Below are 57,671 nucleotides of genomic sequence, written 5' to 3' on the forward strand. Positions count from 1 at the left end.
TGGCTAGCCGCGAACCGATCCGCCCAACCGGCCAGCCTCGCGGCGGAGACCAAGGCTGTCCGCGTGGCGTGCCGGCGCGGAGCTGATGTTCGGCGGTCCATGGTGGATGTCTCCTTTGCTGGAACTATGAGTAGCCTATCCATGTGGAAGATCTCTTTGGTGCCGGTGCTGACAACGACGACGAGTCGGAAGACCTGCCCGCCGCGCCGCATTCCCTCCGGGGCCCATCCGATGCCCACTGGATGGCCTCCCAGCGCAGTCCCCTCGCAGTACGGATGCGCCCCCGTACCCTCGATGACGTAGTGGGCCAGCAGCATCTGCTGGGCCACGGTTCCCCGCTTCGGCAGTTGGCAGCCGGTGCTGAGGCTGCCGGGCCGGCGGGTCCCAGCTCCGTGATCCTTTGGGGGCCACCGGGAACCGGCAAGACCACCCTTGCCCATGTCATTGCCCGCGGGCCAGGGCGTAAGTTCGTTGAACTTTCCGCCATCACCGCCGGCGTCAAGGATGTCCGGCGCGTCATGGACGAGGCCTTGACGGCCCGGGACCTCTATAAGAAAACCACCGTCCTGTTCCTGGATGAGATCCATCGCTTCAACAAGGCCCAGCAGGACGCCCTGCTGCCTGGTGTCGAAAACCGCTGGGTGGTGCTCGTTGCCGCCACCACCGAAAACCCGTCCTTCTCGGTGGTCTCCCCGCTGTTGTCGAGGTCGCTGCTGCTGACGCTCAAGCCTCTCACCGATGAGGATATTTCGGGATTGCTGCAACGGGCCGTCGCCGATGCCCGCGGCCTTGCCGGACGGGTGGAGCTCAGCGGCGAAGCCCTGGACCACCTCGTCCGACTCTCCGGAGGCGATGCCCGCCGGGCGTTGACCGCGCTCGAAGCCGCCGCCGGGGTAGCGTTCGGTGACAGCGCCGCCGTCGGACTTTCCGTTGCGGACGGTGCCAGTGCCGCTCCCCGGGAGGGCCTGGAAGTTGACGGGCCCGAACAGGCGGGGACAGACGCCGACGACGAACCAGGGATCGGGAACGACGACGCACCTGACGCTCCGGTTCTGGTGGAGCTGCGCCACACGGAGCGCGCCCTGGACTCCGCGGCCGTTCGCTACGACCGGGCCGGCGACCAGCATTACGATGTGGCCAGTGCGTTCATCAAGTCCATCCGGGGCTCTGATGTTGATGCTGCCCTGCACTACCTGGCACGCATGCTCGAAGCGGGGGAGGACCCGCGGTTCGTGGCACGGAGGATCGTGATCTCGGCCGCTGAAGACATCGGCATGGCCGATCCCACAGCCTTGCAAACGGCAGTGGCAGCGGCGCAGGCAGTGCAATTGATTGGCATGCCCGAGGGCCGGATCGTTTTGGCCGAAGCTGTGGTCCACCTGGCCACCGCACCAAAGTCCAATGCTGCCTACATGGGCTTGAACAAAGCGGTGGCCGATGTCCGGGCCGGATTCGGTGGCGGTATCCCCATGCACTTGCGTGATGCCCACTATCCCGGCGCCAAGCAACTGGGCCACGGCAAAAGCTACAAGTACGCGCACGATGAACAGCACGGGGTGGCAACCCAGCAGTACCCGCCGGATGATTTGGTGGGCAAGGACTATTACCAGCCCACCAATAACGGGGCCGAACGCGATATTGCCGCCCGGCTGGAACGGCTCCGCAAGATCGTGCGTGGGGAGTAGGGCCGTTGGCGGAGGGTCCTTGCAGTCCTTTCCATGGCGGGGGACCCAGGACGTCAACCAGCTTGTGCGTGGTAGGATGGATCCTTGTCTGGCATGGCCCGACGCACAATCCCACTGAAGATTCCTTCATGAGTGCTGTGCGCCCGGGCTAGTAGCAAGAGGCAGCGGTTGGCCGATGCTCTCCCTGATGGAGGCCAGTAACACTGACACACCGCAGTAATTGGAAGGACACAAGTGGCTAACAACACTCGTGCTCGCCGTACCGCACGCCTTTCGCGTGCACTCGGCATCGCTCTGACCCCCAAGGCCGCCAAGTACATGGAGCGCCGCCCGTACGGCCCCGGTGAGCATGGCCGTGCCCGCAAGAAGCAGGACTCCGACTACGCCGTACGTCTGCGCGAAAAGCAGCGTCTGCGCGCCCAGTACGGCATCCGCGAAGCCCAGATGACCCGTGCCTTCGAAGAAGCACGCCGCACCAAGGGCCTGACCGGTGAAAACCTGGTTGAGCTGCTGGAAATGCGTCTGGACGCCCTCGTGCTCCGTGCAGGCTTCGCCCGCACCATCGCACAGGCACGCCAGCTGGTTGTGCACCGCCACATCATGGTTGACGGCATCCGCGTGGACCGCCCGTCCTTCCGCGTTGGCGAAGGCCAGCTCATCCACGTTCACAGCCGCTCCGAGGTCATGCCCCCGTTCCAGGTGGCAGCTGCAGGCGCACACGTTCTGAACAACGTTCCGCCGTACCTGGACGTCAAGATTGACGCCCTGCAGGCACGCCTGGTTCGTCGCCCCAAGCGCTCTGAGGTCCCCGTGATCTGCGAAGAGCAGCTCGTCGTCGAATTCTACGCTCGCTAAATTCGTACAGCGCATCAAAGAAGCCCGTGGCACATGCCGCGGGCTTCTTTGTCTGTAAGGTACCGCTCCAAAGTGGGTAAGGTACTGGGGAGGCCTTGTCCAAAGCCGCTGGGCGGCAGGTGCAAGGCATTGCAACAACCCTAGGAGAAGAGTTCTATGTCTGGTGGCGACATCGCCGGCCTCATCGCAGCAGGAGTCTTCGCGCTCCTTGTGTTGTTGTTGGCTGTGCCCATCTTGAAGCTGGGCGGCGTTTTTGACGAGGTCCGGACCTCCATCCGGTCCATCAGCGACGGCGCCACGCCCCTGATGGATGAAGTGACCGCTACGGTTTCCACCACCAACCAGCAGCTGAAGAAGGTTGACGGCATCGCCTCGAACGTCTCCGACGCCTCAGCCAACATCTCCGCCCTGTCTTCGCTGGTGGCTGCCACGGTGGGTTCTCCCTTGATCAAGGTCGCAGCGTTCAGCTACGGCGTGCGTTCGGCATTCGCCGGTCGTCGCGCCCCTTCCTCCGGCCGCCGCAGCCGCTGAGCAGATCAGTTGCCGGATCAAGCAGCCGCAAACTAAAGGAAGACAAAACCCCATGAAAAGAATTGTGTGGATGGGCATCGGAGTCGCCATTGGCGTCATTGCCTTCCGGAAGATCACCGAGGCCCAGGCGAACATTGGTCCTGACGGCCTGAACCGCGCCGTGGGCCGGATGGCCGACGGCTTGTTTGATTTTGCCGACGCAGTCCGGACCGGCATGCACCAGCGCGAAGAGGACCTTCGGGCAGCGCTGGGCATTGACGACGCCGGGGCGGGGCGTCGATAGCGGAGCGGTTCGCTCCCACGCCCGCAACAGGGCAGAATGGAAAACTGCGGAACGGCATCAGCCGGTACCGCGCACCTTACGTGCAGTGAATTGAGAAGGGTAAGTAATCAGCTAATGAAGTCGCAGGAGATCACCAAGCGCTGGGTGGACTTTTTTGTCAGCAAGGGCCACACCGCCGTTCCCTCCGCGTCGCTCGTTTCAAGCGACCCGTCCCTTCTCTTCACCGTGGCCGGAATGGTGCCGTTCATTCCCTACCTGACTGCCCGCGAAGAGCCCCCCTACAGCCGTGCAACGAGCGTCCAGAAGTGCATCCGCACCGGGGACATCGAAGAAGTGGGCAAGACGGCCCGCCACGGCACGTTCTTCCAGATGTGCGGCAACTTCTCCTTTGGCGACTACTTCAAGGAAGACGCCATCAAGTTCGCCTTCGAGCTGCTCACTACGAGCACTGACGACGGCGGCTATGGGCTGCCTGCCGAGCGCCTGTGGGTGACCGTCTACGAAGAAGACGACGAAGCCAAGGAGTTGTGGCTCAAGAACACCGGCATCCCCGCCGAGCGCATCCAGCGCATGGGTAAAGCCGATAACTACTGGTCCACGGGCCAGCCCGGCCCGGCAGGGCCCTGCTCGGAAATCTACTACGACCGCGGCCCTGCCTACGGTATCGAGGGCGGCCCGCTGGCCGATGAGACCCGCTACATCGAGATCTGGAACCTGGTATTCATGCAGTACCAGATCGAGAACGTCCGCTCCAAGGTGGATTTCGACATCGTTGGCGAGCTCCCGCAGAAGAACATCGACACCGGCCTTGGCATGGAGCGCCTGGCGATGATCCTCCAGGGCGTCGAGAACATGTACGAGACCGACCAGGTCCGCCCGGTCATCGACAAGGCTGCCGAACTGTCCGGCCGTGAGTACACCTCGGCCGAGTCGCCTGAAGATCCGCACCACACGGACGATGTCCGCATGCGTGTGGTGGGCGACCACATCCGCTCTGCCCTGATGCTGATCGCCGATGGTGTTTCACCCTCCAACGAGGGCCGTGGCTACGTGTTGCGCCGCCTCATTCGACGTGCCGTCCGCGCCATGCGCCTGCTCGGCGTCGAAAAGGCCTGCTTGCCGGACCTGCTTCCCGCATCCCGCGACGCCATGAAGGGCGTCTACCCGGTGGTCGAGACGGATTTCGCCAGGATCAGCCGCATTGCCTACGCCGAAGAAAAGGCGTTCCTGCGCACCATCGCTTCGGGCACCGCCCGTCTTGAGGATGCCGTCACCGAATCGAAGGCTGCCGGTGTTCCGCTTTCCGGCGCCGATGCCTTCGCCCTGCACGACACCTACGGCTTCCCGATCGACCTGACCCTCGAAATGGCTGAAGAGGCCGGACTCAAGGTGGACGAGGCAGGCTTCCGTGCCCTCATGCTCGAGCAGCGCCAGCGTGCACAGGCCGATGCCAAGGGCAAAAAGGGCGGCCACGCCGATCTCAGCGCCTACCAGGAACTCCTGGGCAAGGGCGAGACCGTCTTCACGGGCTACGACGAACTTGAGGGTGAGTCCACTGTCCGCGGAATCGTCAGCGGTGGACGACCGGTTGCGCACGCCTCAACGGGCGATGAAATTGAGTTGGTCCTCAACGAAACCCCGTTCTACGCCGAGGCTGGTGGCCAGTCCGCTGATACAGGCCTTATCACCGGCGACGGTTTCGTGGTCGAAGTCCTGGACGTCCAGCGGCCCATCAAGGGCCTGAGTGTGCACAAAGCGATTGTCCGCGAAGGCGAGATTGCCTCCGATGCCCTGGTGCGCGCCGCCGTCGACCGTGAACGACGCCATGCAGCCGAACAAGCCCACACCGGCACGCACATTGTGCATGCTGCCTTGCACCAGATCCTTGGCCCTGAAGCCACCCAGCGCGGTTCCTACAACAAGGCCGGTTACCTCCGCTTCGACTTCGCCTGGGGTGAGGGGCTGAGCACTGCCACGCGTTCGGAAATCGAAGAGGTCTCCAACATTGCCATCCGGAACAACTACCGGGTGGATACCAAGGTCATGGGCCTGGCCGAGGCCAAGGCCCTGGGCGCCATGGCACTGTTCGGTGAAAACTACGGAAGCGAAGTCCGCGTCGTAGAGATCGACGGCGCGTGGTCCCGTGAGTTGTGCGGTGGCACCCACGTGTCCAACACTTCCCTTATCGGCAGCCTTTCACTGCTGGGCGAGCAGTCCGTTGGCTCCGGAAACCGCCGCGTGGAGGCCTTCGTCGGCCTGGACGCTTTCCGTCACCTGGCCGCTGAGCGCGCGCTGGTGACCGAGCTGACAGAACTTCTGAAGGTTCCCTCGGGGCAACTGGCGGATCGTATCTCCAGCACACTGAGCAAGCTGAAGGCCACGGAGAAGGAACTCGACCGCCTGCGCAAGGAGCAGCTGACCGCTGCTGCGGCAAACCTGGTGGGCACCGCCAAGGATGCTGCCGGCGTGCGCGTTGTTGCCCACGATGCCGGCCAGGTCGGTGGGGCCGACGATCTCCGCAACCTTGCCTTGGACCTCCGCAGCCGCCTCGGCTCCGAAGCTGCCACAGTAGCCGTTGCCGGCGTCAGCAATGACCGCCCCGTGATCCTCATTGCCACCAATGAGGCCGCCCGCGAAGCCGGAGTGAAGGCCGGTGCGCTGGTTCGCCTGGCCGCCGGCATCCTCGGCGGTGGCGGAGGCGGCAAGGACGACGTTGCCCAAGGCGGCGGCGCCGACGCTGGGAAGGTCTCTGAGGCCCTCACAGCGGTGGTGGATGCGATAGCCAAGCGCTGACGGTGGCTGAAAGTACTGACGGTGGCGTCTACCCCCGGGGCATCAAACTGGGGGTAGACGTCGGAACCGTGCGTGTGGGCGTGGCGATCTGCGACCCCGACGGGATCCTGGCAACACCCTTCAAGACCGTTGCACGCGATTCCAAGAAGAACTCGGACGTCCGTGTTGTGGTCAAGCACGCCGCTGAACTGCCTGCCGTGCAAATCTTCGTAGGCCTTCCCCGCACCATGAAGGGTGAGGAACGTGCTTCAGCCGACATGGCGGTTTCGTATGCCGGGCTCCTCGCCGACGAGCTTCAGCGGGTCGGTTTGGACATCCCTGTGAGCCTCGTAGATGAGCGGTTATCGACCGTCACGGCGCACCGCAACCTGCACGAAGCTGGCATGAGCAGCAGGAACCACCGTAAAGTGGTTGATCAGGTTGCCGCTGCTGGAATACTTCAGCACGCAATCGACATGCAAAAAGCCAGAGGAACGGACGTTGGCCGCCGAGTGCAGGCACCGGCGCAATCCGAAAAGCCCAGCAGTGCCCCAACGCTGCGGGCTGCCTCCGGCAGTGAACCCGATTCTTCTACGAGGGGACTGCAACTGTGAGCCCGGTCAACAACGACCCCTCCAGCGGTACCGCCGGCGGCGGCATGCCGCTGACCCGCAAAGAGCTGCGGGCGCGGGAACGATTCCTCGCCACGCAGAACCACAACGTCGTACCCGTTCCCGAAGCGACACCTGGAGAGGCCGCTGAGGCCGCTGCCTCGGCAGAAGGTGGGACTGAACTGCCCCGTCCAGTTCCCGCCGTGATACCCGCGCCGGTTGCGCCACCAGTTTCGGCCGCTCCACCGGTGCCTGCCGCTCCTCCCGTTCCCGCTGCAAAACCTGCCACGCCTCCCGTTCCCACAGCGGAGCCGGCTTCGGCTGCAACGATTCCTGCTGACGTGCCGGCCGCGCAGTCCGGTCACGAGTCGGTCGGCCATGAACCATCCGCTGACGATTCAGGTGTTGCGATCCAGCCGTCCGATGAGGTTCCGGGGGAGACTCACGCTGCTGACCCCGGGCACGGCGGGGTTCACCAGGACGCGGCAGGGGAACATCACGGATCCACAGTCCACGCTGATGACCATGATGGGCATCCTGCTGATGGGCTTCACCCTAGCGAACACCCCGTGGACGAACTGCACCACGACGAACTTCACCACGATGAACACCCCCTGGAAGGGATCCACCACGACGGGATCCACCACGACGATCTTCACCACGACGAACACCACGTGGACGAACTTCACCATGACGATCAACACCACGACCTCATCGCGCCAATCGAGCAATCAGCCTCAACCAAGGCCGCGGCCAAGAAGGCCCGGCGTCGCCGTCGTGTCCTTGCGCTGCTGATCACCCTGGGAGTCTTCGTTGCCGCCATCGCCATTGGTGCCCAGTTCCTCAAGCCCCTGCTGGGAATGGACAAAGTAACGGACTACCCGGGCCCGGGAACAGGGTCGGTCAGTATCACCGTCCCTGAAGGTTCCGGACCGAAGGCTGTGGCCGTCGCCCTGGTGGAGAACAAGGTAGTGGCCGACGCCGACGCGTTCGTCAAGGAATTCCTTAACGACGGCGGGGAGCTGTCCCCGGGCGAGTTCACCTTCCGGACCGAGATGAAAAATTCCGATGCCGTGGATGTGCTGGTCAACAAAGACTCATCAAAGGTGATGTATTTCGCCCTGAGTGCCGGCCTCCGAATCAACGAATCCCTCGAAGCCATTTCCAAGGGCTCCGGAATCTCCCTGCAGGAACTCAATGCCTTGAACCAGGCGCCGGCACAGTTCGGCGTGCCTTCCAAGGCCAAGAACCTCGAAGGGTTCCTGGCTCCGGGGGAATACCGTTTCCCGCTTGGCACACCAGCGAAGGACATCATCCAGAAGTTGGTCACCACCACGGTTGATGAACTCAAGTCCCAGGGAATCACGGAACCGGCAAAGCAGTACGACACCGTCACCATTGCCAGCATTGTCCAGGCCGAGGGCGGCCAGGCCGATTACGGCAACGTGGCCGGCGCCATCTACAACAGGCTTAAGCCCAACAACGTGGAAACCAGTGGCCTGATCCAATCAGATGCCACGGTGACGTACGGACTCGGCAAGAAATCCTTCCACCTCACGGAGGAGGAGAAAGCTGACAAGTCCAACACGTACAACACGTACGCCAACGTGGGACTGCCCGCCGGACCGATCGGCTCACCGGGCAAGACCGCCATTGATGCCGCTGCCAAACCCACCCCGAATGATTACCTCTACTGGGTGACCATCAACCTGGACACCAAAGAGACCAAGTTCTCCAAGACACTGGCCGAACACAACACGTATGTTGAGCAATACAACGCCTGGTGCACGGCCAACCCGGGACGGTGTGTGTGATTCGTCGTGCCGCAGTCCTGGGGCACCCTATCTCGCATTCGAAATCCCCGGCCCTGCACACTGCCGCCTACGCCAAGCTGGGCGTAGACATTGAATATTCGGCAATCGATGTCACGGTGGATGCCCTTCCCGCATTCATGGAATCACTTCGTGGGGACCACTCCTGGTGCGGTCTTTCAGTGACCATGCCGCTGAAGTCGGCCATGGTCAAGGAAGTCGACGAAGTCCGTGGCGCAGGCGCCCACTTGGGCGTCATCAACACGGTGGTCTTCGAGCCCGACGGCGGACTGGTCCGGCGCGTGGGGTACAACACCGATGTTGCCGGGATTGTCGAAGCAGTCAGGTATGCAGGGGTTGCCTCTACGCCGCACGCCGCTGTACTTGGCGGTGGAGGTACCTCTGCCGCTGCAGTTGCAGCGGTCAAGGAACTCGGTGCCGGCCACGTCGATGTCTTCGTCAGGGATGCAGGGCGTGCCGGCGACGCGGAGGCGGCGGCTGCCGCCGTCGGAATTTCCCTCAGCGTCAGGCCGCTGACCGAAGCCGCCACTGCTGTGGCGGGCACGGACCTGGTGATCTCCACCTTCCCGCCACGGGCAGCCGATGCCTTGGCGGAGGAGCTTGCAGGCTTGCCGGGAACAGGAGCCGGCGTCCTTCTGGACGTTGCCTATGATCCCTGGCCCAGCCGCCTCGCTGAGGTGTGGCATGGCCATGGGGGAGCTGTGGTACCGGGCTTGGAGATGTTGATGTACCAGGCGGCCGAGCAGATCAGGCGCTTCAGCGGTTGTGACGTGGACGCCGCCGTCATAGATGTGATGTGCGACTCAGTCGGGCTTCCCCGGCGAGTGTTCTAGAAGCCTTACATGGCAGGATTGGTTATATGTTGCGTTGGTTGACTGCCGGTGAATCCCATGGTCCGGCCCTGATCGGAATTATTGAAGGCGTGCCCGCCGGTGTTGAGCTCACCAGCGCGCAGATCCGCGATGCGCTGGCGCGTCGTCGTCTGGGCTACGGACGCGGTGCCCGCATGAAGTTCGAGCAGGATGAGGTCACCATCATGGGTGGTGTCCGTCACGGCCTCACCCAGGGCGGACCCGTGGCCATTCAGGTTGGCAATACAGAGTGGCCCAAGTGGGAGCAGATCATGTCTGCTGACCCCGTGGATCCCGAGGTCCTCGCCGACCAGGCGCGCAATGCCCCGCTGACCCGTCCACGGCCGGGCCACGCAGATTTCACCGGCATGCAGAAATACGGCTTTGACGAAGCCCGTCCTGTCCTTGAGCGCGCCAGTGCACGGGAGACCGCCACGCGTGTGGCACTTGGAACCGTGGCTGCTCAGTTCCTGAAGCAGTTGGGTGTGGAGTTGGTCAGCCACACCGTTTCCATTGCCAGTGTGACTGTTCCCGAGGGGCGTCCCTTGCCCCTGCCCCAGGACGTCCTGGCTCTCGACGCGGACCCCCTGCGCTGCTTCGACCGTGAAACCTCCGATGCCATGGTTGCTGAAGTGGATGCGGCCCACAAGGAAGGCGAAACCCTCGGCGGCGTCGTTGAGGTCCTGGCCTATGGACTTCCGCCGGGACTTGGCAGCTACGTCCACTGGGACCGCCGCCTTGATTCCCGCCTGGCAGCTGCATTGATGGGCATCCAGGCCATCAAGGGTGTGGAAGTTGGCGACGGCTTCCTCACTGCTGCCCGCCGCGGGTCGGCAGCCCATGACGAGATCCTCAAGGATGAGGCAGGCAAGATCGTTCGGCAGACCAACCGGGCTGGTGGCATCGAAGGTGGCATGAGCATCGGCGAGGTCCTCCGCGTCCGTGCGGCCATGAAGCCAATCGCCACCGTTCCCCGTGCCCTGCGGACCATTGACGTCAGTACTGGTGAGCCCGCAAAGGCCCACCACCAGCGTTCGGATGTATGTGCGGTGCCGGCGGCCGGTGTTGTGGCCGAAGCGATGGTTGCTCTGGTCTTGGCCGAGGCCGTTGCCGAGAAGTTCGGTGGCGACTCCGTAGCTGAGACCCAGCGAAACCTCCAGAGCTACCTTGAGAGCATCCCGGCTACCCTGGACTCGGTCGGCCGGTAGTGGTCCGCCTCATCATGGACGGACTTCGTGACCGTCCCGTTGTTCTGGTGGGGCCAATGGCCGTCGGCAAATCAGCCATTGGCCAGCAGTTGGCCCTGCAGTTGGGGCTCCCGTTCGTGGACACCGACGCTGTGGTGGTGGCTGCCCATGGCAGCATCGCGGATATTTTTGCAGGACGCGGAGAGCACGCCTTCCGCGAGATCGAAGCCCGGGCCGTGGCGAAATCCATCGAGCATGCCAAGGTCCAGCCCGCCATCATTTCCCTGGGCGGGGGAGCGGTGCTTGACTCCGGAACCCAGCAGTTGCTGGGGGATTGCACGGTGGTCTACCTCGAGTGCGACGCAGAAACGGTTGCCGACAGGATTGCGCGGAACACGGGCAGGCCGCTGCTCAAAGGCGATTCGATGACCCGGTGGGAAGCGTTGTTTGCCACGAGGCGTCCTGTTTATGAGCGCCTCGCGGACATCGTCATGGACGTCCGGTCAGGATCCGTGGCGGAAATCGGCCTCCAACTGGAGGAGCGGCTGCGCCAGCATGCAGCCTTGAAAGAGGAAGTTGAAAAGTGAGCAACGAAGCAACTGTCATCAAGGTGACCGGCGGTTCCGCCAATGAAAACTACGACGTCGTAGTGGGGCGTGGCCTTCTGGCGAACCTTCCGGAGAAGCTTGGGGAGCGTGTCAGGCGTGTCCTGGTCATCCATCCCCGTGCCCTCCGCCTGACGGGCGATACGGTCCGCGATGAGCTGGAAACAGCCGGCTTCACCGCGCTGACGGCCGAAATTCCGGATGCCGAAGAAGGCAAGCACATCCAGGTAGCCGCATTCTGCTGGCAGGTCCTTGGCCAGAACGACTTCACACGTTCGGACGCCATCGTGGCGGTCGGTGGCGGCGCGGTAACTGACCTTGCAGGCTTTGTGGCGGCCACCTGGCTGCGGGGCGTCAAGGTCATCCACATGCCCACCAGCCTGTTGGGCATGGTGGATGCTTCAGTGGGCGGAAAGACCGGAATCAACACCGCCGAAGGCAAGAACCTCGTAGGTTCCTTCCACCCGCCGGCAGCCGTTTTGGCTGATCTGGACACCCTACAGACCCTGCCCAGGAATGAGCTCATTTCCGGCATGGCCGAGGTCATCAAGTGCGGTTTCATTGCCGACCCCACCATCCTGGACCTGATCGAGAAGAACACTGACGCCGTGATGGACCCGGCGTCGGACGTTGTCCGCGAATTGATCGAGCGGGCCATCACTGTCAAGGCCGATGTCGTTTCGCAGGACCTGAAAGAATCCGGGCTCCGTGAGATCCTCAACTATGGCCATACCCTGGGACATGCCATTGAACTGGTGGAGCGCTACTCATGGCGGCACGGCGCGGCCGTCTCGGTGGGCATGATGTTTGCCGCAGAATTGTCGCGCAGCGTTGGTCGGTTGTCCGATGCCGACGCAGACCGCCACCGCACCATCCTGGAAAGCCTCGGCCTTCCGATCACCTACCGGCGTGACCGCTGGCAGGGGTTGCTGGACGGCATGCGCCGGGATAAGAAGTCCCGTGGCGACCTCCTGCGGTTTGTTGTCCTTGACGGTGTGGCCAAGCCGGGCATCCTGGACGTCCCCGATACCTCCCTCCTGTTTGCCGCCTACCAGGAGATCGCGTCATGAGTGTCGACGTGAGGGAAGGCGTCAGCGATTGGCCAACAGCGGGCTTCCCGGGTGTCCGGACCAATCCCGATACCCTCCTTCCGGTCATCGTCAACGAGGAAGTCATGGAGACGGCGCTTGCAGCGTCGGAGGATCCCGCTGACCGCATCATGGCGCTGCTGTTGGAAAACCACGCCAACGAAGCAGCAGAACTGCTGGCAGAGGCACGGTACAAGGATCCCGAGTCGTTCCGGCTCAGGATTTTTGAAGCTGAAGTCCACCGCGCCACCAATCGGCTGGACAGGGCCATCCAGCTGTTCCGGCACCTGCTGCAGGATGTCCAAGGCAGCTCGAAGGAAGCGATCGTCCACCAGTACTTGGGTCGGGCCTACTTTGTCAGCGGGAACGCTTTGGCTGCATCCGAGGAGTTTGCCAAGGCTTTGGACCTTCGTGTCGCCATGGCCGCCGATGCGGCGTTGATCTACTCCTCTGCCGTTGCCCTGCAGCGGGCCCGGAACGTACTGGAACTCGCTTCCTGATACCCCTGGGGACAGTCCCCGCAAGCCTTTGGCTCATTTGCCGGTAGAATGATTCTTGGATTTTTGATAAATACGCGCTGGCGGGCCGATTGGTACGCCTGCTTGGCATAGATAGCTGGCAGCTAGAACCAGTGCGATAACCAGAGGATACGAGTGGCAACCACAAACGACATCAAGAACGGGACCGTACTGAAGCTCGAGGGCCAGCTCTGGAACATCATTGAGTTCCAGCACGTCAAGCCTGGCAAGGGCGGCGCGTTTGTGCGCACCAAGATGCGCAACGTCATGTCCGGCAAGGTGGTCGACAAGACCTTCAACGCCGGCCTGAAGATTGAAACCGCTACGGTCGACCGCCGCGACTACCAGTACCTGTACCAGGATGGCGAAGACTTCGTTTTCATGGACACCCAGGACTACGACCAGATCACCGTCTCCGGTGCCACAGTGGGCGACGCCACCAACTTCATGCTCGAAAACCAGATGGTCAACATTGCCATCCATGAGGGCACCCCGTTGTACATCGAACTGCCCCCGAGTGTGGTCCTCGAAATCACCTACACCGAGCCCGGCCTCCAGGGCGACCGCTCCTCGGCAGGCACCAAGCCGGCCACCGTCGAAACCGGCTACGAGATCCAGGTTCCGCTGTTCGTTGAGCAGGGCACCAAGGTCAAGGTCGACACCCGCGATGGCAGCTACCTGGGCCGGGTCAACGACTAGTGAGCGCACGCGGTAAAGCCCGTAGCAGGGCTCTTGAAGTACTCTTCGAAGCGGAGCAGCGCTCCGTTTCGGCTTTCGACGCCATGAGGGCGCGGCGGGAGAAGACTGACCTGGTCATCAACCCCTATACGGTGGAAATCGTTGAGGGCGTTGTGGCCATGCAGGCAACCATTGATGAGTTCCTGGAGACTTATGCCCAGGGCTGGACCCTGGAACGGATGCCGTCGGTAGACCGCATCATCCTTCGGATCGGCGCGTGGGAACTTCTCTACAATGACGAGGTTCCCGACGGCGTAGCCGTTAGCGAAGCGGTAGCCCTCGCCAAGACGATGTCCACGGATGACTCCCCGGCGTTCATCAATGGACTCCTGGGCCGGCTCCAGAAGCTCAAACCATCACTTTTGGCATAGGCGCAGGCCTGGCCTGAACGTACAAGGAACCCGCCTCACAGGAAACTGTGGGGCGGGTCCCTTTTTGCCCGGTTTGCCCAATTTGGCCCATTTGCCCGATTTGCGCCACTGCCCCTACTGGAGAACCGCGGCCCGCAGGCCCGGAATACTTCGGAGATGGTCAAGTTCGTCCTGCTGGTGAAGGTGGACGTCCCGCCCGCTGAGTATCCGTTGGCGGGTAAAGGCCAAAGCCGTAGCCCCTTTGATGAAGGACTTCATCGCATCCCTGCGGCCGCGCGTGGATGCCCAACGGACAGCCTGCCGTCTGCCCCGGGAGGTGGCCAGCATCTCCACCTCTGCCGGTGTGAACCAGCCTGCGCGGGCGTACTCAAGGAGCCGCTGCCGGGTCAGCTTTCCTTCGGCGAGCCGGAGCAGGATGATGCCCACAGCTGCAACCAGGAAGATCGGGACCTGGACAACGAAGTACTCCACCAGGAAGTTCTGGCCCATGCTGTTCCAGCGGTTGTGCAGGAACATGGCAGGGAGCAAACCGATGAAGAATGCCAGTACGGCGTAGCCGGTGTGCCAGCGGCGTGCCGCGAAACCCATGATCAGGCCGGTGGTTCCGGTGAAGACGGCATGGGCGAAAGGCGACATGACGCCACGAAGGATGAAGATGCGGACGAGGTCAGTCCCCGGGTCGGTGGAGGAGGCAATTTCGCGTCCGAAGTAGAGGATGTTTTCGGTGAAGGCGAAACCGGCGGCAATGGTGAAGGCGAACACCACCCCGTCCACCGGGCCGTCAAAGTACTTCCGGGCGGCCAGGATCAGCACCAGCAATCCCAGTGACTTGGTGAATTCTTCGACGATGGGTGCTTGGACTGTTGCCATGAAGTAGGTAAAAGCTTCTTCGCTGCTGGTCGGCGCGGCCAGGGCGAAGAGGGGTTGGATCAGCAGTGTCCCGGCGATGGACACTGCGGCGCCCCAGGTAAAGGCGAACCAGAGGAGTCGTTTTGGCTCGGGCTCCCAGCGGTCGATCAGGCGAACGGTCAGCAGCACCACGGTCAGCGGAATCAGGGACGCAATGAATCCGATGACGAAGCCGGTGACACCGGTGTTTCCCAGCAGGAACGGCAACACCAGTATCAAGCTGGCGAGGACCAGGATTCCACCGACAATCAGCAAGGGGAGTGTGCCCGTGCGGCTTCGCTGGGCCGGCGGGCCTGCCCACGTTTGCCGGGGGAGCGTGGCGGGATTGCCTGGTGCGGGCTGGTAATTTCCCGGCTGTACCCGTCCGATCCACGTAGGGTTGGCCCCGGGTTCCAGGTAAGGCCGTGGATATTGTTGCCCGCCGGGTTGCCCGTGGTGGTTCATGGTCATGGGCAAAAGCCTATTCCACGGCATGGAGTGTGAGCTTAAACTCACCCGTCGCTTTCCCCGCCGGTGAGGTGGCAAAGAGGTGCTGTGGTAGCTTGGAAAAGCACATATTCCTTTTTTAATTCCGTCCCGTGAGGCGGGGAAAGGGGAGACGAGCGATGACTGAAGTCACTTCAGCGCACGTGCCGTCCAGGGTTGTACTCAACCAGGCGGACATTGATCGTGCGCTCACTCGTATCGCCCACGAGATCCTCGAAGCCAACAAGGGCTCCCAGGACCTGGTTCTCTTAGGCATTCCCAGCCGCGGCTATCCCCTGGCGGTCCGCCTTGCCCACAAAATCGCAGCAGCTGACCCGACGGTCAATGCTGAAACGATCGTGGGTCAGCTCGATGTCACCATGTTCCGTGACGATCTCTCGCACCAGCCCACCCGGCCTCCGCGCCACACCCGCCTGCCGTTGTCAGGGATCGACAACAAAGTAGTTGTCCTGATCGACGACGTCCTGTACTCGGGCCGCACCATCCGGGCAGCACTGGATGCTTTGGTGGACCTTGGCCGTCCCCGGATTGTCCGCTTGGCCGTGCTGGTGGACCGGGGCCACCGTGAGCTCCCCATCCGCGCGGACCACGTCGGCAAGAACCTGCCCACCTCTTCCTCGGAGAAAGTCCGTGTCCACCTGGAGGAAATCGACTCTGTTGACGGCGTTCCCGTCAATGAAGTAGTTATCGAGGCGGGGAAGTGAAGCACCTTCTTTCCACTGAAAACCTCAGCGCTTTCGACGCCATCCGCGTCCTGGACACGGCAGAAGAAATGTCTGCCGTGGGCGAGCGTGAAGTGAAAAAGCTGCCTGCCCTGCGTGGCCGGACAGTAGTGAACCTCTTCTTCGAAGACTCCACCCGGACGCGGATCTCGTTCGAGGCTGCCGCCAAGCGACTTTCCGCCGACGTCATCAACTTCGCCGCCAAAGGGTCCTCGGTGTCCAAGGGGGAATCCCTCAAGGACACCGCACAGACCCTGGCCGCCATGGGTGCGGACGCCGTGGTCATTCGTCACTGGGCGTCCGGCGCCCCGCACCGGCTCGCTGCCACGGACTGGATTGACGCTGCTGTGATCAACGCCGGTGACGGCACCCACGAGCACCCCACCCAGGCCCTGCTGGACGCTTTCACCATGCGCCGGCACTGGTCCAGGATCAACGGCATCGAGTCAACGGGGGCGGACCTGTCGGGCATGCGCGTTGCGATTGCCGGCGACGTACTCCACTCCCGTGTTGCCCGGTCCAACGTCTGGTTGTTGAAAACCCTTGGCGCCGAGGTCACTCTGGTGGCGCCACCTACGCTGCTGCCCATCGGCGTCGAGCACTGGCCTTGCAAGGTCAGCTACAACCTGGACGAGACCCTGGAAGCGGGTATCGACGCCATGATGATGCTCCGCGTCCAGGGTGAGCGGATGAACGCCTCGTTCTTCCCCTCGACCCGTGAGTACTCCCGCCGCTGGGGATTCGACGACGCCAGGCTCCGTGCCTTGGATGACCTGGGCATGAAGGACACCATCATCATGCATCCCGGTCCCATGAACCGCGGCCTGGAGATTTCTTCGGCAGCTGCTGATTCACCGCGTTCCACTGTGCTTGCCCAAGTCCGCAACGGTGTCTCGGTCCGCATGGCCGCCCTGTACCTGCTGCTCTCAGGAGACTCCCGGGAACCAGCCCAGAACGTAAGCCAGTCCAGCAAGGAGACCAACTGATGGCCGAGAACACCTACCTGATTCGTGGGGCCGCCATCCTCGGCGGCGACGCTGAGGACCTGCTGATCCGCGACGGCGTCATCGAAGCACGCGGCAAGGACCTCGCCGCTGAAGGTGCCACTGTCATCGACGCCGCCGGACTCGTTGCGCTGCCCGGCATGGTTGACGTGCACACCCACCTGCGCGAGCCGGGCCGCGAAGACGCCGAAACGGTGGAAACCGGTACCCGGGCCGCGGCTTTGGGCGGATTCACGGCTGTCCACGCGATGGCCAACAGCAACCCCGTGGCTGACACCGCCGGAGTCGTGGAACAGGTCCACAGCCTGGGCCGTGCATCGGGCTGGGTGGATGTGCGCCCAGTGGGTGCAGTCACGGTGGGGTTGGCCGGTGAGCGACTTGCCGAGCTTGGCGCCATGGCCGATTCCCGCGCGCAGGTCCGCATGTTCTCCGATGACGGAATCTGCGTTCACGATCCCGTACTCATGCGCCGCGCACTGGAGTACGTAAAGGCGTTCGACGGCGTGGTGGCCCAGCACGCGCAGGAACCGCGCCTGACCGCCGGGGCACAGATGAACGAAGGCACGGTCTCTGCCGTACTTGGACTGACCGGCTGGCCGGCTGTAGCCGAGGAAAGCATCATCGCCCGTGACGTCCTGCTGGCCCAGCATGTTGGTTCCAGGCTCCACGTCTGCCATGTCTCCACCGCCGGATCAGTCGAAATCGTGCGCTGGGCCAAGGCGCGCGGGATCAACGTCACGGCCGAAGTGACGCCCCACCACCTGCTCCTGACCGATGAACTGGTCCGCAGCTACGATCCCGTCTACAAGGTCAATCCGCCGCTGCGAACCGATGCTGATGTCCAGGCGCTCCGTGAGGGCCTGGCCGACGGCACCATCGACGTCGTGGGAACCGACCATGCCCCGCACCCCAGCGAGCACAAGGAATGCGAGTGGGCGCAGGCGGCCATGGGCATGACCGGCCTCGAAACTGCGTTGTCGGTAGTCCAAGAGACCATGATCGAGACCGGCTTGATGACCTGGGCGGATTTCGCCAGGGTCACCTCGTTCACGCCTGCGGTCATCGGGCGGGTCGCTGACCAAGGCCGTCCGCTGGAGGTTGGCGAACCTGCCAACGTCATCCTGGTGGACCCGGCTGCGCGTTGGACGGTCGACCCCCATAAAATGGCAACCATGGGCCGCAATTCACCGTTCAAGGGCAAGGAGCTGCCCGGATCCGTGGTGGCAACCTTCTTCAAGGGCCACCCCACGGTCCTTGACGGCAAACTCAACACGCCGTACCGGTACCCGGCAGTCAGCAGCATTAATGGATAACCAGACACTGACCGTGCTCATCACGGTGCCGCTGATCCTCGCCGTCCTGGCGATGATCTGGCTGGGGTGGCGGAACAGGCTCAGGCGCCAGTCCGACGTCGAACGCCTTCCGGTCCTGCCGGAGCAGCTGACGCCGGCCACCGTCGTCGCTGATGGCCAGTACGTTGCCACCACCACGGCGGGGGATTGGCTTGACCGTATCGCGGTCCAAGGCCTTGGTATCCGGACGAATGCGGAACTGAGCATCCACACCGAAGGTGTGTTGTTCGACCGCTGCGGTGCCGCCCCTGTCTTCATACCCCGCGAGGCAGTGACTGACGGCCGGGAGTCCAACGGCATGGCAGGGAAGTTCGTCGAGAAAGACGGACTCCTGGTCATCAGTTGGAAACTCGGCGGCCGTGAACTCGATACCGGGTTCCGGACCCGGCACGCAGCCGACAAAAAGCTCCTCCTTGAAGCCCTCCAGGAATTGATCTCCGCAGCCCCTCAGGCAGATGCCGATAGTGGAAAGTAATAAAGTGACGGATAGTAAAGCAGCCACCACACCCACCCCCTCAGCAGCAGTACTCGTGCTCGAAGACGGCCGCATGTTCCGCGGCCGCAGCTACGGAGCGCAGGGAACCGCTCTCGGTGAGGCCGTCTTCGCCACCGGCATGACCGGCTACCAGGAGACCATTACCGACCCCTCCTACGCGCGCCAGCTGGTGGTCCAGACAGCGCCGCACATCGGCAACACCGGCGTCAACAGCGAAGACGCTGAATCCCGCCGTATCTGGGTTGCCGGATACATTGTCCGGGACGCCGCCCGCCGCCCCTCCAACTGGCGCTCAGAGCGAAGCCTTGACGATGAACTGGTAGAGCAGGGCATTGTTGGCATCCAGGGCGTCGACACCCGGGCCATCACCCGCCACCTCCGCGAGCACAAGACCATGCGTGCTGGCATTTTCTCCGGCGAGGCGGCCCGGGCCACTGACAAGGAACTGCTGGAGACCGTCCTGGCCAGTGAGCCCATGGAAGGTGCGGCGCTGGCTGAGGAAGTCTCCATCGATGAGGCCTACGTTGTGGAACCAAAGGACCACGGCTGGGAAGGCGAGCCACGCTTCTCCATCGCTGCTGTTGACCTTGGCATCAAGGCCATGACTCCGGTCCGCTTCGCAGAGCGTGGAGTGCGCGTGCATGTCCTGCCTGCAACGTCCACGCTGGAGGATGTCAACGCGGTCAAGCCGGACGGTTTCTTCATGTCCAACGGACCCGGGGACCCGGCTACGGCAGACCACCAGGTCTCGCTGCTGCGCTCGGTGCTGGATGAGAAGCTGCCGTACTTCGGCATCTGCTTCGGCAACCAGATCCTGGGCCGTGCCCTGGGCTTTGGCACCTACAAGCTCCGCTATGGGCACCGTGGGATCAACCAGCCCGTCATGGACCGCCGGACCGGGAAGGTGGAGATCACCTCGCAGAACCACGGCTTCGCCGTGGATGCGCCGCTGAACGGTTCCACTGTGGCCCCCGAAGAGCGCTTCGGACGCGTCGAGGTCAGCCACGTGTCATTGAACGACGACGTCGTTGAAGGACTCGCCTGCCTCGATATCCCTGCGTTCTCCGTCCAGTACCACCCGGAGGCTGCTGCCGGCCCGCACGATGCCGCCTACCTCTTTGACCGCTTCATCGACCTCATGGCCGATACCAAGTCCAAGGCCACAGCTGCGGCCTCCACCGACTCCAAGACTGAGGACACGAAGTAATGCCCAAGCGTACAGATCTCAAGAGCGTCCTTGTCATCGGATCCGGCCCCATTGTCATCGGCCAGGCGGCTGAGTTCGACTACTCCGGCACCCAGGCACTCCGTGTCCTGAAAGAGGAGGGCCTGCGGGTCATCCTGGTCAACTCCAACCCGGCCACCATCATGACGGACCCCGAGTTTGCCGATGCCACCTACGTGGAGCCCATCACCCCCGAGGTGGTTGAGAAGATCATCGCCAAGGAGCGTCCGGACGCCATCCTGCCCACCCTGGGTGGCCAGACCGCTTTGAACACCGCCATTGCGTTGGACAAGAACGGCGTACTGGAGAAGTACAACGTGGAACTCATCGGCGCCAACATTGCCGCCATTGAGCTCGGCGAAGACCGGGAGAAGTTCAAGGGCGTGGTGGAGCGTTGTGGTGCAGAGTCTGCCCGCAGCCACATTATCCACACCATGGATGAGGCCTTCGCTGCTGCCGAGGACCTTGGCTACCCCATGGTGGTCCGCCCGTCCTTCACCATGGGTGGCTTGGGCTCGGGCTTGGCTTACAACGAGGACGACCTCCGCCGCATCGTCGGCCAGGGCCTCCAGTACAGCCCCACCACCGAGGTCCTGCTCGAAGAGAGCATCCTTGGCTGGAAGGAATACGAGCTGGAAATGATGCGCGACAAGAACGACAACGTCGTTGTTGTCTGCTCCATCGAGAACTTCGATCCCGTAGGTGTCCACACCGGTGACTCCATCACTGTTGCACCGGCACTGACCCTCACGGACCGCGAGTACCAGAAGCTGCGCGATGTTTCCATCGCCGTCATCCGCGAAGTCGGCGTGGACACCGGCGGCTGCAACATCCAGTTCGCCATCGACCCCGCTACGGGCCGCGTAGTGGTCATCGAAATGAACCCGCGTGTTTCGCGGTCGTCCGCGCTGGCATCGAAGGCCACGGGATTCGCCATCGCCAAGATCGCTACCAAGCTGTCCCTTGGTTACACCCTGGATGAGATCCCCAACGACATCACCCAGAAGACCCCGGCTTCGTTCGAGCCGACCCTGGACTACGTAGTGGTCAAGGTTCCGCGCTTCGCCTTCGAGAAGTTCCCGGCTGCCGACAACACCCTGACCACCACCATGAAGTCTGTTGGCGAAGCCATGGCGATGGGCCGCAACTTCACCGAGGCACTGCAGAAGGCCCTGCGCTCCCTGGAACAGAAGGGCTCGCAGCTGGACTTCAGTTCAGTACCTGAATACGAAGTGGCCGAGCTCCTGGAGAAGGCCAAGCGGCCCACCACTGAGCGCCTTCACCAGGTCCAGCGCGCATTGCTGGGCGGGGCAAGCATCGAGGACGTCTTCGAAGCAACCAAGATCGATCCCTGGTTCCTGGACCAGTTGCAGCTGCTCAATGAGACCGCCCAGGAGATCCGCAAGGCCGGCGTGCTGACCGAGGAAATGCTGCGCAACGCCAAGCGCCACGGTTTCTCCGACGAGCAGATCGGTGCCCTGACGCACAACAACGAGGCCGTGGTCCGCGGCGTCCGCCAGGCCCTGGGCATTCGTCCCGTCTACAAGACCGTGGATACCTGCGCCGCTGAGTTCGCCGCCTACACCCCGTACCACTACTCCTCCTACGACGAGGAAGACGAAGTGGGCCTGCACGCCAAGCCCTCGGTCATCATCCTGGGTTCGGGACCGAACCGCATCGGCCAGGGCATCGAGTTTGACTACTCCTGCGTCCATGCGTCCATGGCGCTGCGCAAGGCCGGCTATGAGACCGTGATGGTCAACTGCAACCCTGAGACCGTCTCCACCGACTACGATGTCTCCACCCGCCTCTACTTTGAGCCGTTGACCCTTGAGGACGTCCTTGAGGTCATCGCCGCCGAGGAGCGCACTGGTGGCGTCATGGGCGTGTTCGTCCAGCTCGGTGGCCAGACTCCGCTGAAGCTGGCGCAGCAGCTCGCCGACGCCGGCGTCCCCATCCTCGGCACTTCGCCCGAAGCCATCGACCTCGCAGAGCACCGGGGCGCGTTCGCCCGCGTATTGGACGAGGCCGGATTGACCTCCCCGAAGAACGGCACTGCCGTATCCTTCGAGGACGCGAAGAAGATTGCCGATGAAATCGGCTACCCGGTCCTGGTCCGTCCGTCCTACGTACTGGGCGGCCGCGGCATGGAGATCGTCTATGACGAAGCCAACCTTTCCCGCTACATCGCCAACGCCACGGAAATCACGCCGGACCACCCCGTGCTGATCGACCGCTTCCTCGAGGACGCCGTCGAAATCGACGTTGACGCACTCTTCGACGGCACTGACATGTACCTCGGCGGCATCATGGAACACATCGAAGAAGCCGGTATCCACTCCGGCGACTCCGCGTGCGTCCTTCCCCCGATCACCCTGGGCAACAACGTGATCGAGCGCGTGCGCACCGCAACCCGGGCCATTGCCGAAGGCGTGGGCGTCCGTGGCCTGATCAACATCCAGTTCGCGCTGGCCTCCGACGTCCTGTACGTGCTCGAAGCCAACCCGCGTGCTTCCCGCACGGTCCCCTTCGTCTCCAAGGCAACGGGTGTGCAGATGGCCAAGGCGGCAGCCCTGATCGGCACCGGCGTGACCATCAACCAGCTCCGCGGCGCCTACAAGATGCTGCCGGAAACCGGTGACGGCTCCACCTTGCCGTTGGATGCACCGGTTGCCGTGAAGGAAGCTGTGCTGCCGTTCAGCCGCTTCCGTACGCCCGAAGGCAAGGTTGTGGACTCCCTCCTCGGCCCGGAAATGCGTTCCACCGGTGAAGTCATGGGCATCGACAAGCACTTCGATACCGCTTTCGCCAAGAGCCAGGCTGCCGCGAACAACGCGCTGCCCACCGAAGGCAAGATCTTCGTATCGGTGGCCAACCGTGACAAGCGTTCGGTCATCATGGGCGTCAAGCGCCTCTCGGACCTCGGTTTCGAGATCGTCTCCACCGGTGGCACCGCTGATGTCCTGCGCCGCAACGGCATCCAGGCCACTCCGGTCCGCAAGGTGGCCGAAGGCAGCAGCGCCGAGGGCGAGGGCACCATTGCCGACCTCGTGATCGCCGGTGAGATCGACATGGTCTTCAACACCCCCTCGGGTGGCGAAGCCCGCAGCGATGGATACGAACTCCGGGCCGCAGCAACGTCCATCGGCATCCCCTGCATCACCACCGTGGCTGAATTCAACGCCGCGGTGCAGGCTATCGAGGCACTGCGGACCTACGAATGGTCGGTGACCAGCCTGCAGGAGCACGCAGCCAACCTCTCCGCAGCAATGGAAGCAGCCAATGCCTGAGTCTGCTTCACCCCAGCAGGGTCAGCAGCCGGCCCGGGAGTCCTTTGGCTCCCGGCTGGCTGCGGCCATGGCGTCCCGTGGCCCGCTCTGCGTCGGAATTGATCCGCACCCGCAGCTGTTGGCCGACTGGGGATTGAACGACGACGCCGCAGGGCTGGAGCGTTTTTCGCTGACGGTGGTGGAGGCGGTGTCTTCCCTCGCTGCCGCGGTCAAGCCGCAAGTGGCGCTCTATGAGCGTCACGGTTCCGCCGGAATGGCGGTCCTTGAACGCACCTTGGCTGCATCCGCGGAGGCAGGGGTACTCAGTATCGCTGACGCCAAGCGCGGGGATATTGGGTCCACCATGGCCGCTTATGCCGATGCCTGGCTTCGTGATGGTTCATCCTTGGCCGCTGACTCAGTGACACTGAGCCCTTACCTTGGCTTTGAGTCATTGCGCCCTGCGTTGGATCTTGCCGCGCAATACGGCAGGGGAGTGTTCGTCCTGGCTTTGACGTCCAACCCTGAGGGGAAGTCCGTCCAGCATGTTGGTGGAAGCGAGTCAGTTGCCCGCAGGATTGCCTTGGCGGCCGGCGTCGAGAATCAGCGTTACAGCGGGGCCCTTGGTTCGGTTGGACTGGTAGTGGGGGCAACCATCGGCTCTGCTTTGGATGACCTGGGTATCGATCTTGGACAGGTCCGCGGGGCGATCCTGGCTCCCGGGCTTGGCGCCCAGGGTGCCACCCCTGCTGACCTTCGGGCCACGTTCGGTGCCGCTTATCCCACGGTCCTTGCTACGTCCAGCCGGGGCATCCTGGCCGCGGGTCCCACCGTGGAAGGCCTGCGTGCGGCGACCGAAGCGAGCCTGAGGGGACTCCGCTCCTAAGAGCAACGCGGGGTCACTTATGGCCCCTTCAAGCCCTCTTCAGGGGCATACGTGACCCCGCGTTGATTCAACTCATTGCGCAACAGCGCCCCTGCCGGTAGGTTCAGGATCAGTCCGCGTGATCTGGATCACAATTGCGATCTGACAGGGGTTTGGCAGTGGGCCTTAAAGAGCTGACACCACAGGAGCGTTCCGATGCGCTGGAAAAGGCGGCCAAGGCGAGGGCAGTCCGTGCCGCCGCCAAGGAAAGGCTTAAGCGCGGCGAGGTGAGTATCGCGGAGCTGATCTCCTCCGGCGCTACGGACGAGGCGATCGCCCGCATGCGTGTGGTGGAACTCCTGGAGGCGCTGCCGGGCATCGGTCCGGTCCGGGCGGCGGGGATCATGGCGGAGATTGGCATCGCCGGGTCCCGCCGCATCAGGGGCCTGGGAATTCACCAGGCCCGGGCGCTGGTAGATTTTATGGATACCCAGCAAAGCGTTTGACGCATCTCCCCGAAGGAATCCGTGAGCAAGAAACCCGGACTGACTGTCCTTGCAGGCCCCACTGCCGTTGGCAAGGGAACCGTTTCCACCTACATCAGGGACAACTATCCAGAGGTCTGGCTCTCCGTCTCGGCAACCACGCGGGCTGCACGTCCGGGTGAGCAGGATGGCGTCCACTACTTCTTCAAATCCGCCGAGGAGTTTGATTCCCTGGTGGCCGATGGTGAGCTGCTGGAGTGGGCTGTGGTCCACGGGCAGAACCGCTACGGGACCCTTCGCAGCACCGTCAACGCAGCAATTGCCGAAGGAAAGTCGGTCCTTCTGGAGATTGACCTCCAAGGCGCGCGCCAGGTCAAGGAGGCCGTTCCGGACGCCAATTTCGTGTTCCTGGCTCCGCCCACCTGGGACGAAATGGTCCGCCGCCTGGTGGGCCGCGGCACGGAAACTCCCGAGGAACAGCAGCGCAGGCTGGAAACCGCTAAACTGGAACTTGCTGCTGAACCGGAGTTTGACCACACCGTCATCAATGACGACGTTCGCCGGGCAGCGGACGAGCTTGTTTCACTCATGGGGCTTACCCCGCACCAGCGCTAAGCGCTTGCATTTGTTGGCCCGCTAAAATTTGGAGAATTCGTGTCCACGAACCTTGAAGGCATCATCAACCCGCCGATCGATTCGCTGCTTGAGGCTGCTGATTCCAAGTACGGCCTGGTCATCTTCGGCGCCAAGCGCGCCCGCCAGATCAACGCCTACTACGCACAGCTCCACGAGGGCCTTTTCGAGTACGTCGGCCCCCTGGTTGACACCAAGCTGAACGAGAAGTCGCTCTCGATCGCCCTGCGCGAGATCAACGAAGGCCTTTTGGTGTCCACACCGATCGAGCCCGCAGAATAAACAGGCTGCCTGTTGACGGAGGTCACGTGCGCATAGTCCTCGGAGTCGGGGGAGGGATAGCAGCCTACAAGGTTGCATCGCTCCTCCGGCTTTTTACTGAAGCCGGCCACAGGGTCACGGTCATCCCCACGGAAGCTGCCACCCGGTTTGTTGGCGTGGCCACGTGGGAAGCCCTCTCGGGGAACCCCGTGAGCAACAGCGTCTTCGATGACGTCGAGAAGGTCAACCATGTGCGTTTGGGCCATGAAGCCGACCTGATCGTGGTTGCGCCCGCTACAGCGGACCTTCTTGCCAAAGCCGCAACAGGACAAGCGGGCGACCTCCTCACCAACACCCTGCTCATGGCACACGGGCCGGTTCTTTTCGCCCCGGCGATGCACACGGAAATGTGGCTGCATGCCGCTACCCAGGGAAACGTCGAAACATTGCGGCGCCGTGGGGTGACAGTCCTGGAGCCTGCTTCCGGCCGTCTCACTGGATCAGACTCGGGTCCTGGCCGCCTGCCGGAGCCCGAGGCAATTTTTGCTGCGGCCATGGCGTTGGTCGATGCCCCGGCCGCAGAGACTTTGTCGACTTCGGCGGAGCTGCCCTTGGCTGGCCGGACCGTAACGATCTCCGCCGGCGGCACTCGGGAGGCGCTGGACCCTGTCCGCTTCCTGGGCAACCGTTCCTCCGGCAAGCAGGGAGCTGCCCTTGCTTCGGCTGCTTTGGCTGCCGGTGCAACGGTTCGGTTCCTTGCCGCGCATATGGACGTCGAGCCGCCGGCCGGCGTCGAGCTTGTCCGCGTTGAATCAGCCTTGGAGCTGCGCGAGGCAGCGTTGAAAGCGGCAGTTGGTTCCGACGTCGTCATCATGGCTGCCGCCGTAGCGGATTTCCGTCCGGCAGAGGTCTCGGACACCAAGATCAAAAAGGTCGACGGCGAGGACGCGCCCGTTGTGCGGCTGGTCCGCAACCCGGACATCCTGCAGGAGCTCGTGGAGCGGCGGAACGCCGAGGGCGGACGTCAGCTGATCGTTGGTTTCGCGGCTGAGACCGGCGATGCCCAAGGCGACGTCCTGGAGCACGCAACGGCCAAACTCAAGCGCAAAGGCTGCGACCTCCTGGTGGTTAATCAGGTGGGCATAGGCCGCGTGTTCGGCCAGGATGACAATTCCGTGGTGGTCCTCTCCGGTCACGGGGCCGAACCGCAGTCGGTCGCTGGCTCCAAGGCTGACGTGGCCGCTGCTGTGGTTGATCGGGTGGGCGTCGAGCTCACGCGTGTCTACCCGGCGTTGTAACCGAGCCCACACCCGGATTCTTAGCAAAGGGACACACGGCAGAAACCGCTGTCCCGCAACCCAGTAAGGTGGTCGAGTGACTTTACCGCTGCACCATGAACACCATGGCACCCCGTCCAAGCTCCGGCTCTTCACTTCAGAGTCGGTTACCGAAGGGCACCCGGACAAAATCTGCGACCAGATCAGTGATGCCATCCTTGATGCGCTCCTGGCTGCCGATCCCGAGTCCCGTGTGGCCGTTGAAACCATGGCCACTACGGGCTTGGTGCATGTGGCCGGTGAAGTCACGACTGACGCTTACGTCGAGATTCCCCAGATTGTCCGCGAGACCATCCTTGGTATCGGTTATGACTCATCGGCGAATGGCTTCGACGGCGCGCGCTGTGGTGTCTCGGTATCCATTGGCCAACAGTCCAACGACATCGCCGGTGGAGTCTTCAATTCGCTGGAGGCCCGTGAAGGCCGCCAGGAGGACGACTACGACCTCCAGGGCGCAGGGGACCAGGGCATCATGTTCGGCTACGCCAGTGATGAAACGGCCTCCTACATGCCCACCCCCATCTGGCTTGCGCACCGTTTGTCGGAGCGGCTGACTGAAGTCCGCAAGAACGGCGAGTTGGCGTACCTCCGCCCGGATGGGAAGACGCAGGTCACCGTAGGATACGACGGCGACCGTCCGGTTTCGGTTGAAACCGTGGTCATCTCCAGCCAGCACGCCGAGGAAGCCAGCCTGGAGCAGCTTCGGGCAGATCTCGCCAGCTACGTCATCGAGCCCGTGCTGGCGGCATCAAACCTGGATCTCTCGCGGACGGCGAACATCCTGAACCCTGCCGGCGCGTTCGTCATTGGCGGCCCTGTCGGCGACGCCGGCCTCACCGGTCGCAAGATCATTGTGGACACCTATGGTGGGTTCTCCCGCCACGGTGGCGGAGCTTTCTCCGGCAAGGATCCGTCCAAGGTTGACCGTTCAGCTGCCTATGCCATGCGATGGGTTGCCAAGAACGTCGTGGCAGCCGGACTTGCCAAGCGCGCCGAAATCCAGATCGCGTACGCCATCGGGCAAGCACGTCCGGTGGGAACCTACGTCGAAACCTTCGGCACGGAGACCGTGGATCCGGCACGCATCAGCGAAGCGATCAACGAACTCTTTGACCTGCGTCCCCGTGCCATCATCGATGCACTCGACCTGAAGCGGCCCATCTACGCCAGGACAGCAGCCCATGGGCACTTCGGTCGCGAGGAGCCGGACTTTACCTGGGAGCGGCTGGATCGTGTGGCGGACTTGAAGGAATACTTCAACGCCTGATTCCTTGGAGGATCGTCCGTAGCCGGACGCATCAATCCAGGATGTTGCAGTTTTGTCAGTGGCCTGTGGTTGGCTGGTGCCAGAGAGATGCCCGCAGCGGGTCATTCCCGCTGCGGGCATTCAGGGTTAATTGGGCATCCAGGGTCAATACTGCGTCCAGGAGCGGGAGGTGAAATCAATGGCAGGACACGAAGCCCAGTCCTCGCTGCTTCAACCCTCGTTGTTGCAGGGTTTTCCGGACCGTGCACCGGTCAACGGGCCGCCACTTGCAGCGGAAAATCCGGTGGCAAGGGTGATCCTTGAGTCATCATTGCCCCACTTGGACCGGCCCTTCGATTACAGCGTTCCAGCAGAGCTGAGCGAAGAGGCTTCACCGGGGGTCCGTGTGAAGGTCAAGTTCAACGGCCAGGAACTCAACGGCTACATCCTGGAACGGCGGGCAGACTCGGACGCTGCGGGGCCCCTCAGCACTTTGCACAAAGTGGTTTCACCGGTAGCTGTACTGACGCCCGCGGTCTCGGAACTGGCCAGTACCGTTGCTGCCCGATACGCCGGAACGCTGAGCGATGTCCTGCGCACCGCCATCCCGCCACGCGTTGCCAAAGTGGAGAAGGAACTGCTGGCAGGAGAACTGGCTTCCGGGGTCGCTGAGCTGAAGCCATTGACCGGTGGGCGGGCCTGGGCCAACTACTCCAACGGTCCGTCCTATCTGCAACACCTGGCCGGTGGTGGTTCACCGAAGGCTGTCCTCACCGCACTCCAGGGTTTCGGTCCAGGCGGCTGGCCGGCCCTGGTGGCCTCCGCCGTGGCAACTGTCAGGTCCTCGGGGCGTGGCGCAGTGGTGGTTGTGCCCGACTACCGCGACCTTGAGCAACTGGAAAATGCTTTGGCCAAGGTTCTTCCGTCAAGCGACATCGCGCGGCTGGCTGCCGATGACGGCCAGACGCCCCGGTACAGGAATTTTCTCCGGCTCTTGAGCGGCTCCGCCGGTGTTGCTGTTGGAACCCGTTCGGCTGCCTACGCACCCGTCCAGGATCTTGGGCTGGTGGTCTGCTGGGACGACGGCGACGACCTCCACATTGAACAACGGGCTCCCTACGCGCACACCCGGGAGGTCCTGCTGCTGCGCGCCGAGCAGGCGAACGCGGCGTGCCTGATGGCCTCGCACAGCCGCAGCACCGAACTCCAGCGGCTGGTGGAGATGCAGTGGGCTGTGCCCATTGAAGCGCCCCGGACGGTTGCCCGTTCCATAGTTCCCCGGGTCCTGAACACCGCTGACAGTTTTGAGCAGGAACGCGATCCCCTGGCAAAGATCGCCCGCTTGCCAGGTGCTGCCTGGCGTGCGGCAAAAGAGGCCTTGGAGCGCGGACCTGTCCTGGTACAGGTAGCGAGGGCCGGATACGCTCCCTCCTTGGTCTGTGAGACCTGCCGCGAATTGGCACGCTGCAACGCCTGCCAGGGCCCACTGGCAATGTCCAGCGGCACCGCAATACCGGCCTGCAAGTGGTGTTCCACTCCGGCTCCCCAGTGGCGGTGCACCCACTGCAGTGGAACCCGGCTGCGGAAGGGAGCTACGGGTGTCATGCGGACTGCGGAGGAACTGGGGCGCGCCTTCCCCGGCAAGGCTGTGGTGACGTCCTCCGGTGAGCACATCAAGGCAACCGTGCCTGACGCCCCTGCCTTGGTGGTGGCAACTGTGGGCGCCGAACCCATCGCACCCCATGGCTATGCTGCCGCCTTGCTGCTGGATGGCAATTCGCTGCTACGAAGGGAAAACCTCAGGGCCGGCGAGGACACCGTCCGGCGGTGGTTCAATGCCGCTGCCTTGGTAAAGCCGGCCCGTGAGGGAGGCCTTGTGGTCATCACCGCTGATGACACAGCAGCCACCGGGGCGTTGCTGCGGTGGGATGCGCCCGGTTTCGCTTCCAGGGAATTGGCGCTGCGTAAGGAACTTCAGCTACCACCGGCTGTCAGGGTGGCCTCAGTGACCGGTGCCAGGGCCGACGTCGCGCATTTTGCCGAAGCATTCGACGCCGGCACTTCGCCGGGAACCAAGCTTCGCAGCGCAGGGCCGGCCCCGGTGCAGCTGTTCAGCGGCAGCCAATCCCCGGTGGCTGCCGCCGAGGCGGAGGTCAGGACGCTGTACTTCATTCCATATGCCGACGCCGCGGAAACCACCCGGGCCATGCGGGCCTTGAAGGCAGCCAACGCCGCCAAGCGCACGTCCGGTCCGGTGCAATTGCGGCTCGACGGCGTAGACGTTCTCTGACCTGGGAAGTTACGTCCGGCTCCGGCGAAGGGCCACCACTTCCTCGGCTGCGGCCAATAGTTGCCGCGCCGACTCGTCCCAGTTGAATTCTGACGCGCGTGCGGCTGATGCCCGGGACCGGCGCTGCCACAAACCGTCATCGCCAAGTGTTGTCACGGCGGCGGCGAATTCTTCGGGTGATTCGGGGTCGACGTAGCTGACGGCGTCCCCACCCACTTCCCGGAAGATCGGGATGTCGCTGGCGATGACCGGTGTTCCCAAGGCCATGGACTCCACCAGCGGCAAACCATAACCTTCGGCGCGTGAAAGGCTGATCAACGCCGTCGCCCGCAGAAGGAGTTTGTCGTATTCGGCATCCGTAACGCCATTGTGGAAAATGACTTTGGCTCCCGCCGGAACAATGGCCTCCAATTCAGCCTTCCGATCGGGGGTGATCCGGCTGAGCAGGTGCAGCGTGTAATCCTCCAGTCCGGCCATGCCCCGGATCATGGTTTCCACGTTCTTGTAGGGCATGAAGGAGCCCATGTAGAGCAGTGCCTTGTCGGCGCCGGCCTCGGGGTCCCGGGGCTGCTGTCCGGGTTGGGGGGCATTTCCCACAATCCGCACCGGGCGTTTGGTCAAGGCGTACTTGGCCATGAGCGCTTCGGTGGTGCGGCTGATCGTGGCCACGATGTCCGCCCGGTTCAACAGGAGCCGCTGGGGCCAGAACGCCTTGTGGTAGAGCCTCCACAGCAGTCGTACCGGTGCGGGGAGGAAGCCTGGGGGAGCCGGGTGTTCATAGTAGATGAGGTCATGAAGCGTGAGAACCAGTCCGTAGCGGCGTCCAAGGGTACCCATGGTCTGCATGGGGCACACAACAACATCGGCACCCAACGGATTGACCTTACGGGCCACGAACAGCTCCAGCGGCGACAAAGGGCTGTTGACCATTACGTAGGGGACTTCCGGCAGGAGTGCCAGTTGGCGCTTGTCGCTGATCAGCATGGTGACATCGGCTATTTTGGACGTTGCCGCTATCAGGCTGGAACCGTAGCGGCTGATGCCATCGTGGTGGTCCGTTCGGGTAAAACGTGCGTCGATGACAATTTTCACGCGGGGTGTTCCTCCAGGAAGGTGCGGATTGCTTCAGCCGCCGGAACCGGCGTTTCGTAGTGGATCAGGTGCCCGACGCCGGGAATCACTTCCAGCTTTGCATCAGGGAGCCGCTTCATGAGTTTGTGCTGGTTGGGAAGAGTAGCGATCTCATCTTTTTCGCCGGCGACAAGGAGTACGGGGAGAGTGAGCTGTTCCGCGACTTCGGCCACGTTGCCGGAGACGGAGGCCTTGAATGATTCAAGCAGGCTCTTCCTGTCTGAGAAGGCACTGAAGTAGGCATCGTGTTGGCCATGGATGAAACGGCGAAGGGCTTTGTCCTTGGTTTTGGCCATGGTGATGCTCATGATGCGAACGATCACCCTGTTGCGAAGAATCGCCTGTCCGAGGCGGGCCGGTAACTTGGCGGACGCCTGGTAGTACAGCACCGCAAGCTTGGTCATGATGCCCTTCGGCCCCTCCAATGCCGGCGCAGCAATGGGGTTGATCAGGATCAACGGATAGACCGTGCCGGGATTCGCAGCGGCGAAGTGGCTGGTGACGATTGATCCGAAGGAGTGGCCCAGCAGGACAGTTTTGCTGTCCAGCGCGAGTGCGGCCATGAAACCGGAGATGAACTTCCCATAACCCTCAACGCTGTGTTCGCCCTCGCTGAAGGGCTCCGAGCTCCCGAAAGCGGGCAGGTCCGGCATGATGATCCGCATTTCCGGGAGCTGGTCCGCCACACGGAGCAATCCGTGGTGATCTCCACGGAATCCGTGAATCACCAGGATGGTGCGGGTTTCAGGGGTGACAATGACCGGTTCGTAGGTCCAAAAGGCCACCTTGCTGCCATCGACGTCCACCTCGGAAGCCACAGTCCGTCCTGGCAGGGCAGCGCTGAAGAACGCGCCGGCTGCTTGCGTCCCGTCGGGGGAGTTTGCGGTGTCCATTTTCGCCATGCAATTGTTCCTAGTTCACGTTGTCCGGGTGTGACCCGGTTCGGTGGTGGCGCTCGAGGCCGGCGATGCCGTCCAAATCGGATGCGTCCAAGTCAAAATCGAAGACGGCCAGGTTTTCCTTGATGCGCCCGGCTGAACTCGCTTTGGGAATCACCAGGTTCCCGATCTGGAGATGCCAGCGGAGAATAACCTGCGCCGGGGTCCTGCCGTACTTTTCGGCCAGCGCGATGATGGCCGGATCAGCCAACACCTGTCCACGTCCGAGGGGACTCCACGCCTCAGTGCGGATGCCCAGTTGTTCGTGGAGGGTACGCAGCCTGGTTTGCTGCAACCATGGGTGCAGCTCGATCTGGTTCACTGCGGGGACTACTTCGGCCTTGCCCATCAGCTCTTCAAGGTGGCCGGGCTGGAAGTTGGAGACGCCAATGGCCCGCACCTTACCCTCCCTGTAGAGGGTTTCCATCGCTTTGTAGCTTTCCACGAAGAGTCCCCGCCCGGCACACGGCCAGTGGATGAGGTAGAGGTCCACGTAGTCAAGGCCAAGGTTTGCCATGGAGGTATCAAAGGCCCGCAGTGTGGCATCGTAGCCCTGGTCATCGTTCCAGACCTTGGTGGTGACGAAGAGATCTTCGCGGGCCAGTGCGTGTACCGATTCGCCGGAGCCGCCGGTACCTCTGTTGGCTTCCGCGGCATCGCCGATGGCACCTCCGAGGGCGCGGCCCACTCCTACTTCGTTGCCGTACATAGCGGCGGTATCGAACCGGCGATAGCCCTCGCCCAAGGCCGTGGCAACCAAGGCCTCAGCGTCCTTCGCGGGAACTTTGTAGAGGCCGTATCCCAAGCGATCCATCTGTACGCCGTTGTTTAGTGCCAGCCTGTTCGATGCCGGCGTGGAGGGGGATCTCATAGCAACGACTCTACCCATTCCTTGCACGAATGCTTCAGGAGTGGCCGTTGAAACTGACAAGTCGCCGTGCCGAGGCTTCGTCCAGGATGAGGTCCGTAGCCAGCCCGGCGGCCAGTGCGCCTTGGAGGCCATTGATTTTGGAGGCCCCTGAAACGACGCAGATGCGGCGCCTGACCTGCCGCAACTGGTCGTGGCTGGGCCCGGTGGACCTCGCGTTCAGCGTGATGCCGTCCGAGGACCCGTCGCTTCGAAAAAACACTGTGGCGACGTCCCCCACCACGTCATCGGCGGCCAGGACGGTGAGATCGTGTTCATCAAGGTATCCGCCGGCATAGACGTGGCTGGGATAGTCCGAATCCACCGAACCGACGCCGAAGATCGCGATGCTCATGCGGGCCTGCAGATCAAGGATGCGTTGAACGCTGCGCTCATTCCACATGGCCGTTTTGGTGGAGGCGTGATCGAAGAATGCGGGAACCGGGAACTGCTCCACCCGGGCGCCGTAGGCGCTGCCGAAGCGCCGCATGATGTCGCTGGCGTAGGTGATTCCGGTGGTTTGCATGTTTCCGGCGCCGTTGAGCTGGACCACAATGCTGTCGTGGGTGACCTTGCGGGTGAGGTGGCGGCTGACCGCGCTGAGGGTGGCGCCCCACGCAACGCCGATGATTGCGTTCGAGTCCACCAATGGCCCAATTGTGCGGGCAGCCTGCATGGCCACGCGGTCCAGGGACTCTGCTTCATTCAGCGTGTCAAGCACCGGGACCACGTGGACATCGACTCCATATTGGTTCCGGATCTGGCTTTCCAGCTCGGGTCCGGTATCGAATGGGCTCCTGATCTGGACCTGCACCAGGCCGGTTTCGCGGGCGGAGGACAGCAGCCGGGAGACGGTGGATCGGGAGGTCCTCAGTTCGCGTGCAATGGCATCCATGGTCAGATCCTGCAAGTAATACATCTGTGCAGCCCGGAGCGCATCCGAGTCACGTGATCGCGCCATCTCATTTCCTTCCTGCACGTTTGTGCAAATAGCTTGACTCCATTTTCCACCTTCGCAAGATTAGTGGTGAACGGTGCAGCAGCGATAGGCGCGGCGCACGAACCAAGCCCAAGGGAGCAGTTTTGGGACACAACAGGATTTCCGGTACCTCACAACACGCACAGCAGCGCGACTCCGTCGTTGCACTGCAGGAGCGGCCCACGGCAAAGGTACTCATCATCGGCGGAGGCATCAACGGCGTGGGAACGTTCCGCGATCTTGCCCTGCAAGGTGTGGATGTCGCCCTTGTTGAACGTGGCGACTACTGCCAAGGTGCCAGCGGCGCCTCTTCCCACATGATCCACGGTGGCATCCGCTACCTCGAAAACGGTGAATTCCGCCTGGTCCAGGAATCCGTGGTTGAGCGCAACAGGCTCCTGCGGATCGCCCCGCACTACGTCAAGCCACTGCAGACCACCATCCCCATCTTCAGCACCTTCTCCGGAATCCTCTCCGCACCCATGCGTTTCCTGACCCACAAGCAGGGCAAGCCCAAGGAACGCGGAGCCTTCCTCATCAAGGTGGGCCTGAGCATGTATGACTTCTTCTCCCGTGACGGCGGAAGCGTACCCCGCCACCAGTTCCGCGGACGTACCAGGGCCCTCGCGGAGCTTCCCAAGCTTCACTCGGGGATCAAGTACGCGGCAACCTACTTCGATGCCTCGGTCCACAACCCTGAGCGCCTGACCCTCGATGTCCTCCAGGATGGCGAGAAGGCAGGTCTTGGCGGCGGCCTTCCCGGTGGAAGTGCCCGCGCCAGCAACTACGTCTCCCTCGTTTCCATGGGGCAGGACGGGGTCCTGCTCCGTGATGAACTCACCGGCAGGGAGTTTGAGTTCCAGGCAGATGTGATCGTCAACACCACCGGTGCCTGGGTGGACCTCACCAACCAGGCCATGGGCGCAGTCAGCAAGTTCATGGGCGGCACCAAGGGCTCGCACATTGTCCTGGATCATCCGGAACTACTTGCCGCCTGTAACGGCCGGGAAATCTTCTTCGAGCACACTGACGGCCGCATCGTCCTGATCTACCCCATGGGGGACCGCGTGCTGGTAGGCACCACGGATGTGGACGCAGATATGTCCGAAGACGCCGTCTGCACCGAAGAAGAGATCGACTACTTCTTTGACCTCGTCGGGCATGTGTTCCCCACCATCAAGGTGGAGCGGGACCAGATCGTCTACAGCTTCGCAGGCGTCCGTCCGCTGCCCCGCCACGACGAAACCCAGCCGGGCTTCGTCTCGCGTGACTACCGCATTGAGCGCAGCGTCCGCACCGGTGACGGTGCGGTGGCAACGCCAGGCGGCAAGGCCGCCGTCGTACTCAGCCTGGTAGGCGGCAAGTGGACGACGTTCCGCGCCTTGGCCGAGCACATGACCAACGACGTCCTGCGCGAACTGGGCATGGAGCGCAAAGTCTCGACGGCGAAACTCGCCATCGGTGGAGGCGCCGGCTTCCCTGCCACTGAACAGGGCGAGCAGGAATGGATCAAGAAGCACATGGGTCCGGGCCTGGACGCAGACCGGGTTGCCGGGCTGCTGACACGTTACGGAACCAGGGCCGAGGCGGTCATTGAATACCTCAACGCAGGACAGGACCAGCCGTTGCGTTCCACGCGCGAACTGAGCGTCCGTGAGCTGGCATTCATGGCAGAGCATGAGCAGATCGGGCACCTCATTGATGTCCTGATCCGCCGGACATCCCTGGCGTTCCGTGGCCTGGTTACCGGCGAGCTGCTCAACGAGATTGCTGCTGCACTGGCCGAACCGCTGGGCTGGGACGCTGCTGCCCGGGAAGCCGAAATCCGCCACGCCCAGGACGTACTGAAGCGCTTCCACAAGGTTGACGTTCACAGTCTCGTAGCCTGAGCCGCAACAGCGCTTAACAGCTTGACCGTCCCTGCGTGCGGCAGGGACGGAAGAGGGCAAGTGGTCCCGACGGGGGACCACTGCACCGGGACGGTTCCCCACACCGGAACCGTCCCAAACGGCCTCGTCACCCGCGAGGGGGCCGACAACAGAAAAATGAGGAGTCAAAGATGTCTCTTGGAATTGTTTTCCTTTCCGAAGTATTCGGAACCATGATGCTGACCCTGCTGGGTTGCGGTGTCGTGGCAAACGTCGCGCTCAAAGGCACCAAGGGCAACAACGCCGGGTTCCTGATGGTGACGTGGGGCTGGGGTATTGCGGTCTTCGCGGGCGTTTTTGTGGCTGCAAAGTCCGGCGCGCACCTGAACCCGGCCGTGACGTTGGGCCTGCTGGTCAATCAAAAAGCAGAATACGCCCCCGGCGTTCCCGTGGATTTCGCGTCCACCCTGACCTACTTCGGCGCTGAATTGCTGGGCGCCTTCCTGGGTGCCGTAGTTTGCTGGCTCGCTTACAAGCAGCACTTCGATGAAGAACCCCTGGCGGCGAACAAGCTCGGAACCTTCTCCACCGGTCCGGCCATCCGTTCCACCCCCTGGAACCTCGTCACCGAAATCATCGGCACGTTCGTCCTGGTCTTCGTCATCCTGACCTTCGGCGGCACCCCTTCGGGCCTCGGGCCGCTGGCAGTAGCGCTGCTCGTGGTTGGTATTGGTGTTTCCCTCGGTGGACCCACCGGCTACGCCATCAACCCTGCCCGTGACCTCGGCCCGCGCATTGCACATGCCCTCCTTCCCATCAAGGGCAAGGGCAGCAGTGACTGGGCCTACTCCTGGATCCCTGTCGTGGGACCGCTGGTTGGTGGCGCACTTGCAGGCCTCGTGGCCATGTGGGTTCCCGACATCATGCCCGCGATCGCCGGCTGATCCGCCCCACTCGACCGCACACACCCTCATTCACCACCAGCAACCAGTAACGATTAGAACCCAGACAAGGACGTCACCATGAATCAATACGTCATCGCCATTGATCAGGGCACCACAAGCTCCCGCGCAATCGTCTTCGACCACTCCGGCAACATCGTCTCCACCGGCCAGATGGAACACGAGCAGATCTTCCCCCAGGCCGGATGGGTTGAGCACAACCCCGCCGAAATCTGGAACAACACCCGTGAGGTCATCGCCTCGGCGCTGTCCAAGGCGAACCTGACCCGGCACGACATCGCCGCTGTCGGAATCACCAACCAGCGCGAAACTGCTGTGGTGTGGGACAAGAACACCGGCGAGGCTGTCTACAATGCCATTGTTTGGCAGGACACCCGTACCCAGCCGATCGTTGACCAGCTGGCCCAGGATGGCGGGCTCGAACGGTTCAAGCAGAAGGTCGGCCTCCCGCTGGCCACCTACTTCTCCGGCACCAAGATCAAATGGATCCTGGACAACGTCGATGGCGCCCGCGAACGCGCCGAAGCCGGTGACCTCCTGTTTGGCAACACCGACGCCTGGGTCCTGTGGAACCTGACCGGCGGAGTGGACGGCGGCGTCCACGTCACCGATGTCACCAACGCGTCCCGCACCCTCTTCATGGACCTTGAGACGCTCCAATGGGACCAGGAAATCCTGGATGTCTTCGGCGTTCCTGCCTCCATGATGCCAACCATCAAGTCCTCCTCCGAGGTCTACGGCCAGGTCCACACATCGCAGCTTCTGCGCGAAACACCCGTGGCCGGCATCCTGGGAGACCAGCAGGCAGCAACGTTCGGCCAGGCGGCCTTCCAGGCTGGCGAAGCGAAGAACACCTACGGCACTGGCTGTTTCCTGATCTTCAACACTGGCGAGGAAATCGTTCACTCCAAGAACGGACTCCTCACCACGCTGGGATACAAGCTCGGAGACGCCAAACCGCACTACGCGCTTGAAGGCTCCATCGCGGTCACCGGCTCCTTGATCCAATGGCTCCGCGACAACCTGGGCATGATCAGCTCCGCCCCGGAAGTAGAGGAATTGGCTGCCGGTGTGAAGGACAACGGCGGCGTTTACATTGTCCCCGCCTTCTCGGGCCTGTTCGCACCGTACTGGCGCGCAGACGCCCGCGGCGCCATCGTTGGACTGACCCGTTTCGCGAACAAGGGGCACATTGCCCGGGCAGCCTTGGAAGCAACTGCCTTCCAGACCCGGGAGGTGCTGGACGCCGTCAACGCGGACTCCGGCGTTCCGCTCACCGAGTTGAAGGTCGACGGCGGCATGGTCGCCAACGAGGCCCTCATGCAGTTCCAGGCCGACATCCTTGGTGTACCGGTGGTCCGGCCGAAGGTTGTGGAAACCACTGCCCTGGGCGCGGCCTACGCAGCCGGCCTGGCCGTCGGATTCTGGAAGGACCTGGGCGAGCTCAGCGCCAACTGGAACGAGGACAAGCGTTGGGAACCGCAGCTGCCGGCAGAGGAGCAGGAGCGCCAGCTGCGGCTCTGGAAGAAGGCCGTAACCAAATCCATGGATTGGGTCGACGAGGACGTTAAGTAGTTCAAAAAAGGGGCCGATGACTCCCGCCTGCCCGCTTCGCGGTGCCCACCACACCATGGCGGGGAGTCATCGGCCCCTTTTTCGACGTTTGGCGATGCGCCGCCAACCATGATTTGCCGGTGAGTGGATGGATAATCGTGCGCTATTGTAGATCTATGCGTGCGATCCTTCTGCTTAGCTAGCCGCCCGGCTTTATTTAGCCGTGCGGCCGCCCCTCCATTGTTGAGGGGCTTTTGTGTGTCCGGGACCTTCCGGTCCCATAGCAGGAGTCAAAACCGCCACCAAAGAACAGAAGAGGGCAGCAGTGAGCGTTCAGCCGGAGACAGAGACCGGAACAGCACAGGCAGCCGCAGCTGAAACGCCTGAAGAGGGCGTCTACAGCTTCGCTGCGATGGAAGCCAAGTGGCCGCAGGTCTGGGAAGACCTCAAAGTCTTCACGCCGGCCGACGACGGTTCGCGGGAGCGCCGCTACGTGCTTGACATGTTCCCCTACCCTTCCGGCGACCTTCACATGGGCCACGCCGAAGCCTTTGCCATGGGCGATGTGGTTGCCCGCTACTTGCGCCAGAAGGGCTTTGACGTCCTGCACCCCATTGGCTGGGACTCTTTTGGCCTGCCTGCTGAGAATGCTGCGATCAAGCGCAACGCGCACCCCAGTGAGTGGACCTACGCCAACATTGATACCCAGGCGGCCTCGTTCAAGCGCTATGCCATCTCTGCCGACTGGTCACGCCGCATCCACACCTCGGATCCCGAGTATTACCGGTGGACCCAGTGGCTGTTCAAGCGCTTCTACGAACGTGGCCTCGCCTACCGCAAGGATTCACCGGTCAACTGGTGCCCCAAGGACCTCACGGTTCTGGCAAACGAGCAAGTTGTCAACGGCGCTTGTGAGCGCTGCGGCACGCCTGTTACCAAGAAGTCCCTGAACCAGTGGTACTTCAAGATCACCGACTACGCAGACCGCTTGCTGGAGGACATGGACCAGCTGCAGGGCCACTGGCCTGAACGCGTTCTGGCAATGCAGCGCAACTGGATCGGCCGCTCCGAAGGCGCCCACGTGCGGTTCGTCATCGAAGCCACCCAAGACCGGGCCGAGCGCGAAGTTACTGTCTTCACCACGCGTCCGGACACCCTCTACGGTGCTACGTTCTTCGTGGTCGCAGCTGACGCGCATTTGGCTTTGGACCTGGTCACCCCGGAACAGCACGACGAACTCATGGCCTACCGCGAGAAGGTCAAGGCACTCTCGGAAATTGAGCGCCAGTCCACTGAACGTGAGAAGACCGGCGTCTTTACCGGCCGCTACGCCATCAACCCCCTCAACGGCGAGAAGCTCCCGGTATGGGCCGCTGATTATGTGCTGGCCGACTACGGCACGGGTGCCATCATGGCCGTGCCTGCGCACGACCAGCGTGACCTGGACTTCGCCAAGGCCTTCAACCTGCCTGTCCGGGCAGTGCTGGAGACCGGTGCCGAGGATCCTGCAGAGACTGGCGTAGCCACTGCCGGCGAAGGCACCCTGAAGAATTCCGGTGACCTGGATGGCTTGTCCAAGTCCGAGGCAATTCCGGCTGCGATCCAGATCCTGGAGAAGCTCGGAACGGGCGAGAAGTTTGTCAACTTCCGGTTGCGTGACTGGCTGCTGAGCCGCCAGCGTTTCTGGGGCACCCCCATCCCCATCATCCACTGCGGTGAATGTGGAGAAGTGCCCGTCCCCGATGACCAGCTGCCGGTCAGGTTGCCCGATAACCTGCGCGGTGAGGCGTTGTCGCCGAAGGGAACCTCCCCGTTGGCCGCCGCCGTCGAGTGGGTCAACGTGGAGTGCCCCAATTGTGGCCGGGCCGCCCAGCGCGATACCGACACCATGGACACGTTCGTGGACTCGTCCTGGTACTTCCTGCGCTTCGTCTCTCCTGACTACACCGAAGGCCCGTTCGATCCCGAAAAGATCAACAACTGGATGCCGGTGGGACAGTACGTGGGCGGCGTCGAGCACGCCATCCTGCATTTGCTGTACGCGCGCTTCTTCACCAAGGTCATCAAGGACATTGGCCTGATCGAAGCCAACGAACCGTTCACGGCCCTGCTCAACCAGGGCCAGGTGCTCAATGGCGGCAAAGCCATGAGCAAGTCCCTGGGCAACGGTGTGGACCTGGGGGAGCAGCTGGACAAGTTCGGCGTCGACGCCGTGCGCCTCACCATGGTCTTCGCCTCCCCACCGGAGGACGACGTCGACTGGGCGGACGTCTCGCCGTCGGGTTCGGCAAAGTTCCTGGCCCGGGCCTGGCGGCTGGGCCAGGACGTCAGCAGTGAGCCAGGAGTAGACCCGGCAACTGGTGACCGCGCCCTGCGCACAGTCACGCACAAGACCATTGCCGATGCCGCGGAACTGTTGGACAACAACAAGTTCAACGTTGTGGTGGCCCGTCTGATGGAGTTGGTCAACGCTACCCGCAAGACCATCGACTCAGGTGCAGGTGCAGCGGACCCCGCCGTTCGCGAAGCGGTGGAAGCCGTTGCAGTGATCCTGAGCCTCTTTGCGCCATACACGGCCGAAGACCTCTGGAACACCCTCGGCCACCCGGCTTCAGTAGCCAACGCAGGCTGGCCCACGCACGACGACGCGCTGCTGGTGCAGGACACCGTTACCGCTGTGGTTCAGGTCCAAGGCAAGGTTCGCGACCGCCTGGAAGTTTCGCCGGACGTCACAGAGGACGAGCTCCGTGAGCTCGCTTTGGCCTCCGAAAACGTTCAGCGGGCCATGGACGGCCGCGGCATCCGCACCGTGATCGTTCGGGCACCTAAACTGGTGAACATCGTCCCTGCCTAGCGGGGATTGTGCGGTCGCCGGCACTGTGCCGGCGGCCGGCCATCATCTTTGGAGGTTGCGTGCCTGAGCGAGAACCACCCGCATGGATATGGCTCAAGGAAAGAGTGGCGCGCCTCAGGCAGCCCACAGCGCCGGCTCCAGTGGCTGACGTGCCGCTGGCCGCCGTCGTCAAGACTGCAGTCGTCACTGACTCCGCCGCTGCCCTGCCGCCGGACTGGGTATCGGCCTTTACCGCTGACGGACGCCTTGCAGTGGTTCCCATGCCGGTCATGGTGGGCAACGAAATTTACGGCGAGGGCGAGGACGACATCACCCAAACCCTGTCTTTGGCTCTCGCCTCGGGCGCCTCGGTCAAGACGTCGCGGCCATCACCCGGGCAGTTTGAACAGGCCTACCTTGCAGCCCAGCGCCGCGGTTTTGAATCCGTGGTGTCCATTCACATCTCCTCCGAACTCTCCGGAACCGCCGATGCCGCCCGCCTGGCTGCAGCCCGTGTCGGCATTCCCGTTGAGGTGGTGGATTCCCGAACAGTGGGTATGGCGCAGGGCATGGGGGTCCAGAGCGCGGTGGTTGCCGCCGCTGATGGACAGGAATCAGGGGAAGTCCGCGGGTTCGCCGAGCGGCGCATGGAGCGCACCAAGGTCTATTTCTACGTTCCCAGCCTTGAACAGTTGCGCCGTGGAGGCCGAATCGGTGCCGCTGCATCTCTTTTCGGTACGGTTCTGGCGATCAAACCTATATTGGCGGTCGACGGCGGCAAGATCGTTCCGTTGGAAAAGGTCCGTTCCGCTGTGCGCGCCATCGCCCGGTTGGAAGAGATCGTTGCTGCGGATGTCGCATCACGTCCGGCTGGGCAGCAACGCCTGGCAGTTCACCACTTTGGCAATCAGGTGGAGGCCGAAGCCCTGGCTGCAAGGCTCAATGAGAAATGTCCCACGTGCCCGCCGCCCCAGATCAGTGCCCTTCCGGCTGTTCTGGCTGCGCATGCGGGCTTGGGCGTTCTGGCGGTCATTGTGGGGGAGAGCAGCACGCCGTCGGACTGATTCGTCCCTCTTATCCACATAGCGCCTTTGGCCCCGGCAGTCATCGGATTGCCGGCAATAGGCTCGTTGTATGCCACGCCGGAACCGGGATGCGTCCCCAGATGCCGCAGCCCAGGCAGCACGGCAGCGCTTTACTTCCCGAATGGCGGGCGGCAGTCCGAGTTCTCCATTGCTGGAACTGCCAGGCACTGATCTGCTCTTTTCCGGTCGTGATGAGGAAGAGCAGGACGCCTCGGTTCGCGGTCCCCGCCTTCGGTGGCGGACACCCTGGCGAGTGGCCGTACTCCTGGCCATCGTAGGGTCAGGGCTCATTGCGTGGTCTATATGGCAGTCGTCAATGGACCGGCCATCATCAGAACAGCTGGATCCTTCTGCATCTGTTGGCCCTGCTGTTCCGGATTCCTCAGAACCAACTCAGTCAGCAGCCACGGAGCCACAGGGGAGTCTCCTTGTTCATGTCGCGGGAGCCGTCAATAAGCCCGGTGTCGTTTCGTTGCCGCTCGGTAGCCGCGTCTTCCAAGCCATAGATGCCGCCGGAGGTGCAACTCCCGAGGCTGAACTTTCCGGGCTGAACCTTGCCGAGGTGCTTAGCGATGGAGTTAAAGTGGTTGTTCCCGTGGCGGGGGAGGCCCCGAATGCTGCCCCCTCCCCGCTTGAAGGCAGCGGTGCCGCTACCGGCAACTCGAGCGGCAGTACAACCAAGGTCAATATCAACACAGCCACCTTGGAGGAATTGGGGACTTTGCCTCGGGTGGGTCCAGTAACTGCCCAGCGAATTCTCGACTGGAGGAAAGAGCACGGAGCCTTCGCATCGGTGGACGAACTGGACGCCATAGATGGGATCGGACCCAAGCTCATGGAGTCACTGAAGGAGTTGGTGACGGTGCAGGGTGGCTGAGTCTGCCGGAGGTCCGGAAACGGGAAAACGCCTGGACCTGAGGCTGGTGCCGGTGGCGGTGATCACCTGGTCAGCTGCGCTGATGGGTTGCTTCAGTGATGCAGTCTGGTCTGCTGTGTTGGCGGGTGCCCTGGGCTTGCTGGGAGGGGTGCTCCTGGTTGTGGGACATCGACAAAGGCCTTCCGGACAAAGGCCTTCCGGACTAAGGCCCAGAACTCTGTTTGCCACACTCGCCCTCGCATGTGTGCTGGGCGCCGCTGTTGGGGTTCATTGTGCTGTCATTGCAGACAACCGTGAGAAGGGACCACTGGCCCCGGCAATGGCAGCCGATGATGGGGTCCTCGTCCACATACTCATCACGGGCAGCCCCGCACCGGCGCCTGCACCGGGGCATTCCAGTGACGGCAGGTGGACGGTTGATGCGAGCCTGATAGATCTCACGTCCAACGGGAGGGTGGTGCGTGGAACTGCCGACATCGTTGTGACGGGTGGTGCTGCCTGGCAGAATGTGCGGGCGGGGCAGAGCGTCAGAACAACCGGAACGCTGAAGCAGGTGCGGGAGGGGCAACCAGAAGCAGCGCTTCTCAGCGCGTCCTCTGCTCCTGTCGTGACGGACTCCGGGTTCGATGCCAGGCAAACTGCGGCCGACGTCAGGAAACGGTTTGTCTCCGCTGCTGACTGGCTGCCTCCGGATGCGGCGGGCTTGCTTCCCGGAATGGTGACAGGCGACACCAGCGCCTTGCCGGAAAGCCTGGAAACGGCCATGAAGACCACGGGAATGACGCACCTAACGGCCGTTTCGGGAGCCAACTGTTCTCTTATCCTAGGTGGCTTCATTTTGTTGGCGCGGTGTTTTCGGCTTCCACGCCCGGCAGCCGGGATCTTTGCAGCATGCGGCCTCTTTGCCTTTGTCATGATGGTGGGGCCGGATCCAAGCGTCTTACGGGCCGCAGTCATGGGGGCGGTGGGATTGGCTGCTTTGACGGGTGGTCTGCGTGGACGTTCCTTGACTTTCCTCTGCCTCGCCACAACCATCCTGCTACTGCTGGACCCAGCAATGGCCGCCAACGTGGGGTTTCTGCTCTCGATCCTGGCGACGCTCGGAATTGTGCTGCTTGCGGCACGCATCGCGTCGTGGATCCCTGACTGGGTACCACGGTGGTTGGCTGCCGGCATTGCCGTGCCGTTGTCTGCGCAGCTGCTGTGCGGCCCCGTGATCATAGCTCTTCAACCACAGTTCACAACGTTCGCTCTGATTGCCAATGTCGTGGCCGGTCCTTTGGTAGCGCCGGTAACAATCTTCGGTACGATCGCCGTGGCTCTGGCCACTGCACTGCCCTGGCTCGCGGTGGTGCCCATCGCTGTCGCCGGGACCTGCGCTGGGATGGTTGCGGGAGTGGCACGGTTCTTTTCCGGATTACCCGGAGCTGCTCTGGCCTGGGCCGAGGGGCCCGTTGGGATAGCGGCAATGGTGCTCTCCTCGGTGGTGACACTCCTGGCCGTATGGATGGCGCTGCACCCTGCAGATGTGAAGCGTCGCGTCATGGAACTGCACGGGGTTGTTGCAACGCGACTCGATTCTCTGTTGGCACCCCGGGAGCAGGGCACTACCAAACATGGCAGACTTGAATCCTGCAAAGAAACGTCCGGAAGGAACCACCTGTGGCTGCTGCCCAAAACACCCGGGCCAAGAGCGTCGCGGCGAACACCGTCAGTTGGCGGGATGCGGCACCGGCCGCCGTCGTCCTGATCATGGGACCGGAAGATTATCTCGGTATCCGGGCCATCGACGCCATCCGGACCCAGGTGCGAGGCACCACCCCTGACGTCGAGCTCAGCCGGCTGAACGCAGCCTCCTACGAGGTCGGTTCCCTGGCGATGACCGTCACGCCGTCCCTTTTCGGTGAGGGCAAGCTGATTGAGGTCGAGGGCCTCGAGTCCATGAATGACGCCTTCCTCGCGGACGGGCTGGCCTATCTCCAGCATCCGGACCAGGACGTCGTCCTCGTGTTGCGCCATGCCGGAGGGGTGCGCGGCAAAAAGTTGCTCGATGCCGTGAAGTCCGCCGGCTGGCCCGTCATCGATTGCCAGCCGCTGAAGAAGGACTCGGACAAGACAGCATTCGTCGTCTCGGAGTTCAGTGCTGGAGGCCGCCGCATTGAGGGCGAAGCTGTCCAGGCGCTGGTGAACGCTGTGGGCGCCAACCTTTCCGAGCTGGCAGCGGCGTGCAACCAGTTGATCGCCGATGCCACTACCGCTGTGACGGCGGAGACCGTGGAACGCTACTACGGCGGCAGGGTCGAAGCAACGGCATTCAAAGTGGCGGATGCTGCGATGGCCGGGAACGGGCCGGTGGCACTGTCGACCCTGAGGCACGCCCTTGCCACGGGGGTGGACCCGGTTCCCTTGGTTGCAGCGCTGGCGGCCAAGCTGCGGACGTTGGCAAAAGTTGCGGGGGCCAATGGTTCGCCAGCGACCATCGCAAAAAATTTGGGAATGCAGCCCTGGCTTGTTGAGCAGGCACAGCGGGACGTCCGGCGGTGGACCCCAGAGGGTCTGATCCGCTCCATCCAGGTCATCGCGGAAGCGGACGCACAGGTGAAGGGCGAGTCGCGGGACCCCGTGTACGCCGTGGAACACGCCGTGACGGTGATTGCGACCTCGGCAAGTCGCCGCTGAGGTCCGGCATGCGTTGTCGCCTGGCCGTTTCCACGGCAGGTTAAACCCAAAGGCCGGCACCCGATGGGTGCCGGCCTTTTGATCAGCTCAGTCGAACTGTAAAACCTTAGAGTGCGTTGACCTTCTTGGAGATCGCCGACTTGCGGTTTGCAGCGTTGTTCTTGTGAATAACGCCCTTGCTGACAGCCTTGTCCAGCTTGCGGCTGGCAGCAGCAAGTGCAGTTCCAGCAGCATCCTTGTCAGCAGACTCAACGGCAGTGCTTACGGCGCGGATGGCCGTCTTCAGCTCGGACTTGACTGCGTTGTTACGCAGGCGTGCCTTCTCGTTGGTGAGGATGCGCTTCTTCTGGGACTTGATATTAGCCACGTATGAACTCTCTTTTTAATGCGGAAATGGTCTAGAGGGTTTTCAGGTTGGCCATCGACTGAGCGGCGTGGGGATACCTATGGCAGCCAACCATGTGGGGCCGTCGACCTGCACGGACACACAGCTATAAAGGATAGCAGAAAGTTGCACTCAACACAGAACCGCGGGTGAAAACCGTCTACTCTCGCGCCTGGAGGGCCCGGGCAACCTCCCGGAACCGGGACTTCCCCAGGACGGCCCCTTCGCGTCTGATCGCACCGGGATCCAGCCTGATGACGCGCCCAATGTTGACCTCGCTCGGTCTGCCTTGCCGGTCCCAAGGGCCGGTTCCTATGTCGACGTAGTCGTCCGAACGCGCGCCTTTATCGTGGTCCTTGGACGTCAGCATCAGGCCCAGGAGCCACTCCTTGTCCCGCCCCACCAAAAGGACGGGACGGTCTTTGCCTTGGGTGTGGTCCTCTTCGTAGGGAACCCAGCTCCACACAATCTCACCGGGGTCTGGCCGGCCATCGGGTTTGGGGGAGTAGCTGACCTTGAGCGAACCGCGGAAGTCGCCGGGATAGGCGCTTTGCCGATGTACGACGTCGGTCCGCAGGGCCTTCGTCCTGCCGGCACCTGGGGGAGTGGCTGCTTTAGTGCTGTTGCCGCCGAGGGCCCTGAATGATCGCAGGAGAAGTTTGCCCAAAGGGCGCAAGTCGAAAGCCATGTGACCACGCTACAGCGGCGTGCTGCCAAGGCCGGGCATGCAATGTACGGCGAAGCCCTGGTTCATGGGAGACTAGAGGATCAGATGCGTGGCGTGTTCCGGCTGGCCTATGCCCGGTTCCAGGAATTGCCGCGTGAGTGTCGACAGTAAGGATCCTGCGTGTCTCCCATGGCCCGCACCGCACCGGTGCCCGCCGCAACAGATCCGGCCATCATCCGGAACTTCTGCATCATTGCCCACATTGACCACGGTAAGTCCACCCTGGCCGACCGCATGCTGCAGTACACCGGCGTCGTTAAGCAACGCGACATGAAGGCCCAGTATCTGGACCGCATGGATATCGAACGTGAACGCGGCATCACCATCAAGTCCCAGGCTGTCCGCATGCCGTGGGAACTTGATGGCAACAGCTACGCCCTGAACATGATTGATACCCCCGGCCACGTCGACTTCACCTATGAGGTTTCCCGCTCGCTCGCCGCTTGTGAAGGCGCAGTGCTGCTGGTGGATGCTGCCCAGGGCATTGAGGCCCAGACCCTTGCCAACCTGTACCTGGCAATGGAAAACAACCTCACCATCATTCCCGTGCTGAACAAGATCGACCTTCCGGCTGCCCAGCCTGAGAAGTACGCGGCAGAACTTGCCAATCTCATTGGCGGAGACCCTGAGGATGTCCTCAAGGTCTCCGGTAAGACCGGCGTAGGCGTTGAGGCCCTTCTGGATAAGATTGTCCGCGATCTTCCTGCTCCCGTGGGCGATCCCGATGCTCCGGCCCGCGCCATGATTTTCGACTCCGTTTATGACACCTACCGCGGCGTGGTCACCTACGTCCGCGTGGTGGACGGCATGCTCCACCCGCGTGAGCGCATCCAGATGATGTCCACCAGGGCCACGCACGAGCTCCTGGAAATTGGCGTGAGCTCCCCGGAGCCCACGCCGTCAAAGGGCCTTGGCGTCGGTGAAGTCGGTTACCTGATCACCGGTGTGAAGGATGTCCGGCAGTCCAAGGTCGGAGATACCGTCACCAATCTGGCCAAGCCGGCGTCAGAGTCACTCAGCGGTTACGCTGACGCAAAGCCGATGGTCTTCTCCGGCCTCTATCCACTGGATGGAACCGACTACCCCGTGCTTCGCGACGCCCTTGAAAAGCTGATGCTCAACGATGCCGCTCTGGTCTACGAGCCCGAGACGTCCGCGGCACTGGGCTTCGGATTCCGCGTGGGGTTCCTCGGCTTGCTGCACCTGGAAATCACCCGTGAGCGCCTTGAGCGTGAGTACAACCTGGACCTTATCTCCACAGCTCCCAACGTGGAGTACGAGGTGACCCTGGAAGACAAAAAGGTCATCCACGTCACCAACCCCAGTGAGTACCCCACGGGCAAGATCTCCGAGGTTCGCGAGCCGATGGTTTCGGCCACCATCCTGGCACCCAACGAGTTTGTAGGGTCCATCATGGAACTGTGCCAGAGCCGCCGCGGCCAGATGCGCGGCATGGACTACCTCTCCGAGGACCGCGTGGAGCTCCGTTACTGGATTCCGTTGGCCGAGATTGTGTTCGACTTCTTCGACCTCCTGAAGTCCAAGACCCGCGGCTACGCCTCGCTGGATTGGAAAGCCGACGGCGAACAGGTTGCAGACCTCGTCAAGGTGGACATCCTGCTGCAGGGTGAACAAGTCGATGCCTTCAGCGCCATCACCCACCGGGACAAGGCTTACGCCTACGGTGTGATGATGACCGGCAAGCTCCGTGAGCTCATCCCACGGCAGCAGTTCGAGGTTCCCATCCAGGCGGCCATCGGATCGCGCATTATTGCCCGCGAGAGCATCCGGGCCATCCGCAAGGACGTTCTTGCCAAGTGCTACGGCGGTGACATCACCCGTAAGCGCAAACTTCTGGAAAAGCAGAAGGAAGGCAAGAAGCGCATGAAGATGGTGGGCCGCGTTGAGGTGCCCCAGGAGGCATTCATCGCAGCCCTGACCACCGACGAGTCCAAGGACAAGGCCAAGAAGTAGATGCCCAGCGTCCTACCTTTGGGCGATCCAGCACCTGCGGACGGACTTCTTCCGCCGCAGGTGCTGGCCGGCGTCGAGCACCGTAAGTTCGGGCTCTACGTCCATATCCCGTTTTGCGCCGTTCGATGCGGCTACTGTGACTTCAACACCTACACGGCCACCGAGCTCGGTGGTGGGGCCTCGCAGGATGCCTACGCTTCAACAGCAGTGTCCGAGCTTGGCTTCGCGGCTATTGCGCTGGAGGCCTCAGGGCTGCCACGGCGCCCAATGAGTACCGTTTTCTTTGGCGGGGGCACGCCCACGCTCCTCCCTGCCGAAGACCTGGCCCTGATTCTGCGCTCCGCGGTCAACCACTGGGGGCTTGAGCCCGGAGCCGAGGTAACCACCGAAGCCAATCCCGACTCGGTGACCCCTGAGTCCTTGAAAGTGCTGGCCGATGCCGGCTTCACCCGGGTCTCCTTCGGCATGCAGTCAGCGGTACCGCACGTGCTGAAGGTCCTTGACCGCACGCACAGCCCCAGCCGGGTGCCGCTGGTGGTCCAGTGGGCCCGAGAGGCCGGGCTCGCAGTGAGTCTGGACCTCATTTACGGTACGCCGGGGGAGTCCATGGAGGACTGGCGGTTGTCCCTCGAGACGGCTCTTTCCTATCAGCCCGATCACATCAGTGCCTACGCATTGATCGTCGAAGACGGCACCAAACTCGCGGCCCAGATCCGCCGCGGTGAGGTACCCGGAATCGACGACGACGATCACGCGGCCAAATACGAGTTGGCCGATGAATTGATTTCCAAAGCCGGCCTGGACTGGTACGAGGTCAGCAACTGGTCCCGGACTCCGGAGCAGGCATGCAGGCACAACCTGGCCTACTGGCGCGGTGACGACTGGTGGGGCGTCGGCCCTGGAGCGCACTCCCACGTTGGGGGTGTCCGCTGGTGGAACGTGAAGCATCCTTCGGCGTATGCCGGACGTTTGGGCAACGGAAGCTCGCCGGCAGCGGGCCGGGAAACACTGGATGCCGAAACCCGGGAAGTCGAACGGATCATGCTCGAAGCCCGACTTGGCACAGGGTTGTCAGTAGATGCCCTGGACGCGGTGGGGCGCCATGCAATGGCCGGGCTGATCGCCGACGGACTGGTGGATCCCGTGCAGGCCTTCAAGGGCCGCCTGATCCTTACGCTGAAGGGCCGCCTCTTGGCGGACGCCGTGGTCCGCAGGATTCTTCCCGACTGATGCCTGGTTGCCCAGCTGATGCCTGTTTGCCCGGCTGACGCTTTCGCACCCGGCCAGCTCCTGGCCGGGCAGCGGCGTGGTGGGTTACTTAACCCAGCGCAGGTTGATCTTGTAGCGGTGCGGTTGGCCATGGTTGACCCTGATTCCGGCCGAGACTGAGAAGCAGGTCAAGGCTACCCAGATGCCGGTGGCGATCACGGCGAAGATGTTGCCCACCACCGGCAGCAGCACCAGGATGTTCGCCACAACGGCGGCGATGGTTGGAGGCAGGGTGAAGTTCAACGCTTCCTTGGATTCCTGCGCCGTGAACGGTCCGCGGTCGCGGAAGATCAGGTAGATCAGCAGCGAGGGCAGGCAACCCAGAATGCCGCCGAAGTGTGCCAAAGTAGCCCACTGCCTGTCCTCGCTGGCAGTCAAAGGCAGCGCGTTTGCAGGCGCGCCATGGTACTGGGGCTGGCCTGCGGCGCTGCCCGGTTCTTCAGGAGCGTTCTCTGCCACGGTGTGTTCCCTTTACTGTAAAGATGCTGCGGTGTTGCTGTCCCAGAATACCGGCCCCGACCAGCTTCACAGGACAAACGCCTAGATGACACGTTACTTGCTGCTGCTTTGGGGGCAACGTCACGGAACAGTGAGGAAGTCGATGACTTCCTCCACCCGGCCCAGCAGTGAAGCTTCAAGATCGGCGTAGCTTCGGACGGCGCCAAGGAGTCGCTGCCAGCCGAGGCCCACGTCCTCAGCGCTCTCGTGTGGCCAGCCGAAAGCAGAGAGAATCCCGGTCTTCCAGTCAGTCCCGCGGGGCACTGACGGCCAGGCCTCAATGCCCAGCACTTTGGGTCTGATGGCCTGCCACACATCGATGTAGGGATGTCCAACAATGAGGACGTTGCCTGCTGCTCCGGGAACCGTCATGGCGTCAGCGGCGATCCGTGATTCCTTGGAACCGTCCACAAGGTGGTCCACCAGGATGCCGAGGCGTCGACCGGGGCCGGGGTTGAATGCGGAGATCGCAGACTTGAGGTCATCCACACCGTGCAAGGGCTCCACCACTATGCCCTCTACCCGGAGATCGTCACCCCAGACCTTCTCGACGAGTTCGGCGTCGTGCTTGCCTTCCACCCAGATACGGCTGGCTTTGGCCACCTGTGCCCGGTGTCCCTGAACCCGTACCGAACCCGAAGCAGTGCGCCCGTTACTGACAGCCGACGGCGCTTGGCGCGGGGCCGGGGGCATCAACCGGATGGGTTGCCCCTCAAGCAGGAAGCCGAAACCAAGCTGGAAAGACTTGGTCTTGCCCCGCCTGTCTTCAAGGGCCACGATGTGCATGCCGCCGGTTTTTTCGACGCGGGTGACTTCGCCCACCCATCCCGACTGGACGTCCTCAAGGACCATCCCGCGCTGGACTGCTACCTCCGGCAGCTGACGTTTGGCAGGAGCTGACAGGTCCTGGGGACCCCACGTGTCGAATGCCAAGGAATTCCTACCTTTTTTGCTGGGTAATTTTTGTGCCGGGTTGGTTTGTATCGGGCTGGACCGGGAAAGTTCAATGCTAGCAACGGGGTGGCTCATACTAGACTGGTTAGCACTTGGGCATGTTGAGTGCTAAGTGGACCCGGCCCCGGTGGCCATGGCAGTTGTCAGGAGGTGGAGCAATGAGTGAGCCGCGCAAATTGGAAGTACTGCGTGCCATCGTTGAAGATTACGTACATTCGCGGGAGCCTGTGGGATCAAAGGCCCTTGTGGAACGGCATCATCTTGGTGTTTCAAGCGCCACCATCCGCAATGACATGGCAGTTCTTGAAGAAGAAGGCCTCATAGCAGCGCCCCATACCAGTGCCGGCCGCATTCCAACCGACAAGGGCTATCGACTGTTTGTCGATCGCATCTCCCAGGTTAAGCCCCTCTCAGCAGCCGAGCGGAGAGCCATCCATTCGTTGCTTGAAGGCCCTGATGATGTCGACGACATCCTGGAGCGTACCGTCAGGCTCCTGTCGCAACTGACCAACCAGGTCGCCGTCGTGCAGTATCCACACTCGAACCGCGCCCTGGTGCGGCACGTTGAGTTTGTGTTGTTGGCCCCCCAACAGGTGTTGGTGGTGTTGATTGCCGATACTGGCAGCGTCGGCCAGAAGGTCATTGAAACCGGTTCGGCCGTGGGCGACGACGCTTTGATGCAACTGAGGTCGCGCTTCCTGGGAAGCATCGCCGGAACGCAATTGGCCCTGTTGCCGCAAGTCCTGCCGTCGGTGGTTGCCCTGTGCCCGCCGGAGCTTCGGGGACTGGCCCAAACGTTGGCGAACGGGCTGCAGGCCCTCAGTGACAACAGCCGCGAAGAACGTATCCTCATGGCCGGTACAGCCAACCTCGCCAGGTCCAATGTGGACTTCCCGTTGAGTATCGGTCCGGTGCTTGAAGCCCTCGAGGAACAAGTTGTGATGCTCCGGTTGTTGTCGGATATGGGAGATGATCCCCGCGGCGTCACCGTGAGCATCGGCCGGGAGAATCCCTACGACGGACTGGCGGAAGCATCCGTGGTGGCCACGGGTTACGGCTCCGGTGCAAAGGTGGGCATCCTGGGCCCGACCCGCATGGATTACCCAACCACCATGGCCGCAGTCCGGGCCGTGGCCCGTTACCTTTCACGCATTCTCGGCGGCTGAACGCCGGTCCGAAGAAACATCCGCAGTACAACAAGGAAGAGAAACCGACTTTGAGCAGCCACTATGACGTTTTGGGAGTCTCGCCGGAAGCCACCGGGGAAGAGATCAAAAAGGCGTACCGCAAGTTGGCGCGGAAACTCCACCCGGACGTAAACCCGGGAGAGGATGTCGCGGAACAGTTCAAGGCCGTGACCCATGCTTATGAGGTCCTGTCCGATCCCCAGAAGCGCCGCGTCTACGATGCCACCGGCAACGAGAATGGAACGGACAACGGCTATGGTGGCGGTTACGCCGGCCAGGGCTTCGCGTTCCAGGACATCTTTGACACCTTCTTTGGGGGCGGCGGTGGTCATGGCGGGCCTGCCTCCCGTGTCCGACGCGGCCAGGACGCACTCATCAGCGTCCGGATCGACCTTAAGGACGCCGTTTTTGGCGTCAACAAGAAGCTGGAAGTGGACACAGCCGTAACCTGTCCCACCTGTGACGGCAGTTGCTGCCGCCCGGGAACCCACCCGGAACGCTGCGACATATGTGGCGGGAGCGGACAGGTCCAGCGAGCCGTCCGCTCCATCCTTGGCCAGGTCATGACCGCAGCTCCTTGCGGATCCTGTGAGGGCTTCGGCACGGTCATCAAGGACCCGTGCAACGAGTGCAACGGACAGGGCCGTATCCGCAGCCGCCGCTCCCTGACCATCAAGGTTCCCGCCGGTGTTGCCACCGGCACGCGTATCCAGTTGTCCGGCCAAGGTGAAGCCGGCCCCGCGGGTGGGCCCTCCGGCGACCTCTACGTGGAGATCCGCGTCAACAACGATTCCATGTTCATGCGCGAAGGCGACGACCTCCACGCCACCCTCAGCGTGCCTATGACGGCCGCGGCCTTGGGCACTGAGTTGCAGCTCGAAACGTTCGACGGCGCACAGGACATCGACGTCAAGGCCGGAACCCAGTCGGGCGAGATCATCACCCTGCGGGGTCTGGGTGTGACGCACCTGCGGGGATACGGACGCGGCGACCTCAAGGTACACCTCCATGTCGAAACACCCAGCAAGCTGGATCCGGCCCAGGAAGAGCTTTTGCAGCAGCTCGCAAAACTTCGCGGGGAGCAGTTCACCGAAGGCAAGCTCGTGGCCAGCGGCGGCATGTTCGCCAAGCTTCGGGACAAGCTCGGTAACCTGTAGCGGTGAGCAACCCCGTCTTCTTCACCTCCGCCGGAAGCCTTGACGACGTACGCCCCGGAGGCACCTTCGTGCTGGAAGGTCCGGAGGCGCGGCACGCCGTCACGGTCAAACGCCTTGGGGTGGGAGAACCCGTTGACATAGCCGACGGATCCGGCGCGAGGCTGACCGGCGTGGTGGCCGAGGCCGGTCCCGCGGGCCTGACAGTCGCCGCCTCGGACGTCGTCTTCGAAGACAGGCCGGACATCCGTTTGGTGCTGGTCCAGGCTTTGGCCAAAGGCGATCGCGACGAACTGGCCATCGAGACGGCTACGGAACTCGGAATAGATGCTGTGCTTCCGTGGCAGTCAGAACGTTCCATTGTTCGATGGAAGGCCGACCGTGCCGCAAAAGCCCATGCTAAGTGGGAGTCCGTGGTGGCGGCTGCGGCCAAGCAAGCACGGCGGGCATGGATCCCCGAGGTAAGGACCATGGTGGAAACCGGCTCCTTGGCCAAAGCCGTTGCCGCCAGCGACCTCGCCATCATTTTGCACGAAGACGCCAAGAACCCGTTGCGGACCGTCCTTGAGGCCTGGGCGGCCTCTGGTGTTGCGGTCCCCAGGGAAGTGCTCTTGATCGTCGGGCCTGAGGGGGGAATCTCACCGCGGGAAGTAACGCGGCTCAGTGACGCCGGTGCTGTGACCGCGCTCTTGGGACATCACGTCTTGAGGTCTTCGACGGCGGGACCGGCCGCCGTCGTTCTTGCGAGCGACATCCTGGGCCGCTGGTAGCCGGCCGGACCTGAACAGCTATCCGACCCTGAACAGCCGGGTGTCCGTGCTTGTCGCGATGGCGTTGCCGGCATTGTCCACTTGGGAAACGCGTACCTCGTACTGACCTGCCTTCAACGTGGCGCCGAAGGTGAACAGGCCATATTGCCCGGGTTCGCCAGTGGCTTGCGTTTGGCCGGTGAGCAGGCTGGTCTTCTCGCCCTTGCCGTTGTCCTGCAGGACCTGCCAGGAGATCGGCTTGGAGCTGTCAGTGCTCCGCCCGTTGAACTTGACCAATCCCGTGGGCAGGGTGGTGTCTTCCTGGGGATCGATGATCCACAGCGGTGCCACCAAGGATGCGTCACGGGTCATGGGCTCGCCCAGCTGGACTTGACCGAACGCCATGTAGTCCTTGTGGCCGTCCACCAGGATGACCACCTGGATCTGTTGGCCCGAATTGATCAGCCCTGACGATGACGCTGCAGCGGTCGCGGTGTACACGAGTTGCTGCACGGCCCGCTGGGCCATGCCGGCGTCCAGGTTCGAGTTGAAGGCATCGCGGGAAATATCGACTGTGATGACGTTTTTTCCCGAGATGGAAGTCGCCAGGCTGGAGGGCTCCTGCCACGGTGTGAAGAAGTCATGATCCAAGGGCTTTTCCGCCATCATGATCTTCAGCGCCGTTGTCACAGGATTTCCATCGCCCGTAATGTCCCTGAACTCGCGGTAGAGGTAGACCTCTTCCTTGCTCCGTCCAATCCAGTAGACCGGAATCTTGGTGGACGCCTGGGTGGTTTCCAGCGGTGCGTTGCTGGCCGGGGCATCCTGAACGGTCAGCGGAGGGGGAGTGGGGGTGGCCTGGGAGCCGCCGCCGTTGGCGATGCAACCTGTCAGGAGGAGGACGGCAAGCATTGCAGGCACGGCAACGGCGGATTTGGTCCGCTTGTTGGTGCCTGGTGCGTTGCTGGCTGTTTTCCTGATGGGTTTCCTGTCCTGCCTTGCATGGATTTTTGCAGCCGTCCTTGGCTGGGTTGCGGGGATCTGATTCCACCCGCTATGCCAGCTTGGCACATCGTCGACGGCGGTCAGCCGGGTTTGAGGGGGGAGAAAGCCAACTGAAACATGATTGATACCGGCTTGATGCCGAGTTGAGACAATCTGTCCGCCTCCTCCCTGGGTGCCGGATGTGGCCGGGGAGACAGGTTCGCCCGGGGCCGGGCTGGCGTAGGATTGAAGAGATTCCGGCATCAAAGCGTTCTGCGAGAGTCCGCAGCGAATGTCGAATCGATGGTGTTAGTAAGGACCAACCGGAGGAGAAAAGGCCTGAGGGCCAACACTATGAGTGAATCTTTGAACGGGCGGCTCAGGACCGGCAACGGCAACCAGCAGCCCAACGAGTTCCCGCACACTTTACCGGGCACGCGCACGGAAGTCGTCACGTTCGACAACTCCGACCAGATGGTTCACTCGCTGGGCAGCCACGACGAAGCCCTGAGGTTCATTGAGGAACAGTTCCAGGACGTCAATTTCCATGTTCGTGGCAACGAGCTCTCCATGACCGGTCCCTCCAAGGTGATTCCCCGTATCATGCGCCTCCTTGAGGAAGTGCGCGGGTTGGTGGCGAAGGGGACTGTGGTGACCCCCGATATTCTCCAACAGTTGGTGTCCCTGTTGAGGACCCAGTCTGTGCAGAATCCCGCCGATGTTTTGACGCACAACATTCTCTCCAGCCGGGGCAAGACCATCCGTCCCAAGACGCTGAACCAGAAGAACTACGTGGATGCGATCGATGCCAACACGGTGATTTTCGGCATTGGCCCGGCCGGCACGGGCAAGACCTACCTTGCCATGGCCAAGGCTGTGCAAGCTCTCCAGATGAAGGAAGTCAGCAGGATCATCCTGACTCGCCCGGCCGTAGAGGCTGGGGAGCGGCTCGGCTTCCTGCCAGGTACGTTGAGCGACAAGATCGATCCGTACCTTCGCCCGCTCTATGACGCCCTCCACGACATGATGGATCCCGAATCCATCCCCAGGCTGATGGCTGCCGGCACCATCGAGGTGGCACCTTTGGCGTACATGCGTGGACGCACCCTTAATGACGCCTTCATCATTCTTGATGAAGCGCAGAACACCACACCCGAACAGATGAAGATGTTCCTGACCCGTCTGGGTTTCGGTTCGAAGATGGTGGTCACCGGTGATGTCACCCAGATCGACCTTCCGCTGGGATCGACGTCGGGCCTTCGGATTGTGCGGGAGATACTGACCGGCATAGACGACGTCAACTTCTCCATCCTGGAGGCGGCCGACGTCGTTCGCCACCGCCTCGTGGCCGATATCGTCTCCGCCTACAGCACCTGGGATGACGCGCACCGCAAGGACGCACCAGCCAACCATTACAAACGTGGAGAACGTCAATGAGTATTGAAGTCAACAACGAGTCCGGTGTAGCGG

At 62.6% G+C, this 57,671-nt stretch carries 53 protein-coding genes and 1 pseudogene (2 of these 54 cut by a window edge); 43 read left to right on the top strand and 11 right to left on the bottom strand.

Translation table 11 applies throughout. The features are described 5' to 3' along the window. Window positions 1-101: the start of a Vms1/Ankzf1 family peptidyl-tRNA hydrolase gene (locus AC6JA3_RS09765; RefSeq protein ID WP_026546887.1), read on the bottom strand. The gene continues 496 nt to the left of window position 1, outside the view; the window shows 101 of its 597 coding nt (coding positions 1-101); the start codon lies at window positions 99-101; the stop codon falls past the left edge of the window. A gap of 42 nt (window positions 102-143) precedes the next feature. Here AC6JA3_RS09765 and AC6JA3_RS09770 point away from each other — a divergent pair, with 42 nt between their 5' ends. The 14 genes from AC6JA3_RS09770 (at window position 144) to nusB (ending at window position 13,927) form a co-directional block, all read left to right on the top strand. Continuing rightward, window positions 144-1,685, top strand: a complete 1,542-nt coding sequence (locus tag AC6JA3_RS09770) for a replication-associated recombination protein A (RefSeq protein WP_497920109.1) — start codon at window positions 144-146, stop codon at window positions 1,683-1,685. Between the two features lie 234 nt (window positions 1,686-1,919). Further along, on the top strand, window positions 1,920-2,540 hold the full coding sequence (gene rpsD, locus AC6JA3_RS09775; RefSeq protein ID WP_026540819.1) for a 30S ribosomal protein S4: 621 nt from the start codon (window positions 1,920-1,922) through the stop codon (window positions 2,538-2,540). A gap of 156 nt (window positions 2,541-2,696) precedes the next feature. Then, window positions 2,697-3,071, top strand: coding sequence for a DUF948 domain-containing protein (locus tag AC6JA3_RS09780; RefSeq protein ID WP_026540818.1), 375 nt, complete (start codon window positions 2,697-2,699; stop codon window positions 3,069-3,071). Between the two features lie 52 nt (window positions 3,072-3,123). Beyond that, on the top strand, window positions 3,124-3,354 hold the full coding sequence (locus tag AC6JA3_RS09785) for a hypothetical protein (RefSeq protein WP_026540817.1): 231 nt from the start codon (window positions 3,124-3,126) through the stop codon (window positions 3,352-3,354). Between the two features lie 114 nt (window positions 3,355-3,468). Further along, window positions 3,469-6,147, top strand: a complete 2,679-nt coding sequence (gene alaS / locus AC6JA3_RS09790) for an alanine--tRNA ligase (protein ID WP_026546884.1) — start codon at window positions 3,469-3,471, stop codon at window positions 6,145-6,147. A 2-nt stretch (window positions 6,148-6,149) separates the two neighbouring features. After that, complete coding sequence (gene ruvX / locus AC6JA3_RS09795; protein WP_026540815.1) at window positions 6,150-6,740, top strand: Holliday junction resolvase RuvX; 591 nt, start codon at window positions 6,150-6,152, stop codon at window positions 6,738-6,740. Continuing rightward, window positions 6,737-8,551, top strand: coding sequence for an endolytic transglycosylase MltG (gene mltG, locus AC6JA3_RS09800; RefSeq protein ID WP_497920110.1), 1,815 nt, complete (start codon window positions 6,737-6,739; stop codon window positions 8,549-8,551). Before ruvX ends, mltG begins: the two co-directional genes overlap by 4 nt. Further along, on the top strand, window positions 8,548-9,402 hold the full coding sequence (locus tag AC6JA3_RS09805; protein WP_091551907.1) for a shikimate dehydrogenase: 855 nt from the start codon (window positions 8,548-8,550) through the stop codon (window positions 9,400-9,402). The genes mltG and AC6JA3_RS09805 overlap by 4 nt, the downstream gene beginning before the upstream one ends. 26 nt (window positions 9,403-9,428) lie before the next feature. Continuing rightward, window positions 9,429-10,628, top strand: coding sequence for a chorismate synthase (aroC, locus tag AC6JA3_RS09810; RefSeq protein WP_026540811.1), 1,200 nt, complete (start codon window positions 9,429-9,431; stop codon window positions 10,626-10,628). A gap of 14 nt (window positions 10,629-10,642) precedes the next feature. Beyond that, on the top strand, window positions 10,643-11,194 hold the full coding sequence (locus AC6JA3_RS09815; protein ID WP_497920111.1) for a shikimate kinase: 552 nt from the start codon (window positions 10,643-10,645) through the stop codon (window positions 11,192-11,194). Continuing rightward, window positions 11,191-12,282 carry a 3-dehydroquinate synthase gene (gene aroB, locus AC6JA3_RS09820; RefSeq protein WP_026540809.1) on the top strand — a complete coding sequence of 364 codons (1,092 nt, stop codon included), beginning with the start codon at window positions 11,191-11,193 and terminating at the stop codon, window positions 12,280-12,282. The genes AC6JA3_RS09815 and aroB overlap by 4 nt, the downstream gene beginning before the upstream one ends. Beyond that, on the top strand, window positions 12,279-12,800 hold the full coding sequence (locus tag AC6JA3_RS09825; RefSeq protein ID WP_026540808.1) for a tetratricopeptide repeat protein: 522 nt from the start codon (window positions 12,279-12,281) through the stop codon (window positions 12,798-12,800). The genes aroB and AC6JA3_RS09825 overlap by 4 nt, the downstream gene beginning before the upstream one ends. Window positions 12,801-12,953: 153 nt before the next feature. Next, a complete protein-coding gene (gene efp / locus AC6JA3_RS09830) occupies window positions 12,954-13,517 on the top strand; it encodes an elongation factor P (RefSeq protein WP_011774957.1) in 564 nt (187 codons plus the stop codon). Beyond that, window positions 13,517-13,927, top strand: a complete 411-nt coding sequence (nusB, locus tag AC6JA3_RS09835) for a transcription antitermination factor NusB (protein ID WP_026540807.1) — start codon at window positions 13,517-13,519, stop codon at window positions 13,925-13,927. Before efp ends, nusB begins: the two co-directional genes overlap by 1 nt. 114 nt (window positions 13,928-14,041) lie before the next feature. Here the strand turns inward: nusB and AC6JA3_RS09840 are convergent, their stop codons facing one another. Continuing rightward, entirely contained in the window at window positions 14,042-15,286 is a 1,245-nt protein-coding gene (locus AC6JA3_RS09840) for a PrsW family intramembrane metalloprotease (RefSeq protein WP_431768465.1), read from the bottom strand. 155 nt (window positions 15,287-15,441) lie between these two features. Here AC6JA3_RS09840 and pyrR point away from each other — a divergent pair, with 155 nt between their 5' ends. The 13 genes from pyrR (at window position 15,442) to AC6JA3_RS09905 (ending at window position 30,507) form a co-directional block, all read left to right on the top strand. Continuing rightward, window positions 15,442-16,026: a bifunctional pyr operon transcriptional regulator/uracil phosphoribosyltransferase PyrR gene (gene pyrR, locus AC6JA3_RS09845; RefSeq protein ID WP_026540805.1), complete on the top strand. Its 585-nt coding sequence runs from the start codon at window positions 15,442-15,444 to the stop codon at window positions 16,024-16,026. Continuing rightward, window positions 16,023-17,030: an aspartate carbamoyltransferase catalytic subunit gene (locus tag AC6JA3_RS09850; RefSeq protein WP_347783336.1), complete on the top strand. Its 1,008-nt coding sequence runs from the start codon at window positions 16,023-16,025 to the stop codon at window positions 17,028-17,030. The genes pyrR and AC6JA3_RS09850 overlap by 4 nt, the downstream gene beginning before the upstream one ends. Then, window positions 17,030-18,361: a dihydroorotase gene (locus AC6JA3_RS09855; RefSeq protein ID WP_347783337.1), complete on the top strand. Its 1,332-nt coding sequence runs from the start codon at window positions 17,030-17,032 to the stop codon at window positions 18,359-18,361. The genes AC6JA3_RS09850 and AC6JA3_RS09855 overlap by 1 nt, the downstream gene beginning before the upstream one ends. Beyond that, a complete protein-coding gene (locus tag AC6JA3_RS09860; RefSeq protein WP_347783338.1) occupies window positions 18,354-18,875 on the top strand; it encodes a PH-like domain-containing protein in 522 nt (173 codons plus the stop codon). The genes AC6JA3_RS09855 and AC6JA3_RS09860 overlap by 8 nt, the downstream gene beginning before the upstream one ends. After that, window positions 18,856-20,103, top strand: coding sequence for a glutamine-hydrolyzing carbamoyl-phosphate synthase small subunit (gene carA / locus AC6JA3_RS09865; protein WP_347783339.1), 1,248 nt, complete (start codon window positions 18,856-18,858; stop codon window positions 20,101-20,103). Before AC6JA3_RS09860 ends, carA begins: the two co-directional genes overlap by 20 nt. Further along, window positions 20,103-23,411, top strand: a complete 3,309-nt coding sequence (gene carB, locus AC6JA3_RS09870) for a carbamoyl-phosphate synthase large subunit (RefSeq protein ID WP_026540800.1) — start codon at window positions 20,103-20,105, stop codon at window positions 23,409-23,411. The genes carA and carB overlap by 1 nt, the downstream gene beginning before the upstream one ends. Further along, entirely contained in the window at window positions 23,404-24,276 is an 873-nt protein-coding gene (gene pyrF / locus AC6JA3_RS09875) for an orotidine-5'-phosphate decarboxylase (protein WP_347783340.1), read from the top strand. Before carB ends, pyrF begins: the two co-directional genes overlap by 8 nt. Window positions 24,277-24,434: 158 nt before the next feature. Beyond that, the gene (gene mihF, locus AC6JA3_RS09880; RefSeq protein WP_172323238.1) at window positions 24,435-24,761 is read left to right on the top strand and encodes an integration host factor, actinobacterial type; all 327 of its coding nucleotides are present in this window, start codon (window positions 24,435-24,437) and stop codon (window positions 24,759-24,761) included. Window positions 24,762-24,782: 21 nt separating this feature from the next. Then, window positions 24,783-25,355: a guanylate kinase gene (gene gmk / locus AC6JA3_RS09885; protein WP_026540798.1), complete on the top strand. Its 573-nt coding sequence runs from the start codon at window positions 24,783-24,785 to the stop codon at window positions 25,353-25,355. 39 nt (window positions 25,356-25,394) lie between these two features. Beyond that, window positions 25,395-25,655, top strand: coding sequence for a DNA-directed RNA polymerase subunit omega (gene rpoZ, locus AC6JA3_RS09890; protein ID WP_017197559.1), 261 nt, complete (start codon window positions 25,395-25,397; stop codon window positions 25,653-25,655). Between the two features lie 26 nt (window positions 25,656-25,681). Continuing rightward, the gene (coaBC, locus tag AC6JA3_RS09895) at window positions 25,682-26,932 is read left to right on the top strand and encodes a bifunctional phosphopantothenoylcysteine decarboxylase/phosphopantothenate--cysteine ligase CoaBC (RefSeq protein ID WP_347783341.1); all 1,251 of its coding nucleotides are present in this window, start codon (window positions 25,682-25,684) and stop codon (window positions 26,930-26,932) included. 76 nt (window positions 26,933-27,008) lie between these two features. After that, window positions 27,009-28,238, top strand: a complete 1,230-nt coding sequence (gene metK / locus AC6JA3_RS09900; RefSeq protein WP_026540796.1) for a methionine adenosyltransferase — start codon at window positions 27,009-27,011, stop codon at window positions 28,236-28,238. Window positions 28,239-28,416: 178 nt separating this feature from the next. Next, window positions 28,417-30,507, top strand: coding sequence for a primosomal protein N' (locus tag AC6JA3_RS09905; RefSeq protein WP_347783342.1), 2,091 nt, complete (start codon window positions 28,417-28,419; stop codon window positions 30,505-30,507). Window positions 30,508-30,516: 9 nt separating this feature from the next. Here the strand turns inward: AC6JA3_RS09905 and AC6JA3_RS09910 are convergent, their stop codons facing one another. The 4 genes from AC6JA3_RS09910 to AC6JA3_RS09925 are packed head-to-tail and all read right to left on the bottom strand — an operon-like array spanning window position 30,517 to window position 34,444. Next, on the bottom strand, window positions 30,517-31,599 hold the full coding sequence (locus tag AC6JA3_RS09910; RefSeq protein ID WP_347783343.1) for a glycosyltransferase family 4 protein: 1,083 nt from the start codon (window positions 31,597-31,599) through the stop codon (window positions 30,517-30,519). After that, window positions 31,596-32,531, bottom strand: a complete 936-nt coding sequence (locus tag AC6JA3_RS09915; RefSeq protein ID WP_431768480.1) for an alpha/beta fold hydrolase — start codon at window positions 32,529-32,531, stop codon at window positions 31,596-31,598. The genes AC6JA3_RS09910 and AC6JA3_RS09915 overlap by 4 nt, the downstream gene beginning before the upstream one ends. A 19-nt stretch (window positions 32,532-32,550) precedes the next feature. Beyond that, window positions 32,551-33,447, bottom strand: a complete 897-nt coding sequence (locus AC6JA3_RS09920) for an aldo/keto reductase (RefSeq protein WP_026540792.1) — start codon at window positions 33,445-33,447, stop codon at window positions 32,551-32,553. Window positions 33,448-33,481: 34 nt separating this feature from the next. After that, complete coding sequence (locus AC6JA3_RS09925) at window positions 33,482-34,444, bottom strand: sugar-binding transcriptional regulator (protein WP_347783345.1); 963 nt, start codon at window positions 34,442-34,444, stop codon at window positions 33,482-33,484. A gap of 122 nt (window positions 34,445-34,566) precedes the next feature. Between AC6JA3_RS09925 and AC6JA3_RS09930 the strand changes: the two genes are divergently transcribed. The 9 genes and pseudogenes from AC6JA3_RS09930 to holA all read left to right on the top strand — a co-directional run bounded on the left by AC6JA3_RS09930 (window position 34,567) and on the right by holA (window position 46,320). Continuing rightward, window positions 34,567-36,351 (top strand): glycerol-3-phosphate dehydrogenase/oxidase, encoded by a 1,785-nt coding sequence (locus AC6JA3_RS09930; protein ID WP_026540790.1) that lies wholly within the window; start codon window positions 34,567-34,569, stop codon window positions 36,349-36,351. A 170-nt stretch (window positions 36,352-36,521) separates the two neighbouring features. Next, window positions 36,522-37,274: an MIP/aquaporin family protein gene (locus AC6JA3_RS09935; RefSeq protein ID WP_223943187.1), complete on the top strand. Its 753-nt coding sequence runs from the start codon at window positions 36,522-36,524 to the stop codon at window positions 37,272-37,274. A 78-nt stretch (window positions 37,275-37,352) separates the two neighbouring features. Then, window positions 37,353-38,867: a glycerol kinase GlpK gene (gene glpK / locus AC6JA3_RS09940; protein WP_026540788.1), complete on the top strand. Its 1,515-nt coding sequence runs from the start codon at window positions 37,353-37,355 to the stop codon at window positions 38,865-38,867. Between the two features lie 304 nt (window positions 38,868-39,171). Beyond that, window positions 39,172-41,700, top strand: coding sequence for a leucine--tRNA ligase (gene leuS, locus AC6JA3_RS09945; protein ID WP_347783346.1), 2,529 nt, complete (start codon window positions 39,172-39,174; stop codon window positions 41,698-41,700). A gap of 8 nt (window positions 41,701-41,708) precedes the next feature. Beyond that, on the top strand, window positions 41,709-42,743 hold the full coding sequence (locus tag AC6JA3_RS09950; protein WP_223943185.1) for a DegV family protein: 1,035 nt from the start codon (window positions 41,709-41,711) through the stop codon (window positions 42,741-42,743). A 337-nt stretch (window positions 42,744-43,080) separates the two neighbouring features. After that, a pseudogene (locus AC6JA3_RS09955) lies at window positions 43,081-43,293 on the top strand (SLBB domain-containing protein); the annotation flags it as partial. Window positions 43,294-43,347: 54 nt separating this feature from the next. Then, window positions 43,348-43,641, top strand: a complete 294-nt coding sequence (locus AC6JA3_RS09960; protein WP_347783656.1) for a ComEA family DNA-binding protein — start codon at window positions 43,348-43,350, stop codon at window positions 43,639-43,641. A 319-nt stretch (window positions 43,642-43,960) separates the two neighbouring features. Then, a complete protein-coding gene (locus AC6JA3_RS09965) occupies window positions 43,961-45,391 on the top strand; it encodes a ComEC/Rec2 family competence protein (protein WP_223943183.1) in 1,431 nt (476 codons plus the stop codon). Continuing rightward, window positions 45,304-46,320: a DNA polymerase III subunit delta gene (gene holA, locus AC6JA3_RS09970; RefSeq protein WP_223943182.1), complete on the top strand. Its 1,017-nt coding sequence runs from the start codon at window positions 45,304-45,306 to the stop codon at window positions 46,318-46,320. Before AC6JA3_RS09965 ends, holA begins: the two co-directional genes overlap by 88 nt. 106 nt (window positions 46,321-46,426) lie before the next feature. Here the strand turns inward: holA and rpsT are convergent, their stop codons facing one another. Then, complete coding sequence (gene rpsT / locus AC6JA3_RS09975) at window positions 46,427-46,687, bottom strand: 30S ribosomal protein S20 (protein WP_026540782.1); 261 nt, start codon at window positions 46,685-46,687, stop codon at window positions 46,427-46,429. 178 nt (window positions 46,688-46,865) lie between these two features. Beyond that, on the bottom strand, window positions 46,866-47,393 hold the full coding sequence (locus tag AC6JA3_RS09980; protein ID WP_026546867.1) for a type II toxin-antitoxin system PemK/MazF family toxin: 528 nt from the start codon (window positions 47,391-47,393) through the stop codon (window positions 46,866-46,868). A 159-nt stretch (window positions 47,394-47,552) separates the two neighbouring features. On the opposite strand from AC6JA3_RS09980, the gene lepA reads away from it, so the two are divergent. Both lepA and hemW read left to right on the top strand, forming a co-directional pair. Beyond that, window positions 47,553-49,406: a translation elongation factor 4 gene (lepA, locus tag AC6JA3_RS09985; RefSeq protein WP_026540780.1), complete on the top strand. Its 1,854-nt coding sequence runs from the start codon at window positions 47,553-47,555 to the stop codon at window positions 49,404-49,406. Further along, a complete protein-coding gene (hemW, locus tag AC6JA3_RS09990; protein ID WP_223943181.1) occupies window positions 49,407-50,636 on the top strand; it encodes a radical SAM family heme chaperone HemW in 1,230 nt (409 codons plus the stop codon). Between the two features lie 84 nt (window positions 50,637-50,720). Here the strand turns inward: hemW and AC6JA3_RS09995 are convergent, their stop codons facing one another. Continuing rightward, window positions 50,721-51,134 carry a DUF4870 domain-containing protein gene (locus AC6JA3_RS09995; protein WP_026540778.1) on the bottom strand — a complete coding sequence of 138 codons (414 nt, stop codon included), beginning with the start codon at window positions 51,132-51,134 and terminating at the stop codon, window positions 50,721-50,723. A 120-nt stretch (window positions 51,135-51,254) separates the two neighbouring features. Continuing rightward, window positions 51,255-52,106, bottom strand: coding sequence for a DUF3097 domain-containing protein (locus AC6JA3_RS10000; protein ID WP_026540777.1), 852 nt, complete (start codon window positions 52,104-52,106; stop codon window positions 51,255-51,257). Window positions 52,107-52,285: 179 nt separating this feature from the next. Between AC6JA3_RS10000 and hrcA the strand changes: the two genes are divergently transcribed. From hrcA to AC6JA3_RS10015, 3 genes are read left to right on the top strand one after another with little or no spacing between them, the layout of a single operon-like run. Next, a complete protein-coding gene (gene hrcA / locus AC6JA3_RS10005) occupies window positions 52,286-53,293 on the top strand; it encodes a heat-inducible transcriptional repressor HrcA (RefSeq protein WP_026540776.1) in 1,008 nt (335 codons plus the stop codon). Between the two features lie 50 nt (window positions 53,294-53,343). After that, window positions 53,344-54,471, top strand: coding sequence for a molecular chaperone DnaJ (gene dnaJ / locus AC6JA3_RS10010; RefSeq protein WP_026540775.1), 1,128 nt, complete (start codon window positions 53,344-53,346; stop codon window positions 54,469-54,471). A gap of 2 nt (window positions 54,472-54,473) precedes the next feature. After that, window positions 54,474-55,238, top strand: a complete 765-nt coding sequence (locus tag AC6JA3_RS10015) for a 16S rRNA (uracil(1498)-N(3))-methyltransferase (RefSeq protein ID WP_347783347.1) — start codon at window positions 54,474-54,476, stop codon at window positions 55,236-55,238. 18 nt (window positions 55,239-55,256) lie between these two features. On the opposite strand, the gene AC6JA3_RS10020 is transcribed toward AC6JA3_RS10015, so the two are convergent. Then, a complete protein-coding gene (locus AC6JA3_RS10020; RefSeq protein WP_035760766.1) occupies window positions 55,257-56,129 on the bottom strand; it encodes a GerMN domain-containing protein in 873 nt (290 codons plus the stop codon). A 426-nt stretch (window positions 56,130-56,555) separates the two neighbouring features. Here AC6JA3_RS10020 and AC6JA3_RS10025 point away from each other — a divergent pair, with 426 nt between their 5' ends. Then, window positions 56,556-57,638: a PhoH family protein gene (locus tag AC6JA3_RS10025; protein ID WP_497920112.1), complete on the top strand. Its 1,083-nt coding sequence runs from the start codon at window positions 56,556-56,558 to the stop codon at window positions 57,636-57,638. Beyond that, window positions 57,635-57,671: the start of an rRNA maturation RNase YbeY gene (gene ybeY / locus AC6JA3_RS10030; protein WP_089595199.1), read on the top strand. 437 nt of this gene lie beyond the right edge of the window; the window shows 37 of its 474 coding nt (coding positions 1-37); its start codon is at window positions 57,635-57,637; its stop codon lies beyond the right edge, outside the window. Before AC6JA3_RS10025 ends, ybeY begins: the two co-directional genes overlap by 4 nt.

Source organism: Arthrobacter sp. TmtSoilC79 (assembly GCF_059739405.1).

What these genes read in the sequence shown, in the direction of transcription:
- AC6JA3_RS09840 (WP_431768465.1), bottom strand. Translation starts at nt 15,286, where the DNA reads ATGACCATGAACCACCACGGGCAACCCGGCGGGCAACAATATCCACGG.
- alaS (WP_026546884.1), top strand. Translation starts at nt 3,469, where the DNA reads ATGAAGTCGCAGGAGATCACCAAGCGCTGGGTGGACTTTTTTGTCAGC.
- AC6JA3_RS10025 (WP_497920112.1), top strand. Translation starts at nt 56,556, where the DNA reads ATGAGTGAATCTTTGAACGGGCGGCTCAGGACCGGCAACGGCAACCAG.
- AC6JA3_RS09785 (WP_026540817.1), top strand. Translation starts at nt 3,124, where the DNA reads ATGAAAAGAATTGTGTGGATGGGCATCGGAGTCGCCATTGGCGTCATT.
- pyrF (WP_347783340.1), top strand. Translation starts at nt 23,404, where the DNA reads ATGCCTGAGTCTGCTTCACCCCAGCAGGGTCAGCAGCCGGCCCGGGAG.
- aroC (WP_026540811.1), top strand. Translation starts at nt 9,429, where the DNA reads ATGTTGCGTTGGTTGACTGCCGGTGAATCCCATGGTCCGGCCCTGATC.
- AC6JA3_RS09860 (WP_347783338.1), top strand. Translation starts at nt 18,354, where the DNA reads ATGGATAACCAGACACTGACCGTGCTCATCACGGTGCCGCTGATCCTC.
- carA (WP_347783339.1), top strand. Translation starts at nt 18,856, where the DNA reads ATGCCGATAGTGGAAAGTAATAAAGTGACGGATAGTAAAGCAGCCACC.
- AC6JA3_RS09905 (WP_347783342.1), top strand. Translation starts at nt 28,417, where the DNA reads ATGGCAGGACACGAAGCCCAGTCCTCGCTGCTTCAACCCTCGTTGTTG.
- AC6JA3_RS09920 (WP_026540792.1), bottom strand. Translation starts at nt 33,447, where the DNA reads ATGAGATCCCCCTCCACGCCGGCATCGAACAGGCTGGCACTAAACAAC.
- hemW (WP_223943181.1), top strand. Translation starts at nt 49,407, where the DNA reads ATGCCCAGCGTCCTACCTTTGGGCGATCCAGCACCTGCGGACGGACTT.
- AC6JA3_RS09980 (WP_026546867.1), bottom strand. Translation starts at nt 47,393, where the DNA reads ATGGCTTTCGACTTGCGCCCTTTGGGCAAACTTCTCCTGCGATCATTC.
- glpK (WP_026540788.1), top strand. Translation starts at nt 37,353, where the DNA reads ATGAATCAATACGTCATCGCCATTGATCAGGGCACCACAAGCTCCCGC.
- hrcA (WP_026540776.1), top strand. Translation starts at nt 52,286, where the DNA reads ATGAGTGAGCCGCGCAAATTGGAAGTACTGCGTGCCATCGTTGAAGAT.
- AC6JA3_RS09815 (WP_497920111.1), top strand. Translation starts at nt 10,643, where the DNA reads ATGGACGGACTTCGTGACCGTCCCGTTGTTCTGGTGGGGCCAATGGCC.
- carB (WP_026540800.1), top strand. Translation starts at nt 20,103, where the DNA reads ATGCCCAAGCGTACAGATCTCAAGAGCGTCCTTGTCATCGGATCCGGC.
- pyrR (WP_026540805.1), top strand. Translation starts at nt 15,442, where the DNA reads ATGACTGAAGTCACTTCAGCGCACGTGCCGTCCAGGGTTGTACTCAAC.
- AC6JA3_RS09855 (WP_347783337.1), top strand. Translation starts at nt 17,030, where the DNA reads ATGGCCGAGAACACCTACCTGATTCGTGGGGCCGCCATCCTCGGCGGC.
- AC6JA3_RS09825 (WP_026540808.1), top strand. Translation starts at nt 12,279, where the DNA reads ATGAGTGTCGACGTGAGGGAAGGCGTCAGCGATTGGCCAACAGCGGGC.
- AC6JA3_RS09780 (WP_026540818.1), top strand. Translation starts at nt 2,697, where the DNA reads ATGTCTGGTGGCGACATCGCCGGCCTCATCGCAGCAGGAGTCTTCGCG.
- AC6JA3_RS09965 (WP_223943183.1), top strand. Translation starts at nt 43,961, where the DNA reads ATGGCAGCCGATGATGGGGTCCTCGTCCACATACTCATCACGGGCAGC.
- AC6JA3_RS09915 (WP_431768480.1), bottom strand. Translation starts at nt 32,531, where the DNA reads ATGGACACCGCAAACTCCCCCGACGGGACGCAAGCAGCCGGCGCGTTC.
- AC6JA3_RS09925 (WP_347783345.1), bottom strand. Translation starts at nt 34,444, where the DNA reads ATGGCGCGATCACGTGACTCGGATGCGCTCCGGGCTGCACAGATGTAT.
- AC6JA3_RS09935 (WP_223943187.1), top strand. Translation starts at nt 36,522, where the DNA reads ATGTCTCTTGGAATTGTTTTCCTTTCCGAAGTATTCGGAACCATGATG.
- AC6JA3_RS10020 (WP_035760766.1), bottom strand. Translation starts at nt 56,129, where the DNA reads ATGCTTGCCGTCCTCCTCCTGACAGGTTGCATCGCCAACGGCGGCGGC.